45 protein-coding genes (2 of these 45 only partly in view) are annotated in these 57671 nt (G+C 69.2%); 17 read left to right on the top strand and 28 right to left on the bottom strand.

Features of this window, described 5'->3' with window-relative positions; genetic code table 11:
• From ACIPQB_RS12475 to ACIPQB_RS12455, 5 genes are all read right to left on the bottom strand, one after another.
• Positions 1–126: the 5' end (the start) of a FadR/GntR family transcriptional regulator gene (locus tag ACIPQB_RS12475; protein ID WP_446485590.1), read on the bottom strand. It extends 603 nt beyond the left edge of the window; only the first 126 of its 729 coding nucleotides appear in the window; the start codon lies at positions 124–126; the stop codon falls past the left edge of the window.
• A 167-nt stretch (positions 127–293) separates the two neighbouring features.
• The gene (locus tag ACIPQB_RS12470; RefSeq protein WP_446485550.1) at positions 294–1859 is read right to left on the bottom strand and encodes a sodium/sugar symporter; all 1566 of its coding nucleotides are present in this window, start codon (positions 1857–1859) and stop codon (positions 294–296) included.
• A 47-nt stretch (positions 1860–1906) separates the two neighbouring features.
• The gene (locus ACIPQB_RS12465; RefSeq protein WP_446485549.1) at positions 1907–2527 is read right to left on the bottom strand and encodes a 2-dehydro-3-deoxy-6-phosphogalactonate aldolase; all 621 of its coding nucleotides are present in this window, start codon (positions 2525–2527) and stop codon (positions 1907–1909) included.
• On the bottom strand, positions 2520–3467 hold the full coding sequence (locus ACIPQB_RS12460) for a 2-dehydro-3-deoxygalactonokinase (protein ID WP_446485548.1): 948 nt from the start codon (positions 3465–3467) through the stop codon (positions 2520–2522). Before ACIPQB_RS12460 ends, ACIPQB_RS12465 begins: the two co-directional genes overlap by 8 nt.
• On the bottom strand, positions 3467–5203 hold the full coding sequence (locus ACIPQB_RS12455; protein WP_446485547.1) for an IlvD/Edd family dehydratase: 1737 nt from the start codon (positions 5201–5203) through the stop codon (positions 3467–3469). The genes ACIPQB_RS12460 and ACIPQB_RS12455 overlap by 1 nt, the downstream gene beginning before the upstream one ends.
• A gap of 333 nt (positions 5204–5536) precedes the next feature.
• On the opposite strand from ACIPQB_RS12455, the gene ACIPQB_RS12450 reads away from it, so the two are divergent.
• The 7 genes from ACIPQB_RS12450 (at position 5537) to ACIPQB_RS12420 (ending at position 18089) form a co-directional block, all read left to right on the top strand.
• A complete protein-coding gene (locus ACIPQB_RS12450; RefSeq protein WP_446485546.1) occupies positions 5537–8473 on the top strand; it encodes a TonB-dependent receptor in 2937 nt (978 codons plus the stop codon).
• A 184-nt stretch (positions 8474–8657) separates the two neighbouring features.
• On the top strand, positions 8658–10175 hold the full coding sequence (locus tag ACIPQB_RS12445; RefSeq protein WP_446485545.1) for a tryptophan halogenase family protein: 1518 nt from the start codon (positions 8658–8660) through the stop codon (positions 10173–10175).
• A gap of 4 nt (positions 10176–10179) precedes the next feature.
• A complete protein-coding gene (locus tag ACIPQB_RS12440; RefSeq protein ID WP_446485544.1) occupies positions 10180–11691 on the top strand; it encodes a tryptophan halogenase family protein in 1512 nt (503 codons plus the stop codon).
• A gap of 401 nt (positions 11692–12092) precedes the next feature.
• Positions 12093–13721 (top strand): DUF5597 domain-containing protein, encoded by a 1629-nt coding sequence (locus ACIPQB_RS12435; protein ID WP_446485589.1) that lies wholly within the window; start codon positions 12093–12095, stop codon positions 13719–13721.
• Positions 13722–13794: 73 nt separating this feature from the next.
• Positions 13795–16638: a TIM-barrel domain-containing protein gene (locus ACIPQB_RS12430; RefSeq protein WP_446485543.1), complete on the top strand. Its 2844-nt coding sequence runs from the start codon at positions 13795–13797 to the stop codon at positions 16636–16638.
• A 789-nt stretch (positions 16639–17427) separates the two neighbouring features.
• Complete coding sequence (locus ACIPQB_RS12425; RefSeq protein ID WP_446485542.1) at positions 17428–17841, top strand: PIN domain-containing protein; 414 nt, start codon at positions 17428–17430, stop codon at positions 17839–17841.
• The gene (locus tag ACIPQB_RS12420) at positions 17838–18089 is read left to right on the top strand and encodes a YlcI/YnfO family protein (protein WP_446485541.1); all 252 of its coding nucleotides are present in this window, start codon (positions 17838–17840) and stop codon (positions 18087–18089) included. The genes ACIPQB_RS12425 and ACIPQB_RS12420 overlap by 4 nt, the downstream gene beginning before the upstream one ends.
• A 66-nt stretch (positions 18090–18155) precedes the next feature.
• Here ACIPQB_RS12420 and ACIPQB_RS12415 read toward each other — a convergent pair whose 3' ends face one another.
• From ACIPQB_RS12415 to hutI, 4 genes are all read right to left on the bottom strand, one after another.
• Entirely contained in the window at positions 18156–18821 is a 666-nt protein-coding gene (locus ACIPQB_RS12415; RefSeq protein ID WP_446485540.1) for a M23 family metallopeptidase, read from the bottom strand.
• A gap of 211 nt (positions 18822–19032) precedes the next feature.
• Positions 19033–19860, bottom strand: a complete 828-nt coding sequence (hutG, locus tag ACIPQB_RS12410; protein WP_446485539.1) for an N-formylglutamate deformylase — start codon at positions 19858–19860, stop codon at positions 19033–19035.
• A complete protein-coding gene (gene hutH / locus ACIPQB_RS12405) occupies positions 19857–21392 on the bottom strand; it encodes a histidine ammonia-lyase (protein WP_446485538.1) in 1536 nt (511 codons plus the stop codon). The genes hutG and hutH overlap by 4 nt, the downstream gene beginning before the upstream one ends.
• Complete coding sequence (gene hutI, locus ACIPQB_RS12400) at positions 21389–22600, bottom strand: imidazolonepropionase (RefSeq protein ID WP_446485537.1); 1212 nt, start codon at positions 22598–22600, stop codon at positions 21389–21391. Before hutI ends, hutH begins: the two co-directional genes overlap by 4 nt.
• A gap of 85 nt (positions 22601–22685) precedes the next feature.
• On the opposite strand from hutI, the gene ACIPQB_RS12395 reads away from it, so the two are divergent.
• The 3 genes from ACIPQB_RS12395 (at position 22686) to ACIPQB_RS12385 (ending at position 28259) form a co-directional block, all read left to right on the top strand.
• Entirely contained in the window at positions 22686–24098 is a 1413-nt protein-coding gene (locus ACIPQB_RS12395) for a formimidoylglutamate deiminase (protein ID WP_446485536.1), read from the top strand.
• A 268-nt stretch (positions 24099–24366) separates the two neighbouring features.
• Entirely contained in the window at positions 24367–25650 is a 1284-nt protein-coding gene (locus tag ACIPQB_RS12390) for a surface lipoprotein assembly modifier (RefSeq protein ID WP_446485535.1), read from the top strand.
• Between the two features lie 29 nt (positions 25651–25679).
• Entirely contained in the window at positions 25680–28259 is a 2580-nt protein-coding gene (locus ACIPQB_RS12385) for a transferrin-binding protein-like solute binding protein (RefSeq protein ID WP_446485534.1), read from the top strand.
• A gap of 156 nt (positions 28260–28415) precedes the next feature.
• Here ACIPQB_RS12385 and ACIPQB_RS12380 read toward each other — a convergent pair whose 3' ends face one another.
• The 3 genes from ACIPQB_RS12380 to ACIPQB_RS12370 are packed head-to-tail and all read right to left on the bottom strand — an operon-like array spanning position 28416 to position 32387.
• Positions 28416–30089, bottom strand: a complete 1674-nt coding sequence (locus tag ACIPQB_RS12380) for an alpha-L-fucosidase (protein ID WP_446485533.1) — start codon at positions 30087–30089, stop codon at positions 28416–28418.
• Positions 30061–32229, bottom strand: a complete 2169-nt coding sequence (locus tag ACIPQB_RS12375) for a hypothetical protein (RefSeq protein ID WP_446485532.1) — start codon at positions 32227–32229, stop codon at positions 30061–30063. The genes ACIPQB_RS12380 and ACIPQB_RS12375 overlap by 29 nt, the downstream gene beginning before the upstream one ends.
• 32 nt (positions 32230–32261) lie before the next feature.
• Complete coding sequence (locus ACIPQB_RS12370) at positions 32262–32387, bottom strand: hypothetical protein (RefSeq protein ID WP_446485531.1); 126 nt, start codon at positions 32385–32387, stop codon at positions 32262–32264.
• Between the two features lie 168 nt (positions 32388–32555).
• On the opposite strand from ACIPQB_RS12370, the gene ACIPQB_RS12365 reads away from it, so the two are divergent.
• Together ACIPQB_RS12365 and ACIPQB_RS12360 are read left to right on the top strand one after the other, a co-directional pair.
• Positions 32556–35012 (top strand): glycoside hydrolase family 3 protein, encoded by a 2457-nt coding sequence (locus tag ACIPQB_RS12365; RefSeq protein WP_446485530.1) that lies wholly within the window; start codon positions 32556–32558, stop codon positions 35010–35012.
• 159 nt (positions 35013–35171) lie between these two features.
• Positions 35172–37112 (top strand): sialate O-acetylesterase, encoded by a 1941-nt coding sequence (locus ACIPQB_RS12360; protein ID WP_446485529.1) that lies wholly within the window; start codon positions 35172–35174, stop codon positions 37110–37112.
• A gap of 24 nt (positions 37113–37136) precedes the next feature.
• On the opposite strand, the gene ACIPQB_RS12355 is transcribed toward ACIPQB_RS12360, so the two are convergent.
• The 3 genes from ACIPQB_RS12355 to ACIPQB_RS12345 form a co-directional block, all read right to left on the bottom strand.
• On the bottom strand, positions 37137–37487 hold the full coding sequence (locus ACIPQB_RS12355) for a DUF2200 domain-containing protein (RefSeq protein ID WP_446485528.1): 351 nt from the start codon (positions 37485–37487) through the stop codon (positions 37137–37139).
• Positions 37488–37609: 122 nt separating this feature from the next.
• A complete protein-coding gene (locus ACIPQB_RS12350) occupies positions 37610–38311 on the bottom strand; it encodes a DnaJ domain-containing protein (RefSeq protein ID WP_446485527.1) in 702 nt (233 codons plus the stop codon).
• A gap of 68 nt (positions 38312–38379) precedes the next feature.
• Positions 38380–38721 (bottom strand): hypothetical protein, encoded by a 342-nt coding sequence (locus tag ACIPQB_RS12345; protein WP_446485526.1) that lies wholly within the window; start codon positions 38719–38721, stop codon positions 38380–38382.
• Positions 38722–38833: 112 nt separating this feature from the next.
• Between ACIPQB_RS12345 and pdxH the strand changes: the two genes are divergently transcribed.
• A complete protein-coding gene (pdxH, locus tag ACIPQB_RS12340) occupies positions 38834–39499 on the top strand; it encodes a pyridoxamine 5'-phosphate oxidase (RefSeq protein ID WP_446485588.1) in 666 nt (221 codons plus the stop codon).
• A 13-nt stretch (positions 39500–39512) separates the two neighbouring features.
• On the opposite strand, the gene purU is transcribed toward pdxH, so the two are convergent.
• The gene (purU, locus tag ACIPQB_RS12335) at positions 39513–40382 is read right to left on the bottom strand and encodes a formyltetrahydrofolate deformylase (protein WP_446485525.1); all 870 of its coding nucleotides are present in this window, start codon (positions 40380–40382) and stop codon (positions 39513–39515) included.
• A 170-nt stretch (positions 40383–40552) separates the two neighbouring features.
• On the opposite strand from purU, the gene ACIPQB_RS12330 reads away from it, so the two are divergent.
• Together ACIPQB_RS12330 and ACIPQB_RS12325 are read left to right on the top strand one after the other, a co-directional pair.
• A complete protein-coding gene (locus tag ACIPQB_RS12330) occupies positions 40553–40999 on the top strand; it encodes an SRPBCC family protein (protein ID WP_446485524.1) in 447 nt (148 codons plus the stop codon).
• Positions 40986–41345, top strand: a complete 360-nt coding sequence (locus ACIPQB_RS12325) for an ArsR/SmtB family transcription factor (protein WP_446485523.1) — start codon at positions 40986–40988, stop codon at positions 41343–41345. The genes ACIPQB_RS12330 and ACIPQB_RS12325 overlap by 14 nt, the downstream gene beginning before the upstream one ends.
• A gap of 25 nt (positions 41346–41370) precedes the next feature.
• Here the strand turns inward: ACIPQB_RS12325 and ACIPQB_RS12320 are convergent, their stop codons facing one another.
• The 3 genes from ACIPQB_RS12320 to ACIPQB_RS12310 all read right to left on the bottom strand — a co-directional run bounded on the left by ACIPQB_RS12320 (position 41371) and on the right by ACIPQB_RS12310 (position 44804).
• Entirely contained in the window at positions 41371–42588 is a 1218-nt protein-coding gene (locus tag ACIPQB_RS12320; protein WP_446485522.1) for an ROK family transcriptional regulator, read from the bottom strand.
• A 69-nt stretch (positions 42589–42657) separates the two neighbouring features.
• Positions 42658–43803 carry an N-acetylglucosamine-6-phosphate deacetylase gene (gene nagA, locus ACIPQB_RS12315; protein WP_446485521.1) on the bottom strand — a complete coding sequence of 382 codons (1146 nt, stop codon included), beginning with the start codon at positions 43801–43803 and terminating at the stop codon, positions 42658–42660.
• The gene (locus ACIPQB_RS12310; protein ID WP_446485587.1) at positions 43800–44804 is read right to left on the bottom strand and encodes an SIS domain-containing protein; all 1005 of its coding nucleotides are present in this window, start codon (positions 44802–44804) and stop codon (positions 43800–43802) included. Before ACIPQB_RS12310 ends, nagA begins: the two co-directional genes overlap by 4 nt.
• 335 nt (positions 44805–45139) lie before the next feature.
• On the opposite strand from ACIPQB_RS12310, the gene ptsP reads away from it, so the two are divergent.
• Together ptsP and nagE are read left to right on the top strand one after the other, a co-directional pair.
• Positions 45140–47707, top strand: coding sequence for a phosphoenolpyruvate--protein phosphotransferase (ptsP, locus tag ACIPQB_RS12305; protein ID WP_446485520.1), 2568 nt, complete (start codon positions 45140–45142; stop codon positions 47705–47707).
• Between the two features lie 4 nt (positions 47708–47711).
• The gene (gene nagE, locus ACIPQB_RS12300; RefSeq protein ID WP_446485519.1) at positions 47712–49499 is read left to right on the top strand and encodes an N-acetylglucosamine-specific PTS transporter subunit IIBC; all 1788 of its coding nucleotides are present in this window, start codon (positions 47712–47714) and stop codon (positions 49497–49499) included.
• Here the strand turns inward: nagE and ACIPQB_RS12295 are convergent.
• The 9 genes from ACIPQB_RS12295 to ACIPQB_RS12255 all read right to left on the bottom strand — a co-directional run.
• Positions 49481–51487: a protein-L-isoaspartate(D-aspartate) O-methyltransferase gene (locus ACIPQB_RS12295; RefSeq protein WP_446485518.1), complete on the bottom strand. Its 2007-nt coding sequence runs from the start codon at positions 51485–51487 to the stop codon at positions 49481–49483. The two genes, nagE and ACIPQB_RS12295, sit on opposite strands and share 19 nt — an antisense overlap.
• A 47-nt stretch (positions 51488–51534) precedes the next feature.
• On the bottom strand, positions 51535–51972 hold the full coding sequence (locus ACIPQB_RS12290) for a CBS domain-containing protein (protein ID WP_446485517.1): 438 nt from the start codon (positions 51970–51972) through the stop codon (positions 51535–51537).
• A 125-nt stretch (positions 51973–52097) separates the two neighbouring features.
• On the bottom strand, positions 52098–53378 hold the full coding sequence (locus ACIPQB_RS12285) for a class I SAM-dependent methyltransferase (protein ID WP_446485516.1): 1281 nt from the start codon (positions 53376–53378) through the stop codon (positions 52098–52100).
• Between the two features lie 60 nt (positions 53379–53438).
• Positions 53439–53669 carry a hypothetical protein gene (locus ACIPQB_RS12280; RefSeq protein ID WP_446485515.1) on the bottom strand — a complete coding sequence of 77 codons (231 nt, stop codon included), beginning with the start codon at positions 53667–53669 and terminating at the stop codon, positions 53439–53441.
• Between the two features lie 2 nt (positions 53670–53671).
• Positions 53672–53872 carry a hypothetical protein gene (locus tag ACIPQB_RS12275; protein WP_446485514.1) on the bottom strand — a complete coding sequence of 67 codons (201 nt, stop codon included), beginning with the start codon at positions 53870–53872 and terminating at the stop codon, positions 53672–53674.
• A 79-nt stretch (positions 53873–53951) separates the two neighbouring features.
• Complete coding sequence (locus tag ACIPQB_RS12270; RefSeq protein WP_446485513.1) at positions 53952–54290, bottom strand: hypothetical protein; 339 nt, start codon at positions 54288–54290, stop codon at positions 53952–53954.
• A gap of 172 nt (positions 54291–54462) precedes the next feature.
• Positions 54463–54936, bottom strand: coding sequence for an SRPBCC family protein (locus tag ACIPQB_RS12265; RefSeq protein ID WP_446485512.1), 474 nt, complete (start codon positions 54934–54936; stop codon positions 54463–54465).
• A 31-nt stretch (positions 54937–54967) separates the two neighbouring features.
• A complete protein-coding gene (locus ACIPQB_RS12260; RefSeq protein WP_446485511.1) occupies positions 54968–55306 on the bottom strand; it encodes an ArsR/SmtB family transcription factor in 339 nt (112 codons plus the stop codon).
• Between the two features lie 165 nt (positions 55307–55471).
• A protein-coding gene (locus ACIPQB_RS12255) for a TonB-dependent receptor (protein ID WP_446485510.1) crosses the window boundary here: on the bottom strand, positions 55472–57671 show its 3' portion. The gene runs 266 nt beyond the window's last position; 2200 of the gene's 2466 nt are visible here — the last part of the coding sequence; its start codon lies off the right edge, out of view; its stop codon occupies positions 55472–55474.

The following is a 57671-nucleotide window of genomic DNA, read 5'->3' as shown; positions in this document are numbered from 1 at the left end:
GCCGAACTGCTTGGACAGTTCGCCCTCGGTGGGAAAGCCGACCTCGGCGTACTCGCCGGTGACGATCGCCTGGCCCAGCGATTCGACGAGGCCGTAGGTCAGGCTGAGGCCGGGCTGTGTACGGATCGCCAACTTTATCTTCCCCTAAGAACGCAGGAAACAATACGACCACTAATAGATAAGGCCTTGTGTAGCGCGCTTCGCGGGCGCCCGGAACTATCATATTATTAATGAACAAAGCCCCGCCGCGGCGAACCGGACGGGACTTTTCGTTCAGACGGGCCGACGCGTCCTCACCACCAGGTGGCGTAGAGGGCGATCAGGATCAGGATCACGCCCAGGCCGGCGATGTTGAAGCCGGTGGTGGTCTTGTAGCTGACCCCCTCCAGGGTGACGACGTTGACGTCCTTCTTCTGCGGCGCGACCAGCGAGACGATGATCGCCGCGGCCAGGGTCAGCAGGAACACCAGGCCGACCCGGTTCATGAACGGGATCACGAACACCCCGGCCTTGTCGGCGACGAAGAAAGCGCCCGACAGGGCTGCGCCGCCGATCGCCGCGACCAGGGCCGAGGCGGTGGTGGCGCGCTTCCAGAACAGGCCCAGGATGAAGATCACCACGATCCCCGGCGTGAAGAAGCCGGTGAAGTCCTGGATGAACTGGAAGGCCTGCTCGGCCTTGCCCAGCAGCGGCTTGGCCATGAGGATGCCGACGATCACCGCGACGACGGCGGTGATGCGGCCGACGGTGACCAGATGGCGCTCCGAGGAGCCCTTCCGGACCTTGGCGTAGACGTCCAGGGTGAAGATGGTGGCGATCGAGTTGATCTTGGCGGCCAGGGACGCGACGATCGCGGCCACCAGGGCCGAGAACACGACGCCCAGCACGCCGGGCGGCAGCAGCTTCATCATTTCCGGATAGGCCTGGTCGGGCTTGGCCAGGCCGGGCGCCAGCACCAGGGCGGCGATGCCCGGCAGCACGACGATCACCGGCATCAGCAGCTTGAGATAGGCGGCCAGGGCGATGCCCTTCTGGGCCTCGGCGATGTCCTTGGCGCCCAGGGCGCGCTGGATGATGTACTGGTTGAAGCCCCAGTACGAGACGTTCATCACCCACAGGCCGCCGAACAGCACGGAAAGGCCCGGCAGGTCCTTGTAGTGCGGATTGTCGCGCGACAGGATCATGTCGAACTTGTCGGGGAACTGGGTGGTCAGGTGATTGAAGCCGGCCAGCAGGTCGCCGTGGCCGATCTTGGTCAGCGACAGGAAGACGATGATCAGGCCGCCGGTGATCAGCAGGGCCACCTGGACGATGTCGGTCAGGGCCACGGCCTTCAGCCCGCCCCACAGCTGGTAGGCCAGGGCGAAGACGCCGATGATCACCAGGGCCGTCATCTGGTCGACGCCGGTCACGGTGTGGATCGCGATCGAGCCCAGCCACAGGATCGAGGTCAGGTTCACGAACACGTAGAGGACCAGCCAGAACAGGGCCATCACGTTGCGCACGCTGGGGCCGTACCGCTGCTCCAGGAACTGCGGCATGGTCGAGATGTTGTTCTTCAGGAAGATCGGCAGGAAGAACTTGCCGACGATCAGCAGGGTCAGGGCCGCCATCCATTCGTAGGAGGCGATGGCCAGGCCCAGAGCGTAGCCCGAGCCGCTCATGCCGATGATCTGCTCGGCCGAGATGTTGGCGGCGATCAGCGAGGCGCCGATCGCCCACCAGGGCAGGGCCTTGCCGGCCAGAAAGTAGTCGGTGGAGTCCTTGCGGTGGCCGCCCTTGTCGCGGCTGACCCACTGGGCCAGGCCGAAGATGGCGACGGCGTAGATCGCCAGGATGACGAAGTCGATGGTTCTCACTGGGGTCCCCCCTTAGGGCTGTTCTTGTTCTGCTTTGGTAAGACGCTTCAGCTCGGAACTTCGCCCTTCCAGGCCGCGACCAGGGCCCGGGCCCGCTGGCCGACCTCCTGGGCGGAATAGCCGGGACGATAGAGTTCGCCGCCGACGCCGATGCCGGCGACGCCGGCCTCGACCCACGGCTTCAGATTGGCCGCGCCGACGCCGCCGACGGCGTAGACCGACACGTCCTTGGGCAGCACGTCGCGCACCGCCTTGATGTGGCCGGGGCCGAAGGTGCCGGCCGGGAACAGCTTCAGCGACCGGGCGCCGGCCTTGACGGCGGCGAAGGCCTCGCTGGGCGTGGCGAAGCCGGGCATCACGGTCAGGCCCAGGCCGACGGCGTGGCTGATCACGGCGGTGTCGATATTGGGGGTGACGATCAGCTTGCCGCCGACGCCCGCCACCTGATCGACCACTTCGGGCGACAGGACGGTGCCGGCGCCGCACAGGGCCTGGTCGCCGAAGGCGGCGCACAGCTTTTCGATGCTGATCAGCGGATCGGGCGAGTTCATCGGCACCTCGATGGCCCCGATCCCGGCCTCGACCAGGGCCGCGGCGACGTCGAGGATCTCGTCGGGCCTGACGCCGCGCAGGATGGCGACGATCGGCGGGGTGCTGGGGTTAGGCAAGGACGTGAACTCCGCTGGTGGGGCTCGGGGACAAGGTGGTCAATCCGGCCAGGACGGCCGCATCGCCGTCGACGGCCGTGCTGGACCCGTCCAGGGCGGCAATAGCCTGGGCGTAGAGCGCGCTGAGGGCCGGCGCGCCGATCAACGACACCGAGCCCAGGTCGCCGAACCAGCTGGCGGTGGAGGCGGTGTCGCCGCCGATCAGCAGGCCCGACAGGAAGCCCATGGCCTCGTCCTTGGACAGGCCGTCCAGCAATTGCCGGCTGCGTGTCTCGAAGATCAGGTGCGGCAGGCGGGCGGGGCCCTGTTCGACGATGCGGGCGACGCCGCGGGCGAACCCCGCCGCCACCGCCTCGGGGGATTCGGGGCCGTCGCCGGGCGCGGCCTTCGCCAGGATCGAGTGCTGGCGCAGCAGGGCGAAGATCTCGCCGACCGGCGCGGTCAGGAAGCTGGTGATCGCCCCGTCCTCGACCACCACCCACTTGGTGTGGGTGCCGGGCAGGGCCAGCAGGCGGCGGCCGCGCTTCAGCGCCGGGTCCAGCTCGAGGGCGCCGAGAATCTGGGTCTCTTCGCCGCGCATGACGTCGGGTCCGCCCAGGGCGTTGACGCAGGACAGGCCCGGCACGATCGCCACCGGCAGGCCGTCGGCGTCCAGGTGCAGCAGCCGCGCGCGGAGGTCGGCGGCGCCGGCCGGGCAAGGGGCGTAGGCCGCCTCGGCCCAGCCGTTGCGCGAGCCGACCATGCCGCACAGCAGGGCCAGGGACGGCTTGGCCTCACGCCAGTCGCCGACCAGCGACAGGAAGGTCTCGCGCGGCGAGGCCGTCAGGGCGCCGATGCCGGGGCCGTCGCGGCGGTCGAGCACGCTCTTGCCCTGGCGCAGATAGAGCCGCAGCCGCGAGGTGCCCCAGTCGCCGAAGATGGTGACGGACGGATCGTTCATCAGTGCGACTCGCGGGTGACGACCGAGCCGCTGGCCCCGACCAGGAAGTCCAGGTCCGCGCCCTTGTCGGCCCCCAGCACGTGGTCGATGTAGAGCTTGGCGTAGCCGCGCGTGGCCTTGGGGGCCGGCGGATCGGCGCGCCAGGCGATCAGGCGCGCGGCCAGCTCCTCGTCGGAGATCAGCAGGGTCAGCGACCGGCCGGGGCCGTCGAGCACGATCTCATCGCCGTTCTGGACGATGGCCAGCGGGCCGCCGGCGTCGGATTCGGGCGAGACGTGCAGGATCACCGTGCCGAAGGCCGTGCCGCTCATCCGCGCGTCGCTGATCCGGACCATGTCCTTGACGCCCTGTTCGAGAAGCTTGCGCGGCAGCGGCATGTTGCCGACTTCTGGCATGCCCGGATAGCCCTTGGGGCCACAGCCCTTGAGCACCAGGATCGAACCGGCGTCGACGTCGAGGTCCGGATCGTCGATGCGGGCGCGGAAGTCCTCAATGGTCTCGAACACCACGGCCTTGCCGCGGTGGCTGCACAACTCGGGGCTGGCGGCGCTGGGCTTCATCACCGCCCCGCCGGGAGCCAGGTTGCCGCGCAGCACCCAGATGCCGCTGTCGGGCTTCACCGGGGCCTCGACCGAGCGGATGACCTCGTCGTTATAGACCTCGGCGTTCTCGTACTGGGCGCCGATCGGCGCGCCGGTGACGGTCGGGGCGGTGGGGTCGAGGAACGGCGCCAACTGCTTCATCACCGCCGGCACGCCGCCGGCATAGTGCAGGTCTTCCATCAGGAAGCGGCCCGACGGCTGCAGGTCGACCAGCAGCGGCACGTCGCGCGACAGGGTGTCAAAGTCCTCCAGGGTCAGCTCGACTCCCAGCCGGCCGGCCAGGGCCAGCAGGTGGACCACGGCGTTGGTCGAGCCGCCGATCGCGGCGTGGACCCGCAAGGCGTTCTCGAAGGCGGCGCGGGTGGCGACCTGCGACATGGTCCGGCCGTCATGCACCATGCGCACGATGGTCCGGCCGGTCTCGTGCGACATCGCCCGGCGGCGGGCGTCGACGGCCGGGATCGAGGCGTTGTAGGGTAGGCTCATGCCCATGGCCTCGACGATCGAGGCCATGGTCGAGGCGGTGCCCATGGTCATGCAGGTGCCGGGCGAGCGGCTCATGCCGCTTTCGGCCGACATGAACTCCGGCAGGGTCATCTCGCCGGCCCGCACGGCCTCGGAGAACTTCCACACGTCGGTGCCCGAGCCGATGTCCTTGCCGCGGAACTTGCCGTTCAGCATCGGGCCGGAGCTGACGACGATGGTCGGCAGGTCGACGCTGGCCGCGCCCATCATCTGGCCGGGCGTGGTCTTGTCGCAGCCGCCCAGCAGCACGACGCCGTCGATCGGATTGCCGCGAATCGACTCCTCGACGTCCATGGCCAGCAGGTTGCGGAACAGCATGGCCGTCGGCCGCATCTGGGTCTCGCCCAGTGAGATGGCCGGGAATTCCAGCGGCAGGCCCCCGGCTTCCCAGACGCCGCGCTTCACGTGCTCGGCGATGTCGCGCAGGCCCGCATTGCAGGGAGTGATCTCCGACCAGGTGTTGCAGATGCCGATCACCGGCCGGCCGTCGAACACGTCGTCCGGCAGGCCCTGGCTCTTCATCCAGCTGCGATGGATGAAGCCATCGCGATCCAGCTTGCCGTAGCTGTGACCGCTGCGGAAGCGTCCGCCCCCGTTTCCCTGACTCATGACCAGCCCTAACGCCGCGGCCGAGCCGCTCGAAAATCTTGAGCTCCATTTATAGTATTATAAATACATTTGCCAAGGCCTGAGGCGTCATGACGCACTGGGAAAATCGACCTTAGGCTGCGACTTTCCCCATCGCCGCAAGGGGTTTGTCGAGACCCACTGTGGCTCAAAAGTCGCCCTCCTGACGGAAATGATAGCGCTATCAATTTCGGCTTGTAAGTACCAATTATATGACTAAACGTCAAAAATAGATCGTGTGACCGCTGCGTGCGGCGCACGTCACCGACGCCTTGAGAGCGTCGGGACGGATCTCATCTTGGGGAAGGAAGCCAAATGTCGCGTCGCAATCACTCACATCGCAATCTCATGTTCATGGGCGCGTCCGCGCTCGTGATCGGCGCCCTGGCGCCGGCCGCCGCGTTCGCGCAGGAGGCGGCCAAGCCCGTCGACACCGTGGAAGAGGTGGTTGTCACCGGCATCCGGGCCAGCTTGAAGTCGGCTCAGCAGATCAAGCAGAACGCCGAGCAGGTCGTTGATTCGATCACCGCTCAGGACATCGGCGCCCTGCCGGACCGCAGCGTCTCGGAAGCCCTGCAACGGATTCCCGGCGTCACCCTGCAGCGCACCAACGAAAACCGCGACCCGGCCCGCCTGGCGTCGGAAGGCGGCGGCGTGTTCATTCGCGGCCTGTCGTGGGTCCGCAGCGAAACCAACGGCCGCGACATCTTCTCGGCGAACAACGGTCGCGCCCTGTCGTTCGAAGACGTGTCGGCCGACCTGCTGGCCGGCGTCGACGTCTACAAGAACCCGTCGGCCGAACTGATCGAAGGCGGCATCGGCGGCATCGTCAACCTGCGCACCCGCAAGCCGTTCGACTCCAACAAGCGCCTGCTGGCCTTCTCGGCCGACTACAACTACGCCGACCTGCGCGACAAGGGCTTCATCTCCGGCAACCTGCTCTATAGCGACCGCTGGAACACCAATATCGGTGAAATCGGCCTGCTGGTCTCGGGCAGCATCGGCAATATCGGCAATCGCACCGACAGCATCCAGACCGGCCGCTTCGAAGAGCGTACGCTGACCGCCAACGACAACCCCGCCGCGGTGGGCAAGTCGGTCGGCGACAAGGTCTATATCCCCAATTCGATCGGCTGGCGCCGGATCGACTGGCAGCAGAAGCGCACGGCCTTCGCCGGCGCCCTGCAATGGCGTCCGAACGACCAGTGGGAGGCCACGCTCCAGGTCCTGACCGCCAAGGCCGATCCGCATGACGTCGAGCACGCCCTGGGCGACACCAACGGCGGTTACGCCGCGGCCGGTCCGGGCTATAAGTATGACGCCGACGGCGCCGTCACCGCGGGCACGATCACCAATGTCGGCCTGACCGCCGACACCCGCTACGGCTCGTCGCACAAGAAGACCGAGGACTACTCGTTCAATCTGAAATACACGCCGAACGACAAGTGGGCGTTCAGCGGCGACTTCCAGTATGTCAAGTCGCACGCCGACGTGCTCAGCATGACGGCGTTCACCCAGCTGAGCCGCGACGTCCCGTCGAGCCTGACGTTCAACATCGCCGGCGACGAGCCGGTGCTGAAGCTGAACCAAAGCACCGACACCACCCGCACCCAGTCGGCCTACTGGTGGGCGGCGGCGATGGATCACATCGAGGATAACAGCGCCGACTCCAAGGCCGCCCGCGCCGACGCCGAATACACCTTCGACGACAATGCCTGGCTGAAGTCGTTCCGCTTCGGCGTCCGCGGCACCGACAAGACCGCGACGACCCGGCAGACCGGCTATAACTGGGCCCTGCTGAGCAGCCAATTCTGGGGCGGCGGTACGCCGGTCTATCTGAACCAGACGGGTTTCGACGCCTCGCACCAGAACGGCGGCCTGCCGGTGCAGTCGGAGCTGATCACCTACGACAACTTCTTCCGCGGCGACGTGCAACTGCCCGGCGTGGCCTGGTTCCCGTCGGAATCCCTGGTCAGCAACGGCACCGCCAACGCCTACAGCTTCCTGAAGAACACCGAGAGCGCCGGCTGGGGCTGGAGCCCGCTGACCGAGGCCAGCTACGCCACCGCCAAGCCGGCCGGCGACAACGCCAACGGGGGCACCAACAACCAGGGTGAGAAGACCAAGGCCATCTACGCCCTGCTCCGGTTCGGCAACGAAACCTCGCCGCTCGGGCGGATGGACGGCAATGTCGGCGTGCGGGTGGTCAAGACCGAAGTCGATGGCGGTACGGGAGTCTTCACGATCAGCCAGCCGGCCGGCAACTGCACGGCGAACTGCTCGACCTACAACGGCCTGGTGGCCTTCGCCAACGGCAGCATCAAGGGCGGCTCGTCCAGCAACAGCTATACCGACGTCCTGCCCAGCCTGAACCTGCGCTTCTTCCTGGCCGATGATCTGCAACTGCGGTTCGCGGCGGCGAAGGCGATCGTCCGCCCGACCTTCAGCCAGATGCAGTCCTACACGAACCTCAGCTTCAACTTCGAAGCCGACGGCGTGACCTTGAAGCCCGCCCCCAGCGGCATGACCGGCAGCGGCGGCAATCCTCAGCTAAAGCCGACCAAGTCGAACCAGTTCGACGCCAGCCTGGAATGGTACTTCGCTCCGGCCAGCAGCCTGACTTTCGCGGCGTTCTACAAGGACATCTCGAACTACATCTTCATGGGCAACGCCCCCGAAACCTATACTTCGGGCGGTCAGACCTATGAGTTCCTGGTCAGCCGCAACATGAACGGCTCCCAGGGCAAGATCAAAGGCTTCGAACTGGCCTATCAGCAGTTCTATGACTTCCTGCCCGGCGCCCTCAGCGGCCTGGGCCTGCAAGCCAACTTCACCTATGTCGACAGCAATGGCGGCAAGAACACCGCGATCAATATCAACGAGACGGCGCAAATCGACGGCGCGGCGGATCAGACCCTGCCGCTCGAAGGCCTCTCCAAGACCAGCTACAACGTGGCGGTGATCTACGAGAAGTACGGCATCTCGGCGCGCCTGGCCTATAACTGGCGCGAGCGCTACCTGCTGACGACCTCGGCGGCCAACATCCAGCGGCCGGTCTGGTCGGAAGACTTCGGCCAGCTGGACGGCTCGATCCTCTACTCGCTGAACGACAAGTACAAGATCGGCGTCCAGGCGACCAACATCCTCAACGCCCGGACCTATCTCGACGTCGGAGGCGCGAGCTTCGCGCCGCGCTACAGCTGGACCGACAGCGATCGCCGGATCGCCATGGTCCTGCGCGGCAGCTTCTAGACCGCCGCGAAAGCAGCCCTCCGGTCATTTCGATGGCCGGAGGGTTTTTCATTTGAGATGCTGACCGCGCGCGGACGAAGGGCGGCCGACCGTTCTTGGACGGTTCAGGACTTCCCACGCCGCGTGCGATTGTCGACACTGCGCGCGTCCCTTCGCGACCGCGAGTGGGACGGGGGAGTGAGCGATGTCGCGTGAGCGTATCCGCAAGGTGGTGGTGGTGGGCGGCGGTACGGCCGGCTGGATGGCCGCCGCGGTCCTGGCCCGGTTCCTCAAGAACACGCCGGCCACGATCCAGCTGATCGAGTCCGAGGAGATCGGCATCGTCGGCGTCGGCGAGGCGACCGTGCCGCTGATGCAGATCTTCAACCGCATCCTCGACATCGACGAACGCGACTTTGTGCGCCGCACCCAAGGCACGTTCAAGCTGGGCATCGAGTTTCGCGACTGGTCGCGGTTGGGCAACGTCCATTTCAACGGCTTCGGCGACCATGGCGCCGAGATCGAGGGCGTCTCGCCGCATCACCACTGGCTGCGGCTGCGCGGCCTGGGCGATCCCACGCCGTTCAGCGACTATTCCTTGCCGCGCATGGTGGCCAAGCTGGGCCGGTTCACGCCGCCGTCGCCCGATCTGCAATCGGAGGCCTCGTTCTACCAGTACGCCTATCATTTCGACGCCAGCCTCTATGCCGGCTATCTGCGCCGCCACGCCGAACCGCGAGGGGTCGAGCGGATCGAGGGCAAGGTGGTCGAGGTTCACCTGCGCAGCGACGACGGCTTCATCGAGGCGGTCAGCCTGGAGGGCGGCCGGCGGATCGAGGGCGACCTGTTCATCGACTGTTCGGGGTTCCGCGGCCTGCTGATCGAGCAGGCCATGAAGACCGGCTATGTCGACTGGACCCATTGGCTGCCCTGCGACCGGGCCATGGCGGTCCCCTGCGAGACCGGCGGCGACGGCCTGACGCCCTTCACCCGCTCGACGGCCCTGGCCGCCGGCTGGCAATGGCGCATCCCGCTGCAGCACCGCACCGGCAACGGCTATGTCTATTGCAGCCAGTTCATCAGCGACGACGAGGCGGCCTCGACCCTGCTGGCCAATCTCGACGGCAAGGCCCTGGCCGATCCGCGACCGCTGCGGTTCGTCACCGGCCATCGCCGCAAGTTCTGGAACAGGAACTGCGTCGCCATCGGCCTGGCCGCCGGCTTCATGGAGCCGCTGGAATCGACCAGCATCCAGCTGATCCAGACCGGCCTGGCCCGCCTGGTCGAGATGTTCCCGGACATGGCCTTCGACCCGGTGATGATCGACGAGTACAATCGCATCACCACCAGCGAATACGAGCGGATCCGCGATTTCCTGGTGCTGCACTATTGCGCCACCGAGCGCGACGACTCGCCGTTGTGGAACTATTGCCGGACCATGGCCGTGCCCGACGAGCTGCGCCACAAGATCGAGGTGTTCAAGAGCTGCGGCCGCGTGCCGCTGCTGGCCGAGGAATCCTATTCGGCGCCCAGCTGGCTGGCGATCTTCCTGGGACAGCATGTCTATCCCGAGCGTTACGATCCGCTGATCGACTCCATTCCCGACGACAAGCTGCGGATGGGCATGCGCCACCGCCTGGAGGGCGTGCGGCGGCTGGCCGAGTCCATGCCGCGACATGGCGAGTTCATCGCCCGCCATTGTCCCGCCATCCCCGGGACGTGAAGCCATGAACGACAATCGCATCCGCAAGATCGTCATCGTCGGCGGCGGCACGGCGGGCTGGATCACAGCTTCGGTGCTGGCCCGGTGCCTCGGCCCCCTGGCGACGATCGAACTGGTCGAGTCCGAGGAGATCGGCATCGTCGGGGTGGGGGAGGCGACCGTTCCGGCCATCGGCCTGCTCAACCGCCTGCTCGGCCTGGACGAGGACGAGTTCGTCCGCCGCACCCAGGGTACCTTCAAGCTGGGCATCCAGTTTCGGGACTGGGGCCGGATCGGCGACAGCTACGTCCACCCGTTCGGGACCTACGGGGCCAATTTCGACGTCTGCGCCTTCCATCAGTACTGGCTGAGGCTGCGGGCCGAGGGCGACCGGACCGAGATCGACGCCTATGCGCTCAGCGCGGTGGCCGCCGAGATGGGCCGTTTCGCGCGGCCCAGCGGCGATCCGCGTTCGGTGCAGGCGACCATGGCCTACGCCTTCCATTTCGACGCGGCGCTCTACGCCCGCTACCTGCGGTCCTACGCCGAGGCCAAGGGTGTGCGGCGCGTCGAGGGCAAGGTCGTCGACGTGACCTTGCGCGGCGCGGACGGCTTCATCGAGTCCCTGTTGCTCGAGGGCGGCCGGCGGATCGAGGGGGAGCTGTTCATCGACTGCTCCGGTTTCCGCGGGCTGTTGATCGAGCAGGCCTTGCAGACCGGTTACGAGGCGTGGACCCATTGGCTGCCTTGCGACCGCGCCGTGGCCGCGCCCTCGGCCAAGGTCGGTCCGCCCACGCCCTACACCCGCTCGACCGCTCGCGAGGCCGGCTGGCAATGGCGCATCCCGCTGCAGCACCGCACCGGCAACGGCTATGTCTATTCCAGCCAGTTCATCAGCGACGACGAGGCCGCCGCCAAATTGCTGGCCAGTCTGGACGGCGAAGCCTTGGCCGACCCCCGGCCGCTGCGCTTCACCACCGGCCGCCGCAAGCAGGCCTGGAACAAGAACTGCGTCGCCATCGGCCTGGCCAGCGGCTTCATGGAGCCGCTGGAATCGACCAGCATCCACATGATCCAGACCGCCGCCATGCGCCTGGTCGGCCTCTTTCCCGATCGCGACTTCGATCCGGCGGTGAGCGGCGAATACAACCGCCTGTCCTGCCTTGAATACGAACTGATCCGCGACTTTCTCATCCTGCATTACCACGCCACCGAGCGCGACGATTCCCCGCTCTGGAATTACTGCCGCACGATGTCGATCCCCGACAGCCTAGCCTGGAAGCTTGAGCAGTTCCGGGGCTACGGCCGGATCAATTCCAACGACACCGGCCTGTTCAAGGACCCGAACTGGCTGGCGGTCTATCTGGGCCAGCGGGTGTGGCCGCGATCCTATGATCCGCTCGCCGACGGCTATGACGGGACCGCCCTGCGCGCCCAGATGACGGGCATGCGCAACATCATCCGCCAGGCCGCCGAGGCGCTGCCGTTGCATGAAGACTTCATCGCCCGCAACTGCCGCGCCGAGCCGCTCGGCTGATGATAGCGGTAGCAGATCGCTTGCCAATCCATTTGTCGGAGTATATAAGCTTGACTGAGGGCGAGGTCGCGTGGCGATCTCCCGTCTCCGAACGCCACAAGCACGGGATCATATCTCCCCGACTCCGTGCCGCTTCTCCGCCGCGCATCGTTCCCCTGCGAGCGATGCGCGGATTTTTTTTGCTGGGACGGTGCGTTTTCAGGGGCATTCTGGAGATGACCTTCCCGCCTTTCCGGGCGAGTGAAACGGCTTGCAATGCCGGTTGCCTCGTCTAATTGTCCTATTTATATGTTAGCGGTAACGAAGCCGTCGCGGCGACCTTCGCGAGACAGACGGCCAGCAGGGGAGGGGACGGTTTGCGGTTCCAGAACATCACGGCCGGCGACGGCGCCAAGAGCGCGATGCGCGGCGCGGCCTGCGCCCTGGTCGCCCTGTGCGCGGCCGCCGTGCTCGGCGCTGGTCCGGCCCTGGCCGCCGACGCCCCGGTCCCGCGGTTCGTCGAGAAGGACGGCCGCCACGCCCTGATGGTCGACGGCGCGCCGTTCCTGATGCTGGGCGTCCAGGCCAACAACGCCGCCAACTATCCCTCGCAGCTGCCCAAGGTGTGGCCGGCGGTGAAGGCGCTGAGCGCCAACACCCTGGAGATTCCCGTCGCCTGGGAGCAGATCGAGCCGGTCGAGGGCCAGTTCGACTTCTCCTACGTCGACATCCTGCTCAAGCAGGCCCGCGCCAACGACGTGAAGCTGGTGCTGCTGTGGTTCGCGACCTGGAAGAACAACGGCCCGCAATATGCGCCCGAATGGGTCAAGCTGGACAACAAGCGCTTCCCGCGGGTGATCAACGCCAAGGGCGAGGTCAAGGACTCGCTGTCGCCGCACTTCCCGGCCACGCTGGAGGCCGACCGCAAGGCCTTCGTCCAGTTGATGCGCCACCTGAAGGCCGCCGATCCCGACCACACGGTGATCATGGTCCAGCCGGAGAACGAGACCGGCACCTATCGCGCCGTCCGCGACTATTCCCCCACCGCCCAGAAGCTGTTCGACGGTCCCGTGCCGGCGACCCTGGTCAAGGCCATGGGCAAGAAGGCCGGAACCTGGAAGGAGGTGTTCGGCAAGGACGCCGACGAGTTCTTCCACGCCTGGTCGATCGGCCGCTATGTCGACGCGGTCGCCGCCGCCGGCAAGCGCGAGCTGCCGCTGCCGATGTACGTCAACGCCGCCCTGCGCGACCCCTTCAACTGGCAGGACCCGTTCACCTATTCGTCGGGCGGCCCGACCTGGAACGTGCTCGACATCTGGAAGGCCGCCGCCCCGTCGATCGACGCCCTGGCCCCGGACATCTACATGCGCGAGAGCGCCAATGTCCGAAAGACGCTCGACCAGTACGGCCGCCCGGACAATCCGCTGTTCGTGCCCGAGATCGGCAGCGACAAGGGCTTCGCCCGCCACGTCTATGACGTGCTGGGCCACCACGGCCTGGGCTTCTCGCCGTTCGGCCTCGACTTCACCGGCTATTCCAACTACCCGCTCGGCGCCAAGACGGTCGACGCCCAGGCGCTGGAGAACTTCGCCGTCCACTACCGCCTGCTGGAGCCGATGGCCCGCGAATGGGCCCGGCTGTCGTTCGAGGGCCAGGTCTGGGGCGTCGGCGAGGCCGACGACCGCAAGGCCGAGACCCTGAAGCTGGGCGACCGCTGGACGGCCACGGTCTCCTATGGCGAATGGCAGTTCGGCTCGATCGACGCCCCGTGGATGGGCAAGGCCGAGAAGCAGCCCAATCGCGAGGTCCCCGACGGCGGGGCCCTGATCGCCCAGCTGTCGCCCAACGAGTTCCTGGTCACCGGCTACCGCGCTCGCGTCACCTTCGGCTCGGCCAAGAACGAGCGGTTCATGCTGGCCCGGGTCGAGGAAGGCCATTTCGACAACGGAAAATGGGTCTTCGACCGGCTGTGGAACGGCGACCAGGTCGACTACGGGTTGAACCTGACGACCCAACCGCAGATCCTGAAGGTCAAACTGGCGACCTACTAGCCCAATCTCATCCGCCCGGCTGCGGTCGAACGGCAGCGACAAAACAAGTCCCGTACCTGGGGGAGACCATCCGATGCGCATCCACACCAAGCCCGCCGCCCTGTTGACCGGCCTCGCCCTGGCCCTGCTGGCCTCGACCAGCGCCCTGGCGCTGGACGGCGGCTTCGAGAAGACCCCCGAGGGGGTGATCGTCACCCCCGCCTCGGGGCCGGCCAAGAAGGTGCGGCTGCAGGTGATGGGCGAGCGCGCCATCCACGTCACCGCGACGCCGACCGACAGCCTGGACGTTCCGCCCAGCCTGATGGTCACGGCCAAGCCCGGCGGCGCCTTCACGGTCGAGCAGGTCGGCGGCAAGGTGGTGGTCAAGGCCGCCAAGGCCACGGCCGAGGTGTCGCTGGCCGACGGCGCCGTCAGCTTCCGCGACGCGGCCGGCAAGCTGGTGCTCAGCGAAAACGGCCGCCGGCCGTTCAAGACCGAAACGATCGACGGCAAGACCTTCTACGCCGTCAGCCAGCAGTTCAATCCGGGCACGGACGAGGCCTTCTACGGCCTTGGCCAGCACCAGAACGGCCAGATGAACTACAATGGCGAAGACGTCGAGCTGGCCCAGTACAACCGCGACATCGCCGTGCCGTTCGTGCTGTCGACCCGCAACTACGGGGTGCTGTGGGAGAACAACGGCATCACCCGGTTCGGCGACCCCACGCCCTACGACCTGGCCTCGCGCGACCTGAAGATCTTCGACGCGGCCGGCAAGGCCGGCGGCTTCACGGCCAAGTACTACATCGGCGACGCCCTGAAGGTGACCCGCACCGAGACCGACATCGACTACCGCTACCTGAAGGACCAGGCCAACTGGCCGGCCGAGCTGATCGGGCCGGACAAGAAGCCGCTGGCCGGCGTGCGGGTGGTCTGGGAAGGCGCGGTCGAGGCCCCGGTCGGCGGGGTCCAGAAGTTCAAGCTCTATTCCAGCGGCTACGCCAAGCTCTATGTCGACGGCAAGCTGGCGATCGACCGCTGGCGGCAGAACTGGAACCCGTGGTTCCACAACTTCACCACCCCGATGAAGGCCGGGACCCGCCACAAGATCCGCGTCGAGTGGGACCCCAACCAGGGCTATATCGGCCTGCTGCACAACAACCCGATCCCGGCCGCCGACCAGCATTCGCTGACTTTCACCTCGGACGTCGCCCACGCGGTCGACTACTACTATGTTGGCGGCGGCGACCTCGACCAGGTGGTCGGCGGCTATCGCGGCCTGACCGGCGAGGCGGTGATGATGCCGCGCTGGGCCTATGGCCTGTGGCAGAGCCGCCAGCGCTACGAGACCGCCGACCAACTGCTGGGCGTGGTCAAGGAATACCGGGCCCGCAAGCTGCCGCTCGACAACATCGTCGAGGACTGGCGCTACTGGAAGGACGACGCCTGGGGCAGCCACAAGTTCGACGAGACCCGCTTCCCCGATCCCAAGGGCATGATCGACGAGGTCCACGCCCTCAACGCCCACTTCATGATCTCGATCTGGCCGAAGTTCTATCCGACCACGGAGCACTTCAAGGAGCTCGACGCCAAGGGCCACATGTACCACCGCAACATCGAGCAAGGCGCGCTCGACTGGGTGGGTCCGGGCTATCTGAACTCGTTCTACGACCCCTATACCAAGGAGGCGCGCGACATCTACTGGCGCCAGGTCAAGGAGAGCCTGAAGGGCTTCGGCGTCGACGCCTGGTGGATGGACAGCGACGAGCCGGACATGCACTCCAACCTCGACATCCCCGAGCGCACCCTGCGCATGGGCCCGACGGCGATCGGACCGGGGGCGGAGTTCTTCAACTCCTATCCGCTGATCCACACCAGCGGCGTGTTCGAGGGCGAGCATGCGCTGAACCCCGACAAGCGCAGCTTCATCCTGTCGCGCTCGGGCTTCGGCGGCATCCAGCGCAACGGCGTGGCCCTGTGGAGCGGCGACGTGGTCGCCCGCTGGGACGACCTGAAGGACCAGATCTCGGCCGGGGTGAACCTGTCGATGTCGGGCATCCCCAACTGGACCACCGACATCGGCGGCTTCTCGGTCGAGGACCGCTACACCAACAAGGACCCGGCCCACTGGCCCGAATGGCAGGAGCTGAACCTGCGCTGGTTCCAGTTCGGGGCCTTCAGCCCGCTGTTCCGCAGCCACGGCGAGTTCCCGTACCGCGAGATCTACAACCTCGCCGACCAGGGCACCGAGGTCTACAAGGCCCTGGCCTGGTACGACGAGCTCCGCTACCGGCTGATGCCCTATGTCTACACCCTGGCGGCCGATACCTATCACCGTGACGGCAGCATGATGCGCGGCTTGGTGATGGACTTCCCGGCCGACCGGGCGGCGCGGAACGTCAATGACGAGTACCTGTTCGGCAAGGCGTTCCTGGTCGCCCCGGTGACGGCGTTCAAGGCCCGCTCGCGCGACGTTTATCTGCCGGCCGGCGCCAGCTGGTACGACTTCGAGAGCGGCAAGGCCTTCAAGGGCGGCCAGACGATCAAGGCCGACGCCCCGCTCAGCCGCATGCCGCTGTTCGTGCGGGCCGGGTCGATCGTGCCGACCACGGTGGTCCAGCAATATGTCGGCGAGCAGCCCGACGCGCCGCTGACCGTGGTGGTCTATACCGGCGCCGACGGCCGCTACGAGCTCTATGAGGACGACGGCCTGAGCAACGGCTATGAGCGCGGAGCCTACAGCCGCATCCCGATGAGCTTCGACAACGCCTCGGGCCGCCTGACCATCGGCGCCCGGTCGGGGACGTTCACCGGCATGCGCGACAAGCGGGTGATCAAGGTCCGCTTCATCGGCGGCGGCGCCAAGCCGACCGACTTCGAGGCCGCCGACGCCACGGTGGACTATGACGGCCAGCCGATGGTGGTGACCCGGAAGTAGGGGGCGACCCGTCCGGGCTCACATTTCCCTTGTCCTCCCCGTGCAACGGGGGAGGTGGCCGCGAGGCGGACGGAGGGGGCGTCCTGCCGAGATCGTGACGCCCCCTCCGTCACGATGCGTATTCGCATCGCGCCACCTCCCCCCCCGCATGGCGGGGGAGGAGAAGCCGCGGTCCTCCATCCCCGCGGTTTGCGGGGATCAACGCTGGTCAGGCCCAACGAAATCAACGCCCTGCGATTTTCTCGCTTTTTTCCATCCTCACCCTCCCAGACCAGCCCGATAATGCTCGCACCCAAGAGCACGGGGAGGGCGCACGTACGGCGACCGATGCGGCTTTTGGGGGTGGTCGAGCGGGGCGTGTCCGTCGGCCGGTTGCGCGGAGCCCTTCGGGCCGGCGCGGGAGGGTGGAGGATCCGGATGGACCTTCAGTCTTCCGGTCGGACGGCGGGAACACCTCCGCGGAGCCGAAAGACGGTCGCCACAGGCGCGGGCTGAAATCGCCCGCGCGGTCCGGACGGGGTTTCGTCGCCCCTCCGCCCGTCGGGGGCTTCCATCGGAGCGGGTTAAAAATCCGCGACCCGAAGGCTCCCGGATAACGGTTCCACGCGAAGCGCCTGCACTTCGTCGAAACGGTACACATACTGCAAATCCTCCGGGCGAGGCCCGGGCGCTTCGCACCCTCCTCATCCACTCAGCGGGCGTCCGCGTGAGGCGCGGCCTCATGCGGCCTCGGAGCATTTTTGAGTACGGGCCCCATACTGATATGATATCATAGGTGATGTGAAATGCGTGCTGGATACCAATGTCGTGGTCGCCGCGATGCGTAGTCCGACCGGCGCGTCGGCGGCTTTGTTGCGCGCGGCGCGGCGGGGGGACCCACGGCTTTTGGCCAATGTCGCCTTGGCCCTCGAATATGAGGCGATCTGCGGTCTTGAGCGGCATCGCGAGGCCGCCGGACTCGACCAGGCGCAGGTGGAGATTTTTGTGACCGCCGTGATCGCCATGGCCCAACCGGTGGAGAGCTATTTCTTCTGGCGGCCGCAATTGCGCAACCCCGCCGACGAATTCGTGTTGGAGGCCGCCGTCAACGGCCAGGCCGATGCGATCGTCACGTTCAATGGTCGCGATTTCGGCGCCGCGCCGGCGCGTTTTGGCGTCGCGGTCTGGACACCGATCGAAGCCTTGCGGAGACTTGCACCATGAAGACCCGTCAAAGCACCTATCCCCTGAGGCTGCCGACCTCGGTTCGAGCCGAGGTGGAGCGTCGCGCCAAGGCCGATGGCACGAGCGTCAACCAGTTCGTGGCCACGGCCGTGGCCGAGAAGCTGGCGGTCATGAACACCGCGGCCTTCTTCGCCGAACGGCGGTCGAAGGCCGATTTCGCGGCCTTCGACCAGATCCTGTCGCGGGCCGACGGCGCTGCGCCCGAGGACGATGACCGGCTGCCCTAGAGTCTATCGCGTGGCTGGCTCCAGGCTTCTGTTCGCCGAATGGGCGCCACCTCACCGCGCGAAGCCCTAGGCCCGCACCACCATCTTCGGCACGATCAGGGCCGCGGCGTTCACGCGTTCGCCGCCGGGCTGCATGACCTCCAGGTGGACGTGGTCGGTGATGCCCGGATAGTGGCCCTGCAGGCTCTGGTCGGCGCCGATGGTCTGGCCCAGGCGGACGCTCTGGCCGACCTCGACGCTGGGGGTGACATAGAAGGCGCGGGCGACATAGCCGAGGGCGGGATTGGTGATCTCGACGAATTTCAGGTCGCTGGAGCCGCTGTAGGCGTAGCCGATCTTGGTGACATAGCCCGAGATCGGGGCGCGGACGTCCTGGCCGGCGGTGGCGACATAGTCGACGCCCTCGTGGTCGCGCGAGCCGCCGTCGCGGCGGGCCCCGAAATTGCCGTCGCCGAACTCGTCATGGCCGCGCGGCGCGGTGCCGGTCGGGTTGGCGAAGTCGGGAGCGCCGTCGCCGTCGATGTCGGCGCCGCTCCAGACCAGTTCCTTGCGCACCGGCCGCTGCGGCTTGGCGTTCAGCTGGTCGAGCAGGCGCTGGACGGCCGCCGAGGGAGCGTGCTGGGCGGTGTGCGGATTCTCCATCGCCGCCACGACGATCGGTGCGAAGACCAGGGCCAGTCCAAGGGCGCCGCGCCCCAGGCGAGCAAGTTTCTTCGCGGCCGATGGTTGCATCAAATCATCCTAGGGTCGTTGAGGGATCGTTCGGGCGTGCTGGACGTTTAGGCGTGGTTAACCGCCAGATAAGGCGAAGACATGGCGATCCTGGTGCGACCGCACGTCACGCCTGCGCGCCTCTATGCTTGGCTGTATTGAACTCTACCGCAACGATAAGATCGAAGCGTCGGCCGTGGCGCCGCTTAATGCTCTGGCTTGAGTCGGGAAATCAAGCGCGGCTGGGAGGGGAGGCGAAGGCGACGCAGGCCTTCAGCACCTCGGCGAGGGCGCTGCGCAGGAAGGCGGCGCGGGGCGGGTGATAGGGCGTGGGCCAATTCTCGGGCGTCAGGGCCGGCGGCTCGTCGATATAGCCGCGGCAGGCCAGCTCCATCTGCACGGCGTGGACGCCCTGTTCGGGCCGGCCGTAGCGGCGGGTGATCCAGCCGCCCTTGAAGCGGCCGTCGGTGACCCGGGGCAGCCCGGTGGCGTCGCAGGCGGCCTCGACCGCGGCGGTCAGGGCCGGGGCGCAAGCCGCGCCGCCGTTCGTGCCGATGTTGAACTGCGGCAGCTCGCCGTCGAACAGGCGCGGGGCCCGCGAGCGGATCGAGTGGGCGTCATAGAGCACCACCTGGCCATGGACGGCCCGCAGGCGATCGAGCTCGCCGCGCAGGGCCTCGTGATAGGGATCGAAAAATTGCGTCCGTCGAGCGGCGATCGCGGCCGCGTCCGGCTCCTGGCCCGGCCGGTACAGCGGCTCGCCGTCGAAGGTCTCGGTCGGGCACAGGCCGGTGGTCGCCTGGCCCGGATAGAGCGAGGCGCCCGACGGGTCGCGGTTGACGTCGATCACCGTCCGCGAAACGGCCGTGCGGACCACGGTCGCGCCCAGGTCGCCGGCGAAGTCGTAGAGCTGCTCCAGCCACCAGTCGGCGTCCTTGCGGGCCAGCCAGGGCGAGGCGAGGCGGGCTTCCAGGTCCGGCGGGATCTCGGTTCCGGCGTGCGGGATGCTGACGACGAGCGGGGCGTCGCCGCGGCGGACGTGGAGCCAATCGCCGCTCACCCCTCCAGCCCCGGCAGCTCGACCGCCGACGCGGCCACCACCACGGCGCCGGAGCGCACCAGGGCGTTGGCGGCCTCCAGGTCGGGATGGAAATGGCGGTCGTCCGACAGGTGCGGAACCTCCGCCCGCAGGATCCGCCGCACGTCCTCCAGCGGCGGGCTCGAGGCCAGCGGCGCGTGGAAGTCGCAGCCCTGGACGGCGGCCAGCAGCTCGACGCCGATCACCGCCTCGGCGGCCTCGACCATGGCCAGCAGCCGCCGGGCGCCATGGGCGGCCATCGACACGTGGTCCTCCTGGTTGGCCGAAGTCGGGATGGAGTCGACGCTGGCCGGATAGGCCTTCTGCTTGTTTTCCGAGACCAGGGCCGCGGCGGTGACCTGCGGGATCATGAAACCGGAGTTCAGGCCCGGCTTGGGGGTCAGGAAGGCCGGCAGGCCCGACAGCGCCGGGTCGACCAGCATGGCGATGCGGCGCTCGGCGATCGAACCGATCTCGCAGATGGCCAGGGCGATGATGTCGGCGGCGAAGGCCACCGGCTCGGCGTGGAAGTTGCCGCCCGACAGGGCCTCGTCGGTGTCCGGGAAGATCAACGGATTGTCGGAGACGCCGTTGGCCTCGGTGCTCAGGGTGACGGCGGCCTGGCGCAGGATGTCCAGGACCGCGCCCATCACCTGCGGCTGGCAGCGCAGGCAGTAGGGGTCCTGCACGCGGGTGTCGCCCAGCCGGTGGGAGTCGCGGATCGCCGAGCCGGCCATCAGGGCGCGCAGGGCGGCGGCGGTCTCGATCTGGCCGGGCTGGCGGCGCAGCGTGTGAATGCGCGGGTCGAACGGGGTGTCCGACCCCTTGGCCGCCTCGGTCGACAGCGCCCCGGTGACCAGGGCCGACTGGAACAGACGCTCGGCGTCGAACAGGGCGGCCAGGGCGTTGGCGGTCGAGAACTGGGTGCCGTTCAGCAGGGCCAGGCCCTCCTTGGGACCCAGCACCAACGGCGCGAGCCCGGCCTGGGCCAGGGCCTGGGCGGCGGGCAGGCGGCGGCCGTCGACGAACAGCTCGCCGACCCCGATCATCGTCGCGGCCATGTGGGCCAGGGGCGCCAGGTCGCCCGAGGCGCCGACCGAGCCCTGGCACGGAACGACCGGGGTCAGGCCCTGCACCAGCATCGCCTCCAGCAGGTCGGTGGTCGCCGGCCGCACGCCCGAGGCCCCCTGGGCCAGGCTGGCCAGCTTCAGGGCCATCATCAGCCGGATCACCGCCACCGGCGACGGCGCGCCGGTGCCGGCGGCGTGGGACAGCACGATGTTGCGCTGCAGGCTCTCCAGGTCGGCGTCGTCGATCCGCACGCTGGCCAGCTTGCCGAAGCCGGTGTTGACGCCATAGACCGGCTCGCCCCGCGCCAGGATGCGTTCGATGGCGGCGGCGCTGGCGGCGATCGCCGGCCCGGCGCTGGCGTGCAGGCGGGCCGGGGCGCCGCGATAGACGGCCTTCCAGTCGGCGAGGCTGACCTCGCCCGGGTTCAGAACGACTGTGATCACGCGATTTCACCCTTCCAGACCCGCCCATGCAGCGGATTGAAGCCCATGCGGTAGACAAGCTCGGCCGGCCGCTCGATGTCCCAGATCGCCAGGTCGCAGGCCTTGCCGGCCTCCAGCGTACCGACCTGGTCCAGTCGCCCGAGCGCCCGCGCCGCCTCGCGGGTCACCCCGGCCAGGCACTCGTCGACCGTCATCCGGAACAGGGTGGCGGCCATGTTCATGGTCAGCAGCAGGCTGGTCAGGGGCGAGGTGCCGGGATTGCAGTCGGTGGCCAGGGCCAGCGGCACGCCGGCGGCCCGCAGGCCGGCGATCGGCGGCAGTCTGGTCTCACGCACGAAATAGAAGGCGCCGGGCAGCAGCACCGCGGTCGTGCCGGCCCGGGCCATGGCCGCGATCCCATCCTGGTCGAGATGCTCCAGGTGGTCGGCCGACAGCGCCCCGAATTCGGCGGCCAGGGCCGCGCCGTGCAGGTTCGACAGCTGCTCGGCGTGCAGCTTGACGGGCAGGCCGTGGGCCCGGGCCGCCTCGAACACTCGCCGCGTCTGCGCCGGGGTGAAGCCGACGCCCTCGCAGAAGGCGTCGACCGCCTCGGCCAGGCCCTCGGCCGCGACGGCGGGGATCATCTGTCGGCAGACCAGGTCGATATAGCCGTCGGCATCGCCTGCGAAGTCCGGGGGCAGGGCGTGGGCGCCGAGGAAGGTGGGGGTCACCGACACCTTGCGGGCGTCGGCCAGGGCGCGGGCGGCGCGCAGGCTCTTGAGCTCGTGGTCCAGCGACAGGCCGTAGCCGGACTTGATCTCGATCGTGGTCAGGCCCTCGGCGATCAGGGCGTCCAGCCGGGGCAGGGCGCCGGCGACCAGTTGGTCCTGCGACGCCGCGCGGGTGGCCTTCATGGTCGAGACGATGCCGCCGCCGGCCCGGGCGATCTCTTCGTAGGACGCGCCGGCCAGCCGCAACTCGAACTCATGGGCGCGGTCGCCGCCGAACACCAGGTGGGTGTGGGGATCCATCAGGCCCGGGGTGATCCAGCGGCCCTCGCAATCGATGACCTCGGCGGCGTCGAGGGCGGGCGCCTCGGCGGCGGGGCCGGCATAGAGGATGCGGCCGTCCAGGGCGGCGACGACGCCGTCCTGGACCACGCCCAGCCCCGGCCGGCCGGCGGCCAGGGTCGCCAGACGGGCCTTGCTCCACAGCCGATCGCAGCGCATCCGTCCCGATCTCCCGCCGCTGTCCGGCCTCTTGCCGTCGGCTCTAATATGTATAGACATATCCACGCGCCACGAGGATTGTCCAGTGACCGACGCCGAGTTTCCACCTGTTTACGAGCCGCCGCGAGCCTCGGCGAGCCTGTGGTTCGAGCAGGCCCTGCTGGCCGACGGCTGGGCCCGCGACGTGCGGCTGACGCTCGCCGACGGCCTGATCGCCCGGGTCGACACCGGCGTGGCCCGCCAAGCGGACGAACCAGCCCACGGCCCGGTCGTGCCCGGCCTGCCCAACCTGCACAGCCACGCCTTCCAGCGGGCCATGGCCGGTCTGGCCGAGACGCGGGGACCGGCCGGCGACGGCGACGACAGTTTCTGGACCTGGCGGGCGTTGATGTACCGCTTCCTCGACCGCCTGGGCCCGGACGAGGTCCAGGCGGTCGCCGCCCTGGCCTATCTGGAGATGCTGGAGACCGGCTTCACCCGGGTCGGCGAGTTCCACTACCTGCACCACGACAAGGACGGATCAGCCTATGCCGACCCGGCCGAGATGGCGGCGCGGATCGCGGCGGCGGCCGAGGAGACCGGGATCGGCCTGACCCTGCTGCCGGTGTTCTACGCCCATGCCGGCTTTGGCGGTGCGGCGCCGGGCGAGGGGCAGCGGCGCTTCATCCACGATGTCGACGGCTATGGCCGGCTGATCGAGGCCAGCCGCGGCGCCGTGGCCGGCCTGGCCGACGCCGTGGTCGGCGTCGCGCCGCACAGCCTGCGGGCGGTCACGGCCGAGGAACTGGCGGCGATCATGCCGCTGGCCGGGACCGGGCCGATCCACATCCACATCGCCGAACAGACGGCGGAGGTCGACGCCTGCCTGGCCGCCACCGGCCAGCGCCCGGTGCGCTGGCTGCTGAACAACGCCGAGGTCGACAGGCGCTGGTGCCTGGTCCACGCCACCCACGTCAACGCCACCGAGACCGAGCGCCTGGCCAGGAGCGGGGCGGTGGCCGGACTCTGTCCGATCACCGAGGCCAATCTCGGCGACGGGGTGTTTCCCGCCGCGGAATTCCTGGCGGCCGGCGGGACGTTGGGGATCGGCTCGGACTGCAACGTGCTGATCGACGCGGCCGAGGAGCTGCGGAACCTGGAATACGCCCAGCGCCTGATGCGGCGGGCCCGCAACGTCCTGGCGCGGGGGCCGGGAACCGCCACCGGCGGCGACCTCTACCGCGCCGCCCTGTCCGGCGGGACCCAGGCCCTGGGCGCGGCGAGCGGCGGGCTGAAGCGCGGCCGGCCGGCCGACTTCGTGACCCTGGACCGCGCCCATCCGGCCCTGGTCGCCCGCGACGGCGACGCCCTGCTCGACAGCTGGGTGTTCGCCGGCCGACACGGCGCAATCGACGGCGTCTGGCGACGCGGCCGCCAGGTGGTCAGCGGCGGCCGCCATCACCGACGGGACGAGATCGTCGCCCGCTACCGGACGGTCCTGAGCCGCGTCATGGCTTGAGCGACATTTCGGCGACCCTGCACCAGCGCATCGGCGGCGAGACCTGCCGCTTGAGCGCCGGAGGTGCGGGCGCCTGACCGTATTGCTGCCGAACGCGCGGGCGCGGACTAGGAAAGTTCATTCAATGCGACAGGGAAAATACCAGATATGTCAGCCGCGGCGGGGGTCGGCGCGCTGACGTAGACCCCGCGAAAAACTACGTTAAGACGAGTGTGTCTCTTGTCGCGATTGCGAGGCCTTGTTATGCTCCCGGTTGTACGGGGGCGTCTTGATTTCTGCAGCTTTTCTCGGCGTCGCTGCGGCGGTGCAAGCGCTTCCATCGTCGGATGGAGCCATCGAGGCCGTCGGCGCCGAAGTCGGCGCGGCCATGGCGCGCCGCAACTGGCGTGAGGCGCAGGCCAAGCTGAATCTCCTGCCACTGAATCTTCTGGCGACGCCCGACGTCCAATTCGTCCAGGCGTTCCTTGCGCGACGACTGGGTCGCACCGATGAAGCAATCGATCTTTACCAACGCATGCTGGACAGCGACGGCGCCTTGCTACGTGTCAGGCTTGAGCTGGCCGACACCTTCCTTGAGGCTGGCGACGATCGCGCCGCTGAGCATAATTATCGCTTGGCTCTGGCCTCGACGCCGCCACCTATCGTGCGCGAGCGGGTCGAGGCGCGGCTGAAGACGATCGCCGAGCGTCGGCGCTGGCGCTACAGCTTCAGCCTCGCTGTCGCGCCGGACACCAACGTCAACGCCGCCACCGATGCACGCGAACTGCGGATTTTCGGTCTCCCCTTCGAACTGTCCGACGAGGCCCGCCGTACGTCCGGCGTGAGTCTCAGCACCATGGCCTCGGCGGAGCGCACCGTGCCGTTGAGGGGCTCGACCCGCCTGGCGATTGGCGGCTGGGGCTCGTTCACCGACAATGAGCGCGAGGCTTTCGACGACGGCGCCTTGGGCGTCCGCGCGGGGCCGCAGTTCTGGGTGGCCTCCGTACGCATGGACGTCCAAGCCGTGGCTAACCGGCGCTGGTTCGGCGGTGAGGGCCTCTCGACCACCGCCGGCGTCCAGACCGAAATGCAGTGGGGTTGGGGCCGGTCGCAACGTCATGCGATGCTGGCGGTGCAACACTTGGACTATGACGTGGGTCGCTCCCGCGACGCCTGGATCTACAGCGCCGCGTGGGACCGCACGCGCTTTCTCAGCGCCACGCGCTTTTGGCGGCTGACGTTGGCGGCCAATCGGGCCGACGCTGACGAGGATGCCGAATCGTTTTGGCTCGGACGCCTATCAACGGGCGTCTACCAGACCTTGCCCGCCGGTTTGGCCATCTGGGTCGAGCCGTCCGTCGAGCGCCGCGCCTATGACGCGCCGAGCGTCTTCGGCGACAAGGCGCGTCGCGACACCGAGTTGGCCTTGTCGGCCCGTCTCTTAAAGCGCGATTGGCGTTGGCGCGGCTTCAGCCCCTATGTCGGCGCAGAGAAGAGCCGCAACGCCAGTAATCTTGACATCAATGATTTTACTCGACTTAGGGTCGAATTTGGGGCGACCCGGACGTTTTGACGAACGGTCGCCTAGCCTGGGGGGAATATATGAGGATCACTGCCAAGATTCTGCTGATGAGCGCCGCAGCCGGCGCCCTGACCGCCTGCGGCGGGGGTGGTGGCGGTGGCAGCGGTCCAAGCGGCGGCGTGGTCACGCCGCCGCCTGTGGCGGCGTCCGTGCTGCTCGCGCCCATGGCCTTGGCGGTTGGCGGGAAATCCGGATCGACCGCCGCGTCAAGCGCCAACAACTTCTCCATCACCGATCCCGACACGCCGGGAGCGGCGACCTACTCGGCCCTCAAGATTGATGGCGACGAAACCATCCGCATTCAGGCGACGGCCGGCGGCGCGACGATCGATCAGACCTTGGCGGCGGCCGACTACAAAGGTGAGGTCCGTACGTTCTGGGGATCGTTCAACATCTATCAGGGCCCGAACAGCTACGGCACCCGCGTCCTGATGGCGCGGGAGTGGCGCAACGCCCAGGGCAGTCTGCAGATCATCGGCCTGGAGGAAGGCGACCATCTCCTGGGCCTGCCCAAGCCGACCAACGATTTGGCCGACGCGGTTTCCGTCGTCAAATGGACGTCCTCAAGCGGCGCGGCGGTTACCGGCTACGGTTTGCTCGGCGACTTGGCCAGCAATATCCCCACGACAGGAGCGGCGCGGTTTCGCGGCGAGGCGATCGGCTATCTGGCGGCGGGAACTGGCGGCGCGCCGCGTGAATTCGTCGCGCGGGCCGGCCTCGATGTCGACTTCGCGTCGGCCACCCTTCGGGGCGGCGTGAGCGATCTAAAGTTCGATGGCCTGGTCAGTCCTTCAGGGCGCTACGACTTTAGCTACCAAGGCCAATTGGCCAGCGGTAAGTTCGACACCACCCAGGTCGATGCGCCGTTCCTTACAGGCGAAAGCGGGGCGGTTCACGGCCAACTCCATGGCCCGGCCAACGACCTGGAGGTCGGCGGGGTCTTCAACCTGTCGTTCGCAGACAGCAACCTGGTCGGCGCGTTTGTGGCGGGCCACCCGTCCGATGTCGATCTTTTGGCGACCGGCGATCTGCGCTTGCGCCCCTCCTTCTCGAACCTGATCTCTGGACCCGGCTACACGAACGCCTATTACAACCAAAACGACATCGAACTGTCAGGCGGCGCGTCCAGCAACATCGAGGTCCTCAACTACAATCCGGGCGGTTTCGTGCTGGGTGACGAAAGCTATGGCCTGAGAACGAACGACAACGCCTACACGCTCGTTTCCGACTTCGCGGCGAGCAGCTACGCCGGCCGTGAAACCACCCTCGATTATCGTCCCTCCGACCATGATCCCTATAGTCGGGCCATCGAGGCCGATACTTGGCAAGATCACGGCGCGACGCTAAGGCGCTTCTCCACGCTGGGCGTCCAGATCGGCGGCGTGTGGTATGCGCCGGCGCTGGTCCAGGCGCTGGAATACGTCAATCCGGCTCTATCGGCCGGTCTGGAGCAACGAGTCTATCTATCGACCGGACCGCATGCCTCGACCCTGCCAACGTCCGGCGTGGCGCGTTACGCTGGTGAATCCATCGGTGCGATCACGGATCTTGCGGCGGGCAAGACCTATAGGACAGCGTCGCTGGCGACGATCGATGTTCTGTTCGCGACTGGTGAGGCGCGCGGCAGTCTCAGCGATTTCCGTGTCCTGAACGCAGACAGCAAGACCAATGTCGACGGTTTGGCCATCTACGGCGTCACGTTCGCTGCGCCGATCAGCCAGGCTCGGTTCGACGCGACCGCCGCTGTGGTGGACCTCTATGCGGGTGGACAGCGGCGTACGGCAAGCGGGCACCTGCGCGGCGACTTCTATGGCGGCTCCGCCTCGGAACTCGGCGGCATCTATGATTTCAATGTGCCTGGCGTAGCTGCGGCGGCGGGGGTGTTCGTCGCGGCGAGCAACGCCTTCAAACCGCCGGTGCTGGCCTATCTGTCCGATACGACTTTCAGCGCCGCGCCGAATGCAGGCCTGTTCACGAGCACGACCCGCGACTTGACCGATCTCGGTGTGACCTGGGGACGGATGGGACCCGACACTGGTGACGATCGCTACAACATCGTTTTCCAGAACAGCTACAACGCAGTGCAAACTTTCAGCAACGCGACCAAAGGCAGTAGTTTCGCCCATTTTGTTTCCAGCGTGTCGGGTTTCGACTTCGACTATACGAGCTTGCTTAGTTGGCAAGACTCGAGCACGGGTCCGACCGTGTTCGTGGCCCTGGGCCAGCGGACCACCGACATGCCCGTCACGGGCTCGGCCAACTACAAAGGTGCGGCCAACATGGTCTACGCCACCGGCTCAAGCTCGCTGTTCACCACGGGCAAGCTGGCGATGACGGTGGATTTCGCGAGCGGCGCGCTGAACGGCTCGATCACCGAGGCCCCGACCGCGAACTTCCGAAATCTCGACTTGACGTTCAACGCCACGGTCAACGGCTCACAGTACGCCGGCCAATTCTCCACGACCGATCAACTCCTAAAGGGACCGATGAAAGGCGTGTTCGCGGGTCCAGGGGCGGTCGAGACGGCGGGCACGTTCACCGCTACGACCCATGGCGCAGGGGAGTCGCTCGACGGCGGCTTTCTAGCGGTCAAACAGTAGGCCGCGCGAGCGGTGATAGAGAGCATTCGCCCCCATAGGAGTGTTCGCGTCGGACCCTGCCGACAACCCGACCTTCAGATCGCCGCCGCCGGGAAATGTCTCGCCACCTCTCCGTGAAACGGGAGGTGGCCGCCAGGTGGTCGCGGTGTCCGCCGTCTAGACCAGCCCCGGCCCGGAGATCTTCAGCACCGGCGTGAAGGCCGGCCGGGCGCTCGGCAGGGTCACGCGCAAGCCCTGGCCGTCGCGCTTGAAGGCCAGGGGCTCGCCGCCGCCCAGAAGCTCAACCCGCCGCACTTCACCGGCGCTGGTCGGGCCCGAGGTCGCCAGGCTCTCGATCAGCAGGTCGCCGTCCGGCCAGGCCATCGGCAGGGCGTAGAGGTCGCCGGCCTTGGTGACGAAGCGGATGTCGGCGGCCTCGAACGGCTTGGCGTCGCCCTCGTTCTGCATGCCCTCGACCAGCTTGGTCGGGCCCTCGCCATAGATCCGCCAGGGGCGCGAGGCGTAGATGGCCGGGCCGTTGACGGCGATCCAGCCGGCCATGCCGTCGAGGACTTTCTCCTCCTTGTCGTCGATCGTGCCGTCGCCGCGCTGGGGGATCGAGACCATCAGGCAGCCGTTCTTGCTGACCACGTCGATCAGGCGCTGGATCACGTCCCTGGCGCTTTTGTAGCCGTCGCGGTCATAGAGGCCGCGGTCGTAGTGCCAATTGCCAATGCAGGTGTCGGTCTGCCAGGGCTCGGGCCGCAGGCGGTCGGAGAAGCCGCGCTCGACGTCCTCGACGATGCCCCGCCGTTGCAGCGGGCTGAGTTTCTTGCCGGTGACCACCACGTCGGTGGCGCCCCGCGCCGCCAGGGCCTGGTTATAGTAGTGCGCCGTCGCCGCCAGGCCCGCCTGGCCCAGCGGCAGGGTGTAGTTGTCGAAATAGACCATGTCCGGCCGGTAGCGGTCGACCAGGTCGTTCTGGCGGGCCAGCCAGCTGTTGACGAAGCGCGGATTGTTCGGCGGCGGGGTCTCGATCCACTCGCCGTCGTGCTGGTCGTGCCAGGCGTTGGCGGCCTTTATGCTGTCGACGCCGTCGGGGATCAGCATGTTGGGGCCAGTGTAGAGCTCCTGCGGGTCCAGCCCCTGCCACCACTTGCCTTGGCCGTCGGCCTTGGTCAGGCGATAGGCGTCGTAGCGCCGGCCCTTCAGCGGACCCTCGGCGTCGTAGCCATAGGCCGTCTGCCACCAGTGCCAGGCGTGGGCCGAGTGGTTGGAGACCCCGAAGCGCATGCCGTGGGCGCGGGCGACCTTCTCCCAGGCGCCGACGATGTCCCGCCCCGGACCGACGCGCAGCGTGTTCCAGGCGTGGTGGCGGCTGGCGAACATGTCGAGGTTGTCGTGGTGATTGGCCATCGACATGAAGTAGCGGGCCCCCGCGGCCTGGTACTTCTTCATCAGGCCCTCGGGGTCCCAGCGATCGGCCTTCCAGCGGTTGATCAGCTCCATGAAGCCGAACGTCGTCGGGTGGCCGTAGGTCTTGACGTGGTGCTCGTAGACGCCGTTGCCCTGGATATACATCTGGCGGCCGTACCAGTCGCCGTATTCGGGCACGCATTGCGGACCCCAGTGCGACCAGATGCCGAGCTTGGCGTCGCGGAACCAGTCGGGGGTCTTGTAGCCGGCGGCCAGGGACTCCCAGCTGGGCTTGAAACCGCCCTTGGCGGCGGCCAGGGCGGGCGCGGCCGAGGCGGCGGCCAGGCCGGCGCCGAGGTTCAGGATGTCGCGGCGATTGAGGGCCAAGGGTGTTCCTCCGGAGTTTTTAGGGTTTGGCCGGGGCGGGATCGCCATAGACGATCCCCCGGCCATGGACGCCGAGATAGACCCGACCGAACCGGCGCGGATCGCCGGTCAGGGCGCTCAGCTGGGCGAAGCCCCAGGCCTCGTCGTTGAGCTTGAGCCAGGCCTTGCCGACGTCGTCGGAGCGGAACACGCCCTCGGCGCCGCCGACCTTGCCCCACAGGAACACCGCCGGATGGCTCTGGCCCGGCCCGGCCTTGCCGAAGCCGACCAGGCCGGCCTCGTCGACGCCGCCGACGGCCTTGAAGCTGTCGCCGCCGTTGGTCGAGCGCATCAGGCCCTGGACGGTGGCCAGCCACAGCTCGCCCTCGACGCCGGGCACGGCCTTCAGCGCCCGACCGCCGGCCAGGCCGCGGGCCAGCGTCCTGAAGGTCTCGCCGCCGTCGGTGCTGGCCAGCACCGCGCCCTGGGCGGCGTCGTAGAGATAGAACCGCAACGGATTCACGCGATCGGAGGCCGGGACGAAATTGGGCTGGTCGCCGGCCGCGACGCCCTGGACCGGACGCCAGGTCCTGCCCTGGTCGCTGGACAAGTAAGGGCTGGCCCGGCGCATCGCCCAGACCATCCGCTGGCCGTCGGCCGACAGGGCGATACGGCCGGTGTCCTTGCCGGCGTCGCGCGGCGGCGAACTGGCGAAGGCTTTCCAGCTCTTGCCGCCGTCGGTCGAACGGAAGCCGCCGGTCGGGGTCGGATCGCTGGTCCGCACCATCAGGTCGGGCGCCTGCTCGGCATAGTCGAGGCCGCGGTTGGTGCCGCCGTTCGGGGTGAAATAGCGGCTGTTGGCGACGGAGGTCAGGTCGTTGTGGCGAAAGCCGCCGATGTCGCCGATGGCGCTGACCAGCGGCGCGCCTTGGGAGGGGCTGACCAGTTCCAGCGGCACGGTCTCCTCGATCCCCTCGTCGTCGAACCGCCAGTCGGTGCGGCCCGAACGGTCGGCCTCGGTCAGGTTCCTTGTCCGCCACAGGCCATAGCCGGTGACATAGATGGCCTCGTCCGGATTGGTCGGGTCGATGTCGACATCGCCGATCCAGTGGCCGAATTCGCGGCCGGGCTTGGTCGACAGGCCGGCGACCCAGGCGGCGCGACCAAGGTCGTGCCGGGCCTTGTCGCGCAGGCCCTTCCAGGTCTTGCCGCCGTCGGTGCTGCGGAACACCTCGTCGCCGGCCCCCCAGCGGTCGAGGGTCGAGACCAGGATCACGCCGGGATGGGCCGGATCGAGGCTGAGGCCGCCATAGCCGAAGACGTCGCCGCCGCCGGGCCGGATCGGGGTGATGTCAGTCCAGGCCCCGCTGTCGGGGTCGAACGTCCAGACCGCGCCGTCGGTGACGCCGTTCGGCCCCAGGCCATTGCCATAGGCGACGTGGACCACGCCCTCGGCGTCCAGCGCCAGGTGATGCGGGACCAGGCCCTTGGGCTGGCCGCTGACCAGGCCCCAGGTGTCGCCGCCGTCGGTGCTGACCAGCAGGCCGCCGCCGCCCCCACCTTTCTTGGAAGCGCTGGTCACCCCAGCATAGATGATCGCCGTCGCGCCGGCAGCGGTCTTCAGGGCGGGGTCGAACGCCACCAGGGTGACGTGCAGGCGGGGGAAGGCCGCGACCCGGGCCCAGGTCGCGCCATGGTCGGCGCTGCGATAGAGGCCGTCCTTGGCGCCCAGCAGCAGCACCGCCCCCGCCTGCGGATCGACCATCAGCCGCTCGCCGGTGTTGCGGCCGTCCTCGTTGCCGCCGATCTTGACCGGCAGCTCGACCTTGGTCCAGGTCGCGCCGCGGTCGGTGGAGGCCAGCAGGGCCCCGCCGCGGGCGTAGGGGCCGGTATATTCGCCGGCCGCCATGTACAGGCGGTCGGGGTCGTGCGGGTCGACCGCCAGGCTGAGCGCGCCGGCCAGCTGGTTGTCGGCCCGCTTGAGGCCGTCATTGAGCGCCACCCAGGCCCCGGTCGTCCGGTCGAGGCGATAGGCCCCGCCGATGTCGGTGCGGGCATAGACCAGCCCCTTCTCGGTCGGATGATAGACCACGCCGCTGACGAAGCCGCCGCCGAGGATCTCGGCGCTGCGCCAGGCGTAGGGCGTCGTCGCGGGGGCGGCGGCGAGGGCGGTGGCGGCCAGCAGGCCGGCCGCGGCGGCCAACGCCAAGATAGGTTTCAGGAACAAGTTGGATCTTTCGTCTAGCCGGCCGGATCCAGGCGGACCGCCGCGCCGCCGCTGGGGGCGAGCTTCAAGGGCAGGACTTCGCCGCGCTTGACCGCCTGCTTCGAGGCCATGAGGTCGGCGGCGGCCGCAAATTGTCGCATGTGGTCGCTCCCCAACCGTTTCTATTTGTCACACAAATTAGACCGTGTATGGATCGCCGTCGAGCCTTAGATACCGGTACCAGCGAACGACGACCGGATTGCTCGAAACGTCTCGGCATGCCAATGACAGCGTTGTCGGGTTTCAACGATAAATGATGCGGGGGAGTTATGAACACCAAGGCCTTTTGCGCAGCGCTGCTGGCGACCACCCTCCTGACCGGCGCCGCATCGGCCGCCGAGACCAAGAGCACGGCTCATCCGGCCCTGTGGCCCGCGGCCAAGAGCCAGGGCTTGGTCGATCCCCAAACCGAAGCCTTCGTCGATTCGCTGCTGGCCAAGCTGACCCTGGAGGAGAAGGTCGGCCAGATGATCCAGGCCGACTTCGCCTCGATCAAGCCGGAAGACCTGAAGACCTATCCGCTGGGCTCGATCCTGGCCGGCGGCAGCTCGCCGCCGCTCGGCGCCCCCGACCGTTCGCCGATCGGCCCGTGGCTGAAGTCGGTCGAGGCCTTCAGGGCCGGGGCCGACACCCGCCCGGGCGGCACGCACGTGCCGCTGATGTTCGGCATCGACTCGGTGCACGGCAACGGCAATGTCGTCGGCGCCACGCTCTTTCCGCACAACAGCGCCCTGGGCGCGACCCGCGATCCGGAGCTGATCCGCAAGATCGGCGCGGCCACCGCCCAGGAGACCGCCGCCGCCGGCTTCGACTGGGCGTTCGGCCCGACCCTGACCGTGCCGCGCGACGACCGCTGGGGCCGGGCCTATGAGGGCTATTCGGAAGATCCCGAGATCGTCCGCAGCTATGCCGGCCAGATGATCCTGGGCCTGCAGGGCGCGGTCAGCCAGGGCCACGTCATCCAGCAGGGCCATGTCGCGGCCAGCGCCAAGCACTTCCTCGGCGACGGCGGCACCTTCGAGGGCCACGACCAGGGCGACACCCGGGTCTCGGAATCCGAGCTGATCCGCCTGCACGCCCAGGGCTATGTGCCGGCCGTCAACGCCGGGACCCTGACCATCATGGCGTCGTTCAACAGCTGGAACGGCGAAAAGATGCACGGCAACAAGAGCCTGCTGACCGACGTGCTGAAAGGCAAGATGGGCTTCGACGGCTTCATCGTCGGCGACTGGAACGGCCACGGCCAGGTGGCCGGCTGCACGCCCAAGAATTGCCCCCAGGCCGCCAACGCCGGCCTGGACATGTACATGGCCCCCGACAGCTGGAAGGAGCTGTTCGCCAATACCGTCGCCCAGGCCAAGTCTGGCGAGATCCCGATGGCCCGCATCGACGATGCGGTGCGCCGCATCCTGCGGGTCAAGGCCAAGCTGGGCCTGTTCCAGCAGGCGCGCCCGCTGGAAGGCCGCGAAAGCGTGATGGCCAGCCCCGAGCACCGCGCCATCGCCCGCCAGGCGGTGCGCGAGTCGCTGGTGCTGCTGAAGAACAACGGCGTGCTGCCGCTCAAGGCCTCGGCCAACCTGCTGGTGGCCGGCTCCGGCGCCGACGACATCGGCCAGCAGGCCGGCGGCTGGACCCTGTCGTGGCAGGGCACCGACAACACCAAGGCCGACTTCCCCAACGCCCAATCGATCTATTCGGGCCTGAAGGAGGCGGTCGAGGCCGCGGGCGGCTCGGCGACGCTAAGTGTCGACGGGACCTTCGCCAAGAAGCCGGACGTCGCCGTCGTGGTGTTCGGCGAGACGCCCTACGCCGAGGGCGTGGGCGACATCAAGACCCTGGAATACCAGCCGGGCGCCAAGACCGACCTGGCCCTGCTGAAGAAGCTGAAGGCGGCCGGCGTGCCGGTGGTGGCTGTGTTCCTCAGCGGCCGCCCGCTGTGGGTCAACCCTGAGATCAACGCCTCGGACGCCTTCGTCGCCGCTTGGCTGCCGGGCTCGGAAGGCGGCGGCGTCGCCGACGTGATCGTCGGCGACAAGGCCGGCAAGCCGCGCACCGACTTCCATGGCAAGCTGGGCTTCAGCTGGCCGCGCACGGCCGGCCAGTTCACACTGAACCGCGGCGACAAGGGCTACGATCCGCAGTTCGCCTACGGCTACGGCCTGACCTACAAGGACAAGGTCCGACTGGGCCAGCTGTCGGAAAAGCCCGGCTTCACCGTCAAGACCGAGAACGTCACCAACTACTTCATCGGCGGCAAGACGCCCGAGCCGTTCGCCTTCAAGCTGACGCCGACCACCGCCGTCCAGATGCGGCCGGTGGACGCCGGCAACGTGCAGGAGGCCGGCCGTCAGATCACCTTCTCGGGCGATACGCCGGCCACGGCGGCCCTGGCCGCCGACCGGCCCTTCGACCTGTCGTTCCAGGCCAACGCCGACATCGCCCTGCTGGTCGATTATCGCCTCGACGCCAAGCCGACCGCCCCGGTCAGCCTGGCGATCGGCGGGGGCAAGCTGGACGTCACCCCGGTCCTGGCCGCCGCCCCGGTCGGCGAATGGACCAGCCTGAAGGTGTCGCTCAAGTGCTTCCAGGCGGCCGGAACCGACGTCGCCAAGGTCGCCGCCCCGTTCGAGCTGACCACGGCCGGCAAGCTGGTGGTGTCGCTGCAGAGCGTCAAGCTGACCACCGATCCGGCCGGGGCGGTGTGCCCGGGCAAGGCCGCGAATTAGGTTTCTTGTATCCGCTCATCCCGGCGAATGCCGGGACCCAGATGGTATGGCTGAGTGCTGGTTCCGTGAACTCACCGCTCTTCCAGTCAGCCTCTCGGCTTTGGGATCTGGGTCCCGGCATTCGCCGGCATGAGCGGTTTTTGGAGGGGTGTTAGGCACATGCGCTCGAAAATCCTAGGCCTGCTGGCCACCGTCGCTTTGACCGCGCTGAGTTCCGCGGCCACCGCCGCGCCCTTGCTGGCGCCGGTCTTCACCGACCACGCCGTGCTGCAGCGCGGCCAGCCGATCCGGGTCTGGGGCGCGGCCAAGCCCGGGGCGGTGGTCAGCCTGTCGCTCGGCGAGGCCCGGGTCTCGGCGACCGCTGACGCCCAGGGCCGCTGGTCGACGACCTTGCCGGCCCGCGAGCCCGGCCCAGCCCTGACCCTGACGGCCCAGGCCGACGGCGACAGCCAGACGATCTCGGACCTGCTGGTCGGCGATGTCTGGCTGTGCTCGGGCCAGTCGAACATGGAATATCCGCTGCGCCGGTCCCTGGGCGGCGAGGTCGAGGTCGCCAAGTCGGCCGACCCGGACATCCGCCTGCTGCAGACCGGCCGCGCCAGCCTGCCGACCCCCACCACGGCCCTGCCGCAGGGGGCGGCCTGGCGCGTGGCCGGCCCGGAATCGGCCAACAACTTCTCGGCCGCCTGCTTCTTCATGGGCCGCGACATCAAGAAGACCACCGGCGTGCCGGTCGGCCTGATCGACGCCACCTGGGGCGGTTCGGTGATCCAGGACTGGATCAGCCGCGAAGGCCTGCACGCCCTGGGCGGCTATGACGAAGGCCTGCAGGTGCTGGCCGACTACGCCCAGTCGCCGGAGCTCGGCATGGCCCATTGGGTCGCGATGTTCGACCACTGGGCGGCCAAGGCCCAGCCGCAGTCGGCCGGCTGGGGCCGTCCGGACCTCGACGACCGCGCCTGGAAGACCATGCCGGCCGAACTGTTCTGGGAGGCCAATCCGGGCCTGGAGACCTTCGACGGCACGATCTGGCTGCGCGCCACCATCACCTTGACCGCCCAGCAGGCCAAGCAGGGCGCGATCCTGTCGTTGGGACCGATCGACGACATGGACACCACCTTCGTCAACGGCCGGCAGGTCGGCACGACGCAGGGCTGGAACACGCCGCGCGAATACAGGATCGCGCCCGGGGGGCTGAAGGCCGGGCCCAACCTGATCGCCGTGCGAGCCATCGACACCAGCGGCGGCGGCGGGGCCTGGGGGCCGGCCGCCGAGAAGGGGCTGAAGCTGGACGACGGCGCCTTCGTGCCGCTGGGCAAGACCTGGCGCTACAAGGTCGTGGCCTCGATCACCGAGAGCGGCCTGCCGCCGATGGCCCCTTGGGTGGGGGCCAGCGGCCTGTCGACCCTGCGCAACGGCATGATCGCGCCGCTGATCCCCTACGGCCTGAAGGGCTTCGCCTGGTACCAGGGTGAGGCCAATGTCGCTGATCCGACGGAATACGCCCGGCTGCTGCCGGCCCTGGTCGGCGACTGGCGCCGGTGGTTCGAAGCGCCGGACGCGCCGTTCCTGGTCGTCCAGCTGGCCGCGTTCGGTCCCCGCAAGACCGAACCGGCCTGGTCCGGCTGGGCCGGGGTCCGCGACGTCGAGCGCCGCGTCGCCGCCGCCGATCCCAAGGTCGGCCTGGCCTCGGCCGTCGACATCGGCGACATCTACGACATCCATCCGGCCAACAAACAGCAGGTCGGCCGCCGCCTGGCCCTGCAGGCCCGCAAGCTGGCCTATGGCGAGACCGGCCTGGTCGCCGCCGGCCCGGCCCCGCTGACGGCCGCGCGCGACGGCGGCGCGGTGGTGCTGCGGCTCGACCAGCCGGCGGTGGTGCAGGGCGACGCCCGGCCGGTCGGCTTCGAGCTGTGCGACGCCGCCGGCGCCTGCCGCTTCGCCGACGCGGCCCTGGCCGGCGACCGGGTCAGCCTGGCGGTCCCGGCCGGCTTCGCGCCGGTCAAGGTCCGCTACGCCTGGGCCGACAGCCCGATCATCAACCTCTATGGCGCCACCGGCCTGCCGGCGACGCCGTTCGAGGTGGCGATCGCGCCGTGATGACCCGATCCCGCCGTGGATTCATCATCCTCGCAGGATCTTCTCCATCGCCTTTCCCTTGGCGAGTTCGTCGATGAGCTTGTCCAGGTAGCGGATCTCCCGCATCAGCGGCTCCGCGACATCCTCGACGCGGACGCCGCAGATCAGGCCCGTGATCCTGGTCCGGGCAGGATTCGGTTTTGGCGCCTGGGCGAAGAAGGTCTCGAAGTCCGATTTCATCGCAAGATGAGAGTCGAGTTCTTCCTGGCTGAAGCCGGTCAGCCAGCGGATGATCTCATCGACCTCCGCCTTCGAGCGTCCCTTCTTCTCCGCCTTGGCGAGGTAGTGCGGATAGACGCTGGCGAAGCTGGTTGTATAGATTCGGTGCTTGGTCATCACTGTCCAACCCGCCTGCGCCTGTACGGGACATCTAGCATTTTCCGTCCCCTGGCGCAGGCCGGAACCTTGGCGATGTCGCTCGCGGCCCGGCAAACGCCGAACGTAGAGGACGATCCGCTCTAAGCCGCCCAGGCCGCTGCGAAGCGCCTGAGCTGCGAGCGGGCGGCGCTTTCGGTCTCGTCGCCGACCGCCTCCAGCCGCAGGAACAGGTCGCCCTGCCGGTGGGGGCCGCGGGCCGGCAGTCCCTGGCCCGGCAGGCGGACCAGGCCGCGGGCGGCGGCCTTGGTCGAGATCCAGACCAGGCGCGGGCCCAGGGCGGTGGCCGCCTCGATCCGGCCGCCCTCGGCCAGGGTCCGCGCGCCGAGACGGGCGGTCAGCCACAGGTCGTCGCCGCGCACCAAGGCGTCGGGCTGGACCTGCACGACGACGCGGAACACCACGTCCTCGACCCGCACCTTATCGCCCTCGCGCAGGCCGGCGGGCAGGGTCAGGCGCAGCCGGCGGGCGTCGACCGTCAGCTCCAGGCCGCCGCCGGCGAAGGCCATGGCGGCGTCGATCTTGAGGGTGGCCTGCTGGACCCGGGCCGGCTCGGCGACGGCGGGCGGGAAATGGATCGGTCGCTCGGGCTGCTCCTGCAGCAGGCGATAGGCGGCCAGCACGTCGCGGAACAGGGCCGCGTCGCCGCCGGGCCGGTCGGGGTGGGCCCGCTTGGCGGCCTCGCGATAGGCGGCCCGCAGCTCGCGCTCGTCGGCCCCGGGAGCGACGCCGAGGATGGCGCGCGCGGCCTGCAGGCTGAGGAGGGAGGAGGCGCGGGCGGTCATGCCGCCGACCCTGCCGCCGTTTGGTCAACGAGGCGTTAAGTTAAGACTCTCGCGTGGACGACGCGTCGCTAGCGGATCTGGCCGCTGATCAGCCAGACCAGGCCGAAGGTCCCCAGCACCCCGGCCGCGAACAGGATCACCGCCCACGACCCGCTCTTGCGGTGCCAGGTGATCGGCACGTCGACGTCGGCCCCCTCGACCCGAGCCCGCTCGGCGGCGCGATTGCGCAGCCGCAGCAGGTTCCAGGCCCCGGCCGCGAACAGGAAGACGCCGCCGGCCGCCAGGACGATCCAGTCCTGCACGTCGTCGCCCTTCCAGCGCAGGGCTTCGACCGCGCCGATCGCCAGCGCCGCCGCGCACCACAGCAGCAGGGGAATCCAGGCCAGTCGGGCGCGGGCGCCAAGTTTCATGGGAATCCGATCCTCGCCGCGGAACCGTCCGCGGGCCGTGGGCGGCAGATGCGCGCGCCCGGCCCGCGCGTCAAGCGTGGCCCGCGGCCGCGGCCTGGCCTATATCCCTGGCATGACCGACGCGCCCCTGATCCCCGCCTCGCCGTCCGAGGACGACTATGTCCGCCAGGTGACCGAGGCCACGCCGCCGCCGCTGCTGCCGGAGGGCGACCCGATCCGGCTGTTCGAGGACTGGCTGGCCGAGGCCGGCAAGGGCGAGCCGAGCGACCCCAACGCCATGGCCCTGGCCACGGTCGACGCCGACGGCCTGCCCGACTGCCGCATGGTGCTGCTCAAGAGCGTCGATGCGCGGGGCTTCGTCTTCTACACCAACACCCAGAGCGCCAAGGGCCTGGAGCTGGCCGGCCAGCCGAAGGCGGCCCTGCTGTTCCACTGGAAGTCGCTGCGCCGCCAGGTGCGGGTGCGCGGCGCGGTTGAGACGGTGACGCCGGAGGAGGCCGACGCCTATTTCGCCAGCCGCGCCCGCCACAGCCAGCTGGGAGCCTGGGCCAGCGACCAGTCGCGGCCGCTGCCCGACCGCCTGGCCCTGGAGCGGCGGGTGGCCGAGATGGCGCTGAGGTTCGGCCTGGGCAAGCCGCCGCGGCCGCCGCACTGGTCGGGCTACCGCGTCCTGCCCCAGACCCTGGAATTCTGGCGCGACCGGCCGTTCCGGCTGCACGAGCGGCTGGTCTATGAACGCAGCGGCGAGGGCTGGGAGACCAGGCGGCTGTTCCCGTAGGAGACCGCCCGCCTCAATCGAACACCACCGTCTTGCCGCCGTTGATCAGCACCCGGTGCTCGACGTGCCAGGTCACCGCCCGAGCCAGCACGGTGCATTCGACGTCTCGGCCCAGGGTGACCAGGTCGTCGGGGGTGTGGCTGTGGTCGACGCGATGGACGCCCTGCTCGATGATCGGCCCCTCGTCGAGGTCGGTGGTCACATAGTGGGCCGTGGCCCCGATGATCTTCACGCCGCGCTCGTAGGCCTGGTGATAGGGTTTGGCGCCCTTGAAGCTGGGCAGGAAGGAGTGGTGGATGTTGATGCACCGCCCCGACAGCCGCGCGCACAGGGCCGGCGACAGGATCTGCATGTAGCGGGCCAGCACCACCAGATCGACCTCCAGCTCGTCGACCAGGGCCAGGAAGGCGGCCTCCTGCTCGGCCTTGTTGGTCTTGCTGGTCGGCAGGTGGAAATAGGGCAGGCCGCTCCATTCGGTGAACGAGCGCAGGTCCTCGTGATTGGACATCACCCCGACGATTTCGACCGGCAGCAGGCCGGCCCGCCAGCGGTGCAGCAGGTCGAACAGGCAGTGGCCGAACTTCGAAACGGCGATCAGCACCTTGGGCTTGGCGGCGGCGTCGTGCAGCGACCAGGTCATGGAAAAGCGCTTGGCGATCAGCTCGAAGCCCCGGCGCAGGTCGTCGATCGCCGGCATCTGGCCGTCGGGACGGAACACCGTGCGCATGTAGAACTGGTCGGCCTGGCCGTCGTTGAAGTGGCTGCTCTCGACGATCGAGGCGTCGTTGTCGGCCAGGAAGCCGGAGACGGCGGCGACCACGCCCTTACGGTCGGGGCATTGCAGGATCAGGATATAGCGGTCGGCGGGGGCGGTCTGGCTCATGGCAGGGGTCGTAGTCGACCTTGGCTTTCGGCTCCACCGAAAACGGCGGGCGTCGTCCCGGGGGCGGAGGCCCGCTCCACCTCCGCTTTCAAGGCGAACAGAATGTGCAACTACCCGGTTGCCTATGTAGTCGTTTCGAGTCATAAACGCGCAACCAGGAGGTTGCCATCATGACCGATCGCATCGAAAAGACCATCGACCTTCAAGCGCCCGTCGAGCGCGTCTGGCGCGCCGTCAGCGACCATAAGGAATTCGGGACCTGGTTCCGGGTCGAGCTGGAGGCGCCCTTCGCCGTCGGCCAGGAGGCGCGCGGCAAGATCACCTATCCCGGCTACGAGCATGTGGTCTGGAAAGCCCGGGTGGTGGCCGTCGAGCCGAACCGGCGCCTGGCCTTCACCTGGCACCCCTACGGCGTCGATCCCGACGTCGACTACGACCAGGAAGAGCCGACTCTGGTCGAGTTCAAGCTGGAGCCGATCGCCGCCGGCACGCGGCTCACCGTCGTGGAGTCCGGCTTCGACAAGGTGCCCGCCCATCGCCGCGAGGAAGCCTTCCGGATGAACGACGGGGGGTGGGCGCAGCAGCTCAAAAACATCCAGGCCCATGTTGAATCCTGAGGGCCCTAGGCCCGGGGCCGGCTCCAGCGATCCGGCGCTGATTTTCGCGGCCCTGGGCGACCGCACTCGTCTGTCGCTGCTGGACAAGCTCGGCCACGGCCAGGCCTTGTCGATCGCCAAGCTGTCGAGCGACACCCGCCTGACCCGCCAGGCGATCACCAAGCACCTGCACGTGCTGGAGAGCGCCGGCTTGGTGGCCAGCCTGCGGGTCGGCCGCGAAAGCCGCTTCGCCGCCCGTCGCGACGCCTTCGACGCGGCCCGCACCTATCTCGACCGCGTCGCCGCCCAGTGGGACGACGCCCTGTCGCGCCTGCGGGTCTTCGTGGAGCAGGACGGGGCGGGGTAGGGCGTCACGCGGCTGACCGCGCGCCTCAGTCGGTCTTGCGCAGGGTGGCGCGCGAGGGCAGCAGCTGGTCGATGAACGGCAGGATCGCCGCGCCGACCGCCGGCGCGTCGGCCGCCGTCGCCGCCCGCAGCACCTTGGCGACGGCCGGGACGCCCTGCACCTTGGCCAGCCGCTGGTTCAGGGCGTGGGTCAGGCGATGGACGATGTCGGCCGGCAGCCGCCCGCCGATATAGATGGCCTCGGGATTGATCACGCAGCTGACCCCGACGATCGGCTCGGTCAGCAGCTCGGCGGCCAGGTCGATCCAGGATTCGATCAGCGCCTGGCCCTTCGGCGGCAGAGTCGACAGGGCGTCGGGATGGGCCAGCCGGAACCCGCCCGCCTCGAGATGGGCGTAGAGCGCTGACAGCGAGACCACGCCCTGCAGCGACCGCGCCGGCGTGCGGCGCGAGCGCACCGGCAGGAAGCCGATCTCGCCGCTGCGGCCGTCGGCTCCGCGGAAATATTCGCCTTCGATCACCAGCCCGCCGCCCAGGCCCGAAGTGATCAGGATGTAGAAGAAGCTGGGCTTGCGCAGCCCATGGCCGAACTGCAGCTCGCCCAGCGCCGCGGCGGCCGCGTCGTTCTCGACGAACACCGGCAGGCGCAGGTTCGAGGCCAGCAGCTTGCGCACGTCGACGCTGTTCCAGGCCTCGTAGTCGGCGGGGCGGTGGGGCAGGTCGACGCGGCCCAGGTCGTCGGGCATGGCCACCCCGACACCGAGGATCGGCGTGGCCTTCCGGTTCCAGCCGTACAGCATCCGCTCGGTCTCGGTCCGGAAGAACTCGGCCACGGCGGTCGGCGAGGCGAACTCGATCTCGCGCGTGGCCCGCGCCCGCACCTGGCCGGCGAAGTCGAGCAGCACGAGGGTGACATGGTCGCGATCGATGTTCATGCCGATCGAGAAGCAGCCCTCGGGATTGACCGCCAGCTTCATGGCCGGCTGGCCGCGGGCGCCATGGATTCGGCCGGCCTCGACGATCAGCCGGTCGTCGAGCAGGCGCTTGGTGATGTTGGCGATGGCCGGCGGCGTCAGGCCGGTGATGGCGGCCAGATCGGTGCGGGTCATAGGCCCGTCGACCCGGATCGCCTGCAGGGTGACCCGCTGGTTGTGGTCGCCGGCCCGCTCGAGATTGGTCCCCGAAAGGCGCGAGCCCTCGGCCTTGCCGCGCCCGGACCCCGTCCGACCCGCCGATCCCCGCATCAAGTCACCCCTGGATTCGACCCAGGATAGCATTGCGCGGGATTCTGCATTTCGAATAGGGGGAACGGATCAGGCCGCCTCGAACCGCCCTTCGATCCAGGTGCCGCGCACCGTCAGACTAGGATCGAGCCAGACGAGGTCGGCGGCCAGGCCCGGGACGATGCGGCCGCGCCGGCCGGCCAGGCCCAGGAACGCCGCCGGGGCGCTGGAGGCCATGGCCAAGGCCTCGTCGCGCGGCAGGTCCAGCAGGGCGACGGCGTTGCGCACCGCCTGGGCCATGTCGAGGTCCGAGCCGGCCAGGGTCCCGTCCGACGCCACGCAGACGCCGTTGCGGACCTGGATTTCCCGCCCCTGCAGCCTGAAGGTCTTGTCGACCAGGCCGACGCTGGGCATGGCGTCGGTGACCAGCATGAACCGGTCGCGCGGCCGGCAACGCAGGGCCAGGCGCAGCACCGCCGGGGCGACATGGCGGCCGTCGACGATCAGGCCGCACCAGGCCTCCTGGCTGTCCAGCGCCGCCCCCACCGCCCCAGGCTCGCGGCTGGTCAGCGGCGACATGGCGTTGAACAGGTGGGTGAAGCCCGTCACGCCCGCGGCCATCGCCGCCTTGACGGTCCGGTAGTTGGCGTCGGTATGGCCCGCGGCGACCACGACCCCGGCCTGGACCAGGCGAGCGATCATCTCCGGCGTCGTGGTCTCGGGCGCCAGGGTGACCAGGGCGACGCCGCGCTTCAGCGAGGTCAGCAGCGCGATCGCGGCGTCGTCGAGCCGGCGGAACTTGGCCGGATCGTGGACGCCCTTGCGGGCGGCGCTGAGGAACGGCCCCTCGATGTGGACGCCCAGCACCCCGGGCACGCCTGCGGCGATCGCCTGCTCAACGGCGCGCAGGGCCTGGTCGACCACCGACAGCTCGTCGCTGATCAGGGTCGGCAGGAAGCCGGTGGTGCCGAACCGCCGGTGGGCCGCGCCGATCGCCGCGACGCCCTCGACGGTCGGGGAATCGTTGAACAGCACGCCGCCGCCGCCATTGACCTGGGTGTCGATGAACCCCGGGGCCAGCAGGCCGCCGTCGAGGTCGTGGCGGGCGGCGCCGGCGGGCAGTTCGGCCTCGCTTGTGACGGCGGCGATCCGGCCGGCCTCGATCACCACGGCCTGGCCCTCGACGACGCCGGTCGGGGTCAGCACCCGGCCGTTGACCAGAGCAACTGAGCTCATACGGTTTGCGTCACCTTGTTCAGGTGCGGCGGCCGGTCGGGATCGAAGCCGCGGGCCACCGACAGGGCGTTGACCATGCGGTAGAAGCTCTGGATCATCAGCAGCGGCTGCAGGAACGGGTGGGCGACGACCGCGGGCAGGCTGTCCTTGCCGCCCGACGCCGAGGCCAGCAGCACCCGGGCGCCGCGGGCCGCGATCTGGCCGGCCATGGTCTCGACGCTGGCCTGGGTCTCGTCGTCCTGGGCGAAGACCAGGACCGGAAAGTCCGGTCCGACCAGGGCCATCGGGCCATGCAGTACCTCGGCGGCGCTGAAGGCCTCGGCGTGCAGGCCGGAGGTTTCCTTGAACTTCAGGGCGGCCTCCTGGGCCACCGCCAGGCCGACGCCGCGCCCGAGCACATAGAGGTTGCGCGCCGGCTCCAGGGCCGCGCGGGCCGGGCTCCAGTCCAGGCTCCAGGCCTCGGCCAGGTCGGCGGGCAGGGCTTGCAGCGCCGTCTCCAGCGCCGCGTCGCCGCTCCAGGCGGCGACCAGCTGGGCGATCGCCGTCAGGGCGGCGATGTAGGACTTGGTGGCCGCGACGCTGAGCTCGGGTCCGGCGTGCAGCGGCAGGACGGCATCGGCCAGCTGGGCTAGGGGCGAGGCCTCGTCATTGACCAGGGCGACGGTGAAGGCGCCCGCCCGCTTGGCGGCCTCGACCGCCAGCAGCAGGTCGGGGCTCTTGCCCGATTGCGAGATCGCCAGATAGAGCACCCCGTCGAGGCTTTGCGGCGCGGCATAGACCGAACTGACCGACAGCGAGGCCGAGGAGGTCAGCACGCCCAGCACGGTCTCGATCAGGTACTTGGCGTAGGTGGCGGCGTGGTCGGAGCTGCCGCGGGCGCAGGTGACGACGGCGCGGGGCGGGTGGTCGAGCAGGCGCTGGGCGATCGCCGCGACGGCCGTTGCGTTCTTCGCCAGTTGCCGGGCCGCCACCACGCTGGCTTCGCCGGCCTCGGCGAACATCCGGGTGGCCTCGGGGCTTCCCGGCGTCGGCGCGGCGGGCGAAAGATCGGTGCTGGACACGTGAATTCCCTGTCTGGGCCCATGATGCGCGGATCGGCGCGGCCGTCCTGGGCGGAGCGGTCGATAGGCTATACGATTCAAAGTGGTATTGTAATGGTATTTTTAATTATGCAGTCATGCGACAAAATTGCGTGAATTCTGAACGGAATGCGGAATGGCGCCGCAAATCTGGGCGTAAGTGGTATTTGAATGGTATCGGTTGAAGCGGGCATCGTATAGGTAAGACGAGCGGGACCATGAGTTCCTTGCGTCGCGTCCCGGAGGGCAGGAGCCTGATGACCACGATTGAGCTGAGATCGCCCTTGCGGGGTTGGGTGTGCGGTTTGTCGGAGACGCCGGATGCGGTGTTTGGCGAGCGGATGCTGGGGGACGGGGTGGCGATCGATCCGTTGGGGTCGGCGCTGCATGCGCCGTGCGACGGGGTGGTGGTGTCGGCGGCGTCGACGGGCCATGCGGTGACGGTGCGGGCGGCCAACGGGGCCGAGGTGCTGATGCATGTGGGTCTGGAGACGGTGGCCCTGGGCGGGGCGGGGTTCGAGGTGCATGTGCGGGCCGGCCAGGTGGTGGCGGCGGGCGAGCGGCTGATCAGCTTCGACCTGGACGCCCTGGCCCTGCGGGCCCGCAGCCTGATCACCCCGATCGTGGTGACCAATGGCGAGCAGTTTTCGATCCTGCGCCGGGCCCAGGACCGGGCCGCCGAGGTCGGCGACTTCCTGATGGAGTTGGCCCCGGTCGCGGCCGGGGCGGGGCCCGACGCCGCTGAAGACCAGAGCCAGGACCAGATCCAGGGAGAAGAGGCCGCGGCCGAGCTGGTCGTGCCGTTGGCCCACGGAATTCACGCCCGGCCGGCGGCTCGCATCGCCCAATTGGCGGGAGGCTTCGCCGCCGAGCTGGCTCTGGTGACCGCCGACGGCCGTCGGGCCGGGGCCCGCAGCCCGATCGGCCTGCTGTCCCTGGCCATCGGCCATGGCCAGCCGATCCGCGTGGTCGGCCGCGGCCCCGACGCGGCCGCGGCGGTGGCGGCGGTGGCGGCGCTGATCGAAGGCGGCATGGGCGAAGCGGGCGAACCGGCTTCCGAGAGTCCGCCGTCCGCGCCCGTGGCGCCCCCTGCGGCGCCCGCCGAGCCGGGCTTGCTGCGCGGGGTCAGCGCCGCCCCGGGCCTGGCGATCGGCCAGGCCGCGCGGCTGGTGACGGCGCAGCTGACGGTGGTCGAGGCCGGGGCCGGGATCGACGTCGAGCGCGCCGCCCTGGCCGCAGCCCTGGACCAGGTGCGGGGACGGCTGGAGGCGGCCGCGGCCGGCGGCCAGGCCGCCCGCCAGGCGATCCTGCGCGCCCACCTGGCCTTCCTGGACGATCCGGAATTGGCCGCCGCCGCCCAGCGGCTGATCGATACCGGCAAGAGCGCCGGCTTCGCCTGGCGCGGGGCGGTCGGCGGCTATGTCGCCGCCTTGCAGGGCCTGGGCGACCGGCGGCTGGCCGAGCGGGTCGACGACCTGGTCGACCTGGAGCGCCAGGTGCTGGCGGCCCTGGCCGGTCCGGGCGAGGCCGAGGCCGCCCCGGCCCTGCCGCTGGGGGCGATCCTGCTGGCCGACGAGCTTCTGCCCTCGCAGCTGATGGGGCTGGAGCCGGGCCAGGTGGCGGGCCTGTGCACGGCCCGCGGCGGGCCAACCTCGCACGTGGCCATCCTGGCCGCGGCCATGGGCCTGCCGGCCGTGGTCGCCGCCGGCCCCGGGGTGCTGGCGATCGCCGACGGGACGGCCCTGATCCTCGACGCCGAGGCCGCCACCCTGCGGGTCGGGCCCGACGCTGCGGCCCTGGCCGCCGCCCAGAGCGCCATCGCCGCCCGCCACGAGCGCCGGGCCGCCGCCCAGGCCGCCGCCCACCAGGACTGCGCCACCGCCGACGGCGTGCGCATCGAGGTGTTCGGCAATGTCGGCTCCCTGGCCGACGCCCGGGCCGCCGCCGCCCACGGGGCCGAGGGTTGCGGCCTGCTGCGCACCGAGTTCCTGTTCCTGGAGCGCCAGACCCCGCCCGACGAGGACGAGCAGGCCCGCCAGTACCAGGCCATCGCCGACGCCCTGGCCGGCAAGCCGCTGATCATCCGCACCCTGGACGTCGGCGGCGACAAGGCCGCCCCCTACCTGCCGATCCCGGCCGAGGACAATCCGGCCCTGGGTCTGCGCGGGGTGCGGGTCAGCCTGTGGCGGCCGCACCTGCTGAAGACTCAGCTGCGGGCCATCCTGCGGGTCCAACCCCAGGGTCAATGCAAGATCATGGTCCCGATGGTCGCCAGCCTGGAGGAGCTGCGGGCCGTGCGCGCCGTGCTCGACGAGGCCCAGAGGGAACTGGGGATCACCGGCAAGGTCCAATTGGGGGTGATGATCGAGACCCCGGCCGCGGCGGTGACCGCCGACCTGCTGGCCGCCGAGGCCGACTTCCTGTCGATCGGCACCAACGACCTGACCCAGTATGTCCTGGCCATGGACCGCGGCAATCCGGAGGTGGCGGCCGGCATCGACGCCCTGCATCCGGCGGTGCTGCGGCTGATCGCCCAGACCTGCGCCGGGGCGGCCAGGCACGGCCGCTGGGTCGGGGTGTGCGGGGGCCTGGCCTCGGACCTGGCGGCCGCGCCGGTGCTGGTCGGGCTCGGGGTCACCGAGCTTTCGGCCACCGCCGCCAGCCTGGCCGAGGTCAAGGCCCTGGTCCGCACCCTCGAGGTCCCCGCCTGCCAGGCCCTGGCCCGGCAGGTGCTGGACCTCAGCTCCCCCCAGGCCGTGCGCCAGGCCTGCGCCGCGTTCCTGTCCAACCTTTCCCAGGCCCCATTCTTCCAGGCAGGAGCCTGAACCGATGAAGTCGCCGCTCGAAGCCCTCCAGCCCCTGGGCCGGGCCCTGATGCTGCCGATCGCCGTCCTGCCGGTGGCGGGCCTGCTGCTGCGCCTGGGCCAACCGGACCTCCTGAACATCGCCTTCGTGGCCGCGGCCGGCGATGCGATCTTCTCCAACCTGGGCCTGCTGTTCGCCATCGGCGTGGCCGTGGGCCTGGCCCGCGAGAACCACGGTGCGGCCGGCCTGGCCGGGGTGGTCTGCTACCTGATCGGCGTGGAGGGGGCCAAGGCCCTGCTGCACGTGCCGCCCGAGACCACGGCCGGCCTGGCCCCGGCCCTCGCCGACCTGGCGACCGCCGCCTACAAGGCCAAGGCCCTGGCCAAGCTCAGCGTGCCGGTCGGCATCGTCTCGGGCCTGGTCGGCGGGACCTTCTACAACCGCTTCTCCAACCTCAAGCTCCCCGAATACCTGGCCTTCTTCAGCGGCCGCCGCTTCGTGCCGATCGTCAGCGGCCTGGCCGGCCTGGCCCTGGCCCTGCTGATCGGCCTGGGCTTCGAAGCCATCAACGGCGCGGTCGACGGGGCCAGCCGGGCCATCGTCGGCTCCGGCGAGTTGGGCCTTCTGGTCTACGGCTTCCTCAACCGGGTGCTGCTGATCACCGGCCTGCACCACATCCTCAACAACATCGCCTGGTTCGTGATCGGCGACTATCACGGGGCCACCGGCGACCTGCGGCGGTTCTTCGCCGGCGACCCGGCGGCCGGCGGGTTCATGAGCGGGTTCTTCCCGGTGATGATGTTCGGCCTGCCGGCCGCCTGCCTGGCCATGTACCACACTGCCCGACCCGAGAAGAAGAAGGCCGTCGGCGGCATGCTGACCTCCCTGGCCCTGACCTCGTTCCTGACCGGGGTCACCGAGCCGATCGAGTTCTCGTTCATGTTCCTGGCCCCGCTGCTGTTCGGGGTGCACGCCGTCCTGACCGGGATCGCCATGGCCCTGATGAACGCCCTGGACATCAAGCTGGGCTTCACCTTCTCGGCCGGGCTGTTCGACTATGTGCTCAACTTCGGCAAGGCCACCCGGCCGCTGTGGCTGATCCCGCTGGGCCTGGTCTATGGCGGGGTCTATTATGGCCTGTTCCGCTTCTGCATCGAGCGCTTTGACCTGAAGACCCCCGGCCGCGAGGCCGACGATGACGAGACGGCAGCCGCGCTCCCCGTCGCCGCCGGCGGCGGCCGCGGGGCCGACTTCGTCGCCGCCCTGGGCGGGGCGGCCAACCTGGTCAGCGTCGACGCCTGCACCACCCGCTTGCGACTGATCGTGGCCGACCAGGCCCTGGTCAGCGACCCGGCCCTCAAGGCCCTGGGCGCGCGCGGCGTCATCCGGCCCTCCGATCGGGCCCTGCAGGTGGTGCTGGGCCCGATCGCCGACCAGGTGGCCGGCGAGATCCGCGCCGCCGCCAGCGGCCCGCAGCCAGCCGCCCGGCCCGCCGCCCCGGTCGCGGTCCCGATCGCCCCGGCCGCCGCCGCTCCAGTCCCCGTCGCCAGCCCCGACCTCCAGGCCCGCGCCCAGGCCCTGCTGGCCGCCCTCGGCGGACCCGCCAACCTCCAGGCCCTCGACCCCTGCTCCAGCCGCCTGCGCCTGCTGCTGGCCGACCCCGACCTCGTCGACCAGCCCGCCTTGCAAGCCCTGGCTCCCCGCGGCGCCGTCCGCCTCGGGACCAACGTCCTCCACCTCATCCTCGGACCCGAGGCCGAGGCCGTGGGGGCGGCGATGAAGAGCGCGATGGCTCAGAGCCCGAACGGATAGGTCTCCTCCTCGCCGCTTCCCGCGGCGGCGGCTGTGGAGGTGACCGCGCGGGTCTCGTCGAACCAGACATAGGCGTCAAACTGCTGGGGCAGGGAGCAGGCCGAATAGTGGCTCCAGCGCTCGGTCTCGGGCCGGTAGATCACCCCGATGAAGCGTTCGAGCTTCGGCTCGAGCAGGCGATAGCGAAGGTCGGGATGGCGGCCCTCGCGCAGGTCGAGCAGGCCGCGCCGCACGCCGCTGTCATGGGCCGCCCGCTCGTAGCTGTCGGGCAGGCCCGGGCGCACGCGCTTGATCTCCAGCGGCCCGTCCCAGTCGCTGGCGCAGGCCACCGTGCCGGTGTTCGTGCCGAACCCGACCAGGGCCGCTTCCGGCCCGAACCGCTCGCGGCACAGCTGGCCGATGTTGAGTTCGCCGCGCGACAGGCCCATCTCGGTCCTGGAGGCGTCGCCGATGTGGGAGTTGTGGGCCCAGACCACGGCCTTGGCGTCCGGCCCCCTCGCGTCGAGCAACGCCGTCAGCGTCTCGAACATGTGGGTGTCGCGCAGGTTCCAGCTGTCGGCCGCGCCATAGTACATCGCCCGGTAATAGGCCTCGGCGTTCTTGACCAGCCGGGCGTTGGCGGTGGCGTCGAGGAGGTCGTCGCCGTCCTGGACCGCGCCGTCGAGCTGGCGCTGCAGCATCTCGGTCAGGGTCTTGACCACCCCGGCCTCGCAGCGGGCGTAGCCGGTGGTGCGGGCCATGCGGCCATAGGCCTGCGGCTCGCGGGCCCACGGCGTCAGGCAGCCGTAGCGTTCGCGGGCGACGGCCGCGGCCTCGCGATCGACCTCGTCGAGATAGTCCAGCACCGCCCGCAGCGAGGCCGATAGGTTGTAGAGGTCCAGGCCGTAGAAGCCGGTCCGCCGGTCCATCGGCCGCTCGGCGTTCCAGGCCGTCAGCCAGGCGGTGAAGGCCTCGACCTCGCGGTTGCGCCACATCCAGGTCGGGAAGCGCTGGAAGGGCGGCTCGGCCTCGGGCCGGGCGGGACGGCCGCGGGCCCGGCGGTCCAGGCTGGCGGCGTCCGGCCAGTCGGCCTCGACCGCGACGATCGAGAAGCCGTGCGCCTCGACCAGCCGGCGGGTGATCGCCGCCCGGGCGCGATAGAATTCCGAGGTGCCGTGGCTGGCCTCGCCCAGCAGCACCACCCGCGCCCCGGCGAAGCGGTCGAACAGGACCCCGAAGGCCGGGTCGTCGAGATCGGGCAGGGGCTCGGCGGCCTGGGCGATCAGGGCCGGCGTCGACTTGACCGGCGCGGCGGGACGGAAGCTGCGCGGTTCGCCGACGCGGCGGGCCTGGACCTCGCCCTCGCTCCAGCCGTGCTCACCGATCAGCGGCACGAACACCACCCCGCCCAGGTCGTCCTCCTCGAAATGGTTGGCGGCGGTCCGGGTGATCCGCACCAGCCGCTGCTCGCCGGCGTGCTCGCCGACCGGCATGACCAGCCGGCCGCCGAGGTCGAGCTGGTCCTTCAGGGCCTGGGGCGCGGCCGGGCCGCCGGCCGCCACCAAGATGACGTCATAGGGCGCGGCCGCGATCCAGCCGCCCGAGCCGTCGCCGACATGGGTCTCGACATTGGCCAGGCCCAGCCGGGCCAGCCGGGCCCGCGCCGTCTGCGCCAGGTCGGCGTGGCGCTCGATGGTGTGGACCTCGGCGGCCAGGCGGGCCAGCACGGCGGCGGCGTAGCCCGACCCTGTCCCTACCTCCAGCGCCCGGTCGCCCGGCTGGACCCGGGCGGCGTCGATCATCAGGGCGACGATATAGGGCTGGGAGATGGTCTGGCCGGCCTCGATCGGCAGCGGGGTGTCGTCATAGGCGAACTCGCGCAGGCCCTCGGGCACGAACAGTTCGCGCGGGGTCTGGCGCAGGGCGACCAGCAGGCGAGAGTCGCGTAGGCCGCGACGGGCCACCTGCCGGTCGATCATCCGCTCGCGGGCGTCGGCCAGGTCGATCATGGCGTCTCTCCACGCAATGGACGCGCGGTCAGGGGCGGCCTAGCGGGTCAGTGCCAGGTCTGGGAGTGCGGTCCGCCGGGCCGGGCGATGTCGCTGAGGGCCTCGCCGGCATGGGCGGTGGCGCCATTGGCCGCCAGGTCGCTCAGCGAGACGATGCCGACCAGGCGCTTGTCGCGGTCCAGCACCGGCAGCCGCCGAACCTGGAGCTCGCCCATGTTGCGCAGGACGTCGTCGATGTCCTCGTCGGCGTAGCAATATTTGACCTCGGTGCTCATCACCTCGCCGACCTTGGCGTCGGGTCCCAGGCCTTCGGCCACGGCGCGGATGGCGATGTCGCGGTCGGTGATCACCCCGACCAGCCGGTCGTTGTCGCCGACCGGAAGGGCGCCGGCGTCGCAGTCGGCCATCATCCGGGCCGCGTCGCAGATCGACTCCTGGGGCGTGGCCATCTCGACCTCGCGGGTCATGCAGTCGCTCACGCGCATTGGATCCTCCTTGGAAGAGAAGCGCCGCGCCGAGACATCCCGCCGACGCCCCACGATAAAACGGGTCGCTCCCGATGCTGTTCCGCCCCGATCGGCGGCGTCGGCGACGAATTCCGTGGGAGCGCTCAGGCGGCGCTCATGTAGTCGCGGACGATCGGGAGGGCGTCGACCCGCTTGGCCAGCTGGATCTGAAACACCATGCAGCCGCGGCGGCGGAAGCCGACCTCGCTGAGATTGAGATAGAACTCCCACATCCGGCAGAACCGCTCGTCATAGAGGGCGGCGATCTCGTCGCGATGGGCGGCGAAGCGGGCGCGCCAGGCCTTCAGGGTCTCGGCGTAGTGCAGGCGCAGGATCTCGATGTCGGTGACCCACAGGCCGGCCCGCTCGATGGCCGGCAGCACCTCCGACAGGGCCGGGATGTGGCCGCCGGGGAAGATGTACTTGGCGATCCAGGGCTGAGTGGTCCCGACCCGGTTGGCCACGCCGATCGAGTGGATCAGCGCCACCCCGTCGTCGGCCAGCAGCCGGGCGACGCCGTCGAAATAGGCCTGGTAGTTCGGCGCGCCGACATGCTCGAACATGCCCACCGAGACGATGCGGTCGAAGGTTCCCTGGACGTCGCGATAGTCCTCGAGGCGGAACTCGACCTGATCGTCCAGGCCGCGCGCCTGGGCTCGGGACCGGGCGGTGGCCAGTTGTTCTCGCGACAGGGTGACGCCGGTGACCCTGGCTCCGGCCTCCTCGGCCAGCGACAGGGCCAGACCACCCCAGCCGCAGCCGATGTCCAGCACGCGCTGGCCGGGCGCCAGCCGCAGCTTGGCGGCGATGTGCCGCTTCTTGGCGGCCTGGGCCTCGTCCAGCGTCATGTCCGGCCGCGCGAAATAGGCGCAGGAATATTGCAGGTCCTCGTCGAGGAAGCGGCGATAGAGCTCCAGCGACAGGTCATAGTGGTGGGCGACGTTGCGGCGGGCCGCCAGCCGGCCGTTTGCCTGGGCGAGCCGCTCCCAGAGCCGGGCGGCCGGGGAGGCGCGGCGGCGGGGGTCGGTCGACACGTTGCGGGCCAGCAGGTCGAGCAGGTCGCCGATCTCGCCGCCCTCGACCACCAGGTCGCCGTCCATATAGGTCTCGCCCAGGGCCAGTTCGGGGCTGAGCACCAGCCGCCAGGCCGTGCGGGCGTCGCGCAGGCGGATCGTCACCGCCTCGGCGTTCGATCCGTCGCCGACCACGATCGGCTCGGCGTCGGCCAGGTGGACGACCAGCCGTCCGGTCCGCACGACCCTGCGCAGCAGCCGGGTCAGGGCCAGACGGGTCCAGTCGATGGATCTGAGCGGCGTCGCGCGGCGGGAGGTGACCTCGGCTCGGGGCGAGCCGTAGCCGAAGGAGGCGCCGTCGGGTGAACTCATGTCGCGGGTCCGCTTCAACAGTGGCCGGCGGGCGGGCCCCCTTCCCGCGCGCTCATCGGGTCAGTGCTTGCGCTTCTGGGCGTCGTTGGCCTGGAAGGCCTGCTTGCGGCTGGGATCGTGGGCGTGGTGGACGTCGGCCTCGCCGCCGCCGCCCGACCGCTTGCTGTGGCGGCTGTAGCGATCGGGGTCGTCGGGATCCTTCACCTTGGGGTCGGGGCGGGGCTGCTTGGCGTTTTCGTGGCTGGCGCCGGGACCGCCCCAGCGGTCGGCGGCGGGGTTCTTGTCGGGCATGGTCAGCGATCCTGGACGTTGCCGGAGTGGGTGGTGTTCTGGCGAAGATTGCCGTGGCGGCCCTGCTCGGCGAGGTTGACATCGGCGTCGCCGGGCTCACCGGACTGCAGGTCGGCGCGAGCGCCGCCGCGGGCGCCTTCGATCTGCGGCTTCTCGCCCTTGAAGGCGCGTTGCTCGCGGGGAATGGGCGGGGCTTTGGACATTGGCGTTCTCCATGTCTAGCCGTTTGAACCGATCGCCGGCGCCGGTGGTTCCAAGCGCCAGCGCCGGGGATCGGTGGGATCAGGCGCGGGGCGGACTGGCCGGCGCCACGGCCGCCAATTGGCTCTGGCGGGCGGGTTCCGCGCCGGCCTGGCGGAAGTTCCAGGGCGTGCGGCTGGCGGATCGCGGAGGGGCCTGGTTCCTGGCTACGGGGGCGCAGACGAACTGTCCGGCGACCGTCCCGTCGCGCAGGCGGATGACGATCTTGGCCGGCTGGCCCAGACGGGCCAGGCCGTCGCCGAGGATCTTGGCCGCCGCCTCGGCCGCCGCGCCGCGCTGAAACACCATGTCGTTGTCGAGCTGGTCCGAGCGCACGGTCCAGCCGTCGCCAAAGGGCTCCACCGAGATCAAATGGGTCATGACGCGCCTCTTTCGTTCGCAGGTCTCGCTTTTCTGGCGTCCACGCCGTCGCAAACGCGGCCGGATCCGCCGCTCGGGGAAATTTTTGGTCGCGACCGGGCAAGTTCAAGAGGATCCGCCGGCAATTTGTCGTGGCGCAGACTCGAAACGCCGGCGGCATATCAAAAGAGGTTCAGGCGTCGGCGCCCTGGCGGGCCAGTTCCTCGCCCAGCTTGTCATAGAGGTCGCGGCAGCCGGCCTCGCGCTGGGCGGGGATGTCGTAGCCGTCGAGGAAGGCGCCCTGCTCGGTATAGGTCAGCCGCGCGCCCTGGCCCTGGGGTCTGATCTCGATGGTGGCCACCGACACCGAGATGCGGTTGCCGTCGATATCCATGGCGTAGGCCATGATGATCCGCTGGTCGGGGACGATGTCCCAATAGGTAGTCTCATTGAGGATGACCATCTTGCCGTCGGGGCTGAACCGGCCGTGCTCCTGGCCGCCGACCCGGAAGTCGTATTCATATTCGGCCACCGGCCAGCCCTCGGACTTCACAAACCAGCGGTCGCGGGCCTTGGAGTCGGAGAAGGCCTTGAACACCCGGGCCGGGCTGGCGTCATAGACCTTGTCGATGACGAAGGTGGCGTGGACGACGGAACGTTCGGTCATGGTCGTTTTCCTTTGCGGAGAGGGAAGGGGGTCAGTCTTCGTCGCCGGTCGTGTCGCGCAGATACTCCCCCAGGCGGTCGAGCTGGCGCGAGACCAGGGCGCGGCGCTGGTTGATCCAGGTTTCGGCGGCGCTCAGGGCCTCCGGCTTCAGCCGGCAGGTCCGCACCCGCCCGACCTTCTCCGAACGGATCAGGCCGCTGCCCTCGAGCAGCTGCAGATGCTGCATCACCGACGGCAGCGACATGGCCAGGGGCTGGGCCAGCTGGCTGACCGAGGCCGGACCCGCGCACAGTCGTTCGATCATGGCCCGCCGGGTAGGATCGGCCAGGGCCTGGAACATCAGGTCGAGCGAGGGTTGTTGGTTAGTCATGCGCCTAAGTATCGCGGCGAGCGGGCGATCGTCAATGGATAGTTTGGCTTTTGGCTAAGTATTCCGATGCGCCCGACGAAAAACGCCCCGGACGCGGGTCCGGGGCGTTCGACGCGAGCATGGCTCGCCGACCTGAGGGGAGGATCGGCGGCGAGCCGCTCTGCCCTAGAAGCCCGCCGACAGGGTGACGAAGTACTGCCGGGGCGGGATGGAGTAGGTGTTGTAGGTGTTGGTCGGCTGGCCGACCACGAGCTCGAGGTCGCCCTTCTTGTTCGCCAGATTGGTGACATTGAGGCTGATCTTGGGGGTCTTCAGCACGAAGTCCGCCGAGACCGGCAGGCTGTAGGAGGCCTGCAGGCCCAGCAGGAAGTAGCTGCCGACCTGGAGGTCGTTGGTGTAGGTGGCGTAGCGCTTGCCGACGTAGTCGCCGACCAGCTGGGCGTCGAACGGCCCGAAGTTGGCGCTGGCCACGAACTTGTTCAGCCAGGCGGGCGAGTTGGGCACGGACTTGCCGGCGGTCGGCACCATGACCGGCTTGGTGGGATCGGGGTTGGTGATCGTCTTGCCGGTCGTGTCGACATAGCTGCGCGTGGCGTAGTCGTCCTGGTATTTCGAGCGGTTGTACGACACCGCGTCATAGAACGAGACGTGCGGGCCGAGGTTGAAGGTGGCGGCGACGTCGACGCCGTCGGTCTTGACGCTGCCGACATTGGACAGGATCGCCGCCCCAGCCACCAGCGACGAGATCACCGGCGTCGAGCTGGTCTGCAGCAGGCGGTTGGAGAAGTCGACGTGGTAGACGCTGGCCTGGACCTGGAAGCCGGTGATCGGGCCGGCGGCCAGCTCGTGATGGGTGCGCAGACCCAGTTCGTAGGTCCATGCGCTCTCCGGTTCGGCGGTCTTCTTGAACAGGTCGAAGGCCGCCTGGCTGCCCAGGCTCCAGGGCGACAGGCCGCCGGCGCCGTAGGTCACGAACTGGCGCAGGTTCTTCTGGACGTTGATGAACACCTGCTCATTGTCGGTGGCGTCCCAGATCGCCCCCAGCTGCGGCAGGAACCACTTCTTGGTGTCGATCTCGCCGGTCGGCAGCAGGGTCGGATTGGTGTTGGTCGCCAGGTTCTTCTGCTGGATCGGCACCGCGCCCTTGGCGTATTGCAGGCTGGACTTGACGCCGGCTTGCAACAGCAGGTCGGGGCGGATCCGCCACTGGTCCTGCAGGTGCAGCTGCACGACGTCATTGTTGATCTGGCTGGCGTACTGCGTGAAGTTCTTGTTGGTCGGCACGTTGTAGGGCGTCAGGTCGGTCGACGAGGCGGCGAAGGGGTACCAGGCGCGCTGGGTCGACGACTTGTTGTGCTCGTACCAGACGCCGGCCTCGACCTGGTGATCGCCAATCGTCCAATTGCCGTTGGAGATCACCCCGCCGCGATTGATCAGGTATTCGGTGGTGCGCACGGCGTAGCCGGTGCCGCCGAACACCGTCTTCAGGTCCTGGTTCGGATAATAGACCGCGAACAGGGCGGGCAGGCCGGCCTGATTGATCGGGCCGGCGACGACGCCGCGGCCCTCGTCATGGTGGAAATAGACCTGGTTGGACCAGGTGACGCTGTCGGTGACCTTGTAGTCGTACTTGACGTAGGCCAGGGCGTCCATGCGCTGGGCGGCGCTGTGATAGTTGCGGAAGTTGTTGCCGTCGGCGACCGGCGGCGCGCCCCCCGTCGACAGATAGGCCAGGGCCGCGTCGTAGTCGGGATAGAGGAACGGGCGGGTGTAGGGCTCGCTCTGGTCGGTCGCCAGGTGGACGTTGGTCCCGGTGTTCGGATGGACGATCGAGTCCTCGTTGGGCTCGACCTTCTTGGAATAGTCGACAAAGGCCGTCAGCTTGCCGCGTTCGCCGTCGTGGATGAACTTGCCGTTGAACTGGTTGCCGCGCTGGTGGGCCTTGAAGTCCCAGGCGCGCTGGTCTTGATGCAGGAACGAGACATAGGCCGAATTGCCGCCGCCCAGGTCGCCGGTCTCCAGCCGCAGATAGCTGCGGGTGGCCGCATGGCTGCCCAGGGTCTGCTGGACCTGACCGCCGCGCTCGGCCGACGGGTCGCGGGTGAAGGTCTCGATCGCGCCGCCCAGATTGCTGGTCGAGGCCACGCCCAGGTCGCCGGCGCCCGACGACAGGGTGACGCGGGCGACGTTCTCGCTGATCACCGCGCGCTGCGGCGACAGGCCATTGTAGTTGCCATATTGCTGGTCGCCGAGCGGCACGCCGTCGAGGGTGAAGCCCAGCTGCTGAATGCTGAAGCCGTGCACGAACAGCGAGGTGTTCTGCTCGTTGTTCCCCCAGGGATCGGCGGTCTGGTAGGAAACGCCC

This window comes from Caulobacter sp. LARHSG274, from assembly GCF_052871235.1.
The sequence above is the reverse complement of the archived record's forward strand: the minus strand, read 5'-3'. Positions and strand labels throughout refer to the sequence as shown.

Excerpts from the sequence above, each read along its gene's own strand:
- ACIPQB_RS12435 (WP_446485589.1), top strand. The coding sequence starts at position 12,093 with ATGCGCGGCGCGGCCTGCGCCCTGGTCGCCCTGTGCGCGGCCGCCGTG.
- ACIPQB_RS12295 (WP_446485518.1), bottom strand. The coding sequence starts at position 51,487 with ATGATCGACCTGGCCGACGCCCGCGAGCGGATGATCGACCGGCAGGTG.
- pdxH (WP_446485588.1), top strand. The coding sequence starts at position 38,834 with ATGACCGACGCGCCCCTGATCCCCGCCTCGCCGTCCGAGGACGACTAT.
- ACIPQB_RS12260 (WP_446485511.1), bottom strand. The coding sequence starts at position 55,306 with ATGACTAACCAACAACCCTCGCTCGACCTGATGTTCCAGGCCCTGGCC.
- nagA (WP_446485521.1), bottom strand. The coding sequence starts at position 43,803 with ATGAGCTCAGTTGCTCTGGTCAACGGCCGGGTGCTGACCCCGACCGGC.
- ACIPQB_RS12310 (WP_446485587.1), bottom strand. The coding sequence starts at position 44,804 with ATGTTCGCCGAGGCCGGCGAAGCCAGCGTGGTGGCGGCCCGGCAACTG.
- ACIPQB_RS12430 (WP_446485543.1), top strand. The coding sequence starts at position 13,795 with ATGCGCATCCACACCAAGCCCGCCGCCCTGTTGACCGGCCTCGCCCTG.
- ACIPQB_RS12275 (WP_446485514.1), bottom strand. The coding sequence starts at position 53,872 with ATGTCCAAAGCCCCGCCCATTCCCCGCGAGCAACGCGCCTTCAAGGGC.
- ACIPQB_RS12320 (WP_446485522.1), bottom strand. The coding sequence starts at position 42,588 with ATGCGGGGATCGGCGGGTCGGACGGGGTCCGGGCGCGGCAAGGCCGAG.
- ACIPQB_RS12355 (WP_446485528.1), bottom strand. The coding sequence starts at position 37,487 with ATGACCAAGCACCGAATCTATACAACCAGCTTCGCCAGCGTCTATCCG.
- ACIPQB_RS12460 (WP_446485548.1), bottom strand. The coding sequence starts at position 3,467 with ATGAACGATCCGTCCGTCACCATCTTCGGCGACTGGGGCACCTCGCGG.
- ACIPQB_RS12270 (WP_446485513.1), bottom strand. The coding sequence starts at position 54,290 with ATGACCCATTTGATCTCGGTGGAGCCCTTTGGCGACGGCTGGACCGTG.
- ACIPQB_RS12365 (WP_446485530.1), top strand. The coding sequence starts at position 32,556 with ATGAACACCAAGGCCTTTTGCGCAGCGCTGCTGGCGACCACCCTCCTG.
- ACIPQB_RS12385 (WP_446485534.1), top strand. The coding sequence starts at position 25,680 with ATGAGGATCACTGCCAAGATTCTGCTGATGAGCGCCGCAGCCGGCGCC.
- ACIPQB_RS12350 (WP_446485527.1), bottom strand. The coding sequence starts at position 38,311 with ATGACCGCCCGCGCCTCCTCCCTCCTCAGCCTGCAGGCCGCGCGCGCC.
- ACIPQB_RS12450 (WP_446485546.1), top strand. The coding sequence starts at position 5,537 with ATGTCGCGTCGCAATCACTCACATCGCAATCTCATGTTCATGGGCGCG.
- ACIPQB_RS12440 (WP_446485544.1), top strand. The coding sequence starts at position 10,180 with ATGAACGACAATCGCATCCGCAAGATCGTCATCGTCGGCGGCGGCACG.
- ACIPQB_RS12370 (WP_446485531.1), bottom strand. The coding sequence starts at position 32,387 with ATGCGACAATTTGCGGCCGCCGCCGACCTCATGGCCTCGAAGCAGGCG.
- ptsP (WP_446485520.1), top strand. The coding sequence starts at position 45,140 with ATGACCACGATTGAGCTGAGATCGCCCTTGCGGGGTTGGGTGTGCGGT.
- ACIPQB_RS12445 (WP_446485545.1), top strand. The coding sequence starts at position 8,658 with ATGTCGCGTGAGCGTATCCGCAAGGTGGTGGTGGTGGGCGGCGGTACG.
- ACIPQB_RS12330 (WP_446485524.1), top strand. The coding sequence starts at position 40,553 with ATGACCGATCGCATCGAAAAGACCATCGACCTTCAAGCGCCCGTCGAG.
- ACIPQB_RS12345 (WP_446485526.1), bottom strand. The coding sequence starts at position 38,721 with ATGAAACTTGGCGCCCGCGCCCGACTGGCCTGGATTCCCCTGCTGCTG.
- ACIPQB_RS12360 (WP_446485529.1), top strand. The coding sequence starts at position 35,172 with ATGCGCTCGAAAATCCTAGGCCTGCTGGCCACCGTCGCTTTGACCGCG.
- ACIPQB_RS12280 (WP_446485515.1), bottom strand. The coding sequence starts at position 53,669 with ATGCCCGACAAGAACCCCGCCGCCGACCGCTGGGGCGGTCCCGGCGCC.
- ACIPQB_RS12290 (WP_446485517.1), bottom strand. The coding sequence starts at position 51,972 with ATGCGCGTGAGCGACTGCATGACCCGCGAGGTCGAGATGGCCACGCCC.
- ACIPQB_RS12285 (WP_446485516.1), bottom strand. The coding sequence starts at position 53,378 with ATGAGTTCACCCGACGGCGCCTCCTTCGGCTACGGCTCGCCCCGAGCC.
- nagE (WP_446485519.1), top strand. The coding sequence starts at position 47,712 with ATGAAGTCGCCGCTCGAAGCCCTCCAGCCCCTGGGCCGGGCCCTGATG.
- ACIPQB_RS12420 (WP_446485541.1), top strand. The coding sequence starts at position 17,838 with ATGAAGACCCGTCAAAGCACCTATCCCCTGAGGCTGCCGACCTCGGTT.
- ACIPQB_RS12455 (WP_446485547.1), bottom strand. The coding sequence starts at position 5,203 with ATGAGTCAGGGAAACGGGGGCGGACGCTTCCGCAGCGGTCACAGCTAC.
- hutI (WP_446485537.1), bottom strand. The coding sequence starts at position 22,600 with ATGCGCTGCGATCGGCTGTGGAGCAAGGCCCGTCTGGCGACCCTGGCC.
- ACIPQB_RS12415 (WP_446485540.1), bottom strand. The coding sequence starts at position 18,821 with ATGCAACCATCGGCCGCGAAGAAACTTGCTCGCCTGGGGCGCGGCGCC.
- ACIPQB_RS12265 (WP_446485512.1), bottom strand. The coding sequence starts at position 54,936 with ATGACCGAACGTTCCGTCGTCCACGCCACCTTCGTCATCGACAAGGTC.
- purU (WP_446485525.1), bottom strand. The coding sequence starts at position 40,382 with ATGAGCCAGACCGCCCCCGCCGACCGCTATATCCTGATCCTGCAATGC.
- ACIPQB_RS12325 (WP_446485523.1), top strand. The coding sequence starts at position 40,986 with ATGTTGAATCCTGAGGGCCCTAGGCCCGGGGCCGGCTCCAGCGATCCG.
- ACIPQB_RS12380 (WP_446485533.1), bottom strand. The coding sequence starts at position 30,089 with ATGGCGATCCCGCCCCGGCCAAACCCTAAAAACTCCGGAGGAACACCC.